42 protein-coding genes and 1 tRNA gene are annotated in these 43,237 nt (G+C 35.5%); 17 read left to right on the top strand and 26 right to left on the bottom strand.

The genetic code is table 11. The features are described from left to right. Nucleotides 1-82: 82 nt before the first annotated feature. The 8 genes from Q0Y84_RS07000 to Q0Y84_RS06965 form a co-directional block, all read right to left on the bottom strand. Complete coding sequence (locus Q0Y84_RS07000; RefSeq protein ID WP_297952058.1) at nucleotides 83-1,003, bottom strand: HNH endonuclease; 921 nt, start codon at nucleotides 1,001-1,003, stop codon at nucleotides 83-85. Continuing rightward, complete coding sequence (locus tag Q0Y84_RS06995; protein WP_297952056.1) at nucleotides 1,004-1,651, bottom strand: YfbR-like 5'-deoxynucleotidase; 648 nt, start codon at nucleotides 1,649-1,651, stop codon at nucleotides 1,004-1,006. It lies immediately after the preceding gene. Between the two features lie 86 nt (nucleotides 1,652-1,737). Next, nucleotides 1,738-2,841: a glycosyl hydrolase family 8 gene (locus Q0Y84_RS06990; protein WP_297952055.1), complete on the bottom strand. Its 1,104-nt coding sequence runs from the start codon at nucleotides 2,839-2,841 to the stop codon at nucleotides 1,738-1,740. Between the two features lie 8 nt (nucleotides 2,842-2,849). Continuing rightward, on the bottom strand, nucleotides 2,850-4,157 hold the full coding sequence (locus Q0Y84_RS06985; RefSeq protein ID WP_297952052.1) for a glycosyltransferase: 1,308 nt from the start codon (nucleotides 4,155-4,157) through the stop codon (nucleotides 2,850-2,852). Nucleotides 4,158-4,291: 134 nt separating this feature from the next. Beyond that, nucleotides 4,292-5,158 carry a hypothetical protein gene (locus tag Q0Y84_RS06980; protein WP_297952050.1) on the bottom strand — a complete coding sequence of 289 codons (867 nt, stop codon included), beginning with the start codon at nucleotides 5,156-5,158 and terminating at the stop codon, nucleotides 4,292-4,294. A gap of 158 nt (nucleotides 5,159-5,316) precedes the next feature. Continuing rightward, the gene (locus Q0Y84_RS06975; protein WP_003548644.1) at nucleotides 5,317-5,457 is read right to left on the bottom strand and encodes a hypothetical protein; all 141 of its coding nucleotides are present in this window, start codon (nucleotides 5,455-5,457) and stop codon (nucleotides 5,317-5,319) included. Between the two features lie 71 nt (nucleotides 5,458-5,528). Beyond that, nucleotides 5,529-7,307 (bottom strand): glycerophosphodiester phosphodiesterase, encoded by a 1,779-nt coding sequence (locus Q0Y84_RS06970; protein ID WP_297952023.1) that lies wholly within the window; start codon nucleotides 7,305-7,307, stop codon nucleotides 5,529-5,531. Nucleotides 7,308-7,399: 92 nt separating this feature from the next. Beyond that, on the bottom strand, nucleotides 7,400-7,804 hold the full coding sequence (locus tag Q0Y84_RS06965) for an iron-sulfur cluster biosynthesis family protein (RefSeq protein ID WP_297952021.1): 405 nt from the start codon (nucleotides 7,802-7,804) through the stop codon (nucleotides 7,400-7,402). Nucleotides 7,805-8,003: 199 nt separating this feature from the next. Between Q0Y84_RS06965 and Q0Y84_RS06960 the strand changes: the two genes are divergently transcribed. The 3 genes from Q0Y84_RS06960 (at nucleotide 8,004) to htpX (ending at nucleotide 10,682) form a co-directional block, all read left to right on the top strand. Continuing rightward, a complete protein-coding gene (locus tag Q0Y84_RS06960; protein WP_054832779.1) occupies nucleotides 8,004-9,110 on the top strand; it encodes an SLC13 family permease in 1,107 nt (368 codons plus the stop codon). A 96-nt stretch (nucleotides 9,111-9,206) separates the two neighbouring features. Next, on the top strand, nucleotides 9,207-9,767 hold the full coding sequence (locus tag Q0Y84_RS06955) for a LemA family protein (protein ID WP_297952016.1): 561 nt from the start codon (nucleotides 9,207-9,209) through the stop codon (nucleotides 9,765-9,767). Nucleotides 9,768-9,785: 18 nt separating this feature from the next. Continuing rightward, complete coding sequence (gene htpX / locus Q0Y84_RS06950) at nucleotides 9,786-10,682, top strand: zinc metalloprotease HtpX (RefSeq protein WP_148238501.1); 897 nt, start codon at nucleotides 9,786-9,788, stop codon at nucleotides 10,680-10,682. Between the two features lie 106 nt (nucleotides 10,683-10,788). On the opposite strand, the gene Q0Y84_RS06945 is transcribed toward htpX, so the two are convergent. The 5 genes from Q0Y84_RS06945 to Q0Y84_RS06925 are packed head-to-tail and all read right to left on the bottom strand — an operon-like array spanning nucleotide 10,789 to nucleotide 15,589. Continuing rightward, complete coding sequence (locus Q0Y84_RS06945; RefSeq protein WP_297952010.1) at nucleotides 10,789-10,965, bottom strand: hypothetical protein; 177 nt, start codon at nucleotides 10,963-10,965, stop codon at nucleotides 10,789-10,791. A gap of 17 nt (nucleotides 10,966-10,982) precedes the next feature. After that, nucleotides 10,983-13,499, bottom strand: a complete 2,517-nt coding sequence (gene lanKC, locus Q0Y84_RS06940; RefSeq protein WP_297952008.1) for a class III lanthionine synthetase LanKC — start codon at nucleotides 13,497-13,499, stop codon at nucleotides 10,983-10,985. A 5-nt stretch (nucleotides 13,500-13,504) separates the two neighbouring features. Further along, entirely contained in the window at nucleotides 13,505-15,214 is a 1,710-nt protein-coding gene (locus tag Q0Y84_RS06935; protein WP_195922249.1) for an ABC transporter ATP-binding protein, read from the bottom strand. 2 nt (nucleotides 15,215-15,216) lie between these two features. Then, nucleotides 15,217-15,363 (bottom strand): hypothetical protein, encoded by a 147-nt coding sequence (locus Q0Y84_RS06930; protein ID WP_195922250.1) that lies wholly within the window; start codon nucleotides 15,361-15,363, stop codon nucleotides 15,217-15,219. A gap of 52 nt (nucleotides 15,364-15,415) precedes the next feature. Next, nucleotides 15,416-15,589, bottom strand: coding sequence for a hypothetical protein (locus tag Q0Y84_RS06925; RefSeq protein WP_195922251.1), 174 nt, complete (start codon nucleotides 15,587-15,589; stop codon nucleotides 15,416-15,418). Between the two features lie 183 nt (nucleotides 15,590-15,772). Between Q0Y84_RS06925 and Q0Y84_RS06920 the strand changes: the two genes are divergently transcribed. Both Q0Y84_RS06920 and Q0Y84_RS06915 read left to right on the top strand, forming a co-directional pair. Continuing rightward, on the top strand, nucleotides 15,773-17,074 hold the full coding sequence (locus tag Q0Y84_RS06920) for a GHKL domain-containing protein (RefSeq protein ID WP_297952003.1): 1,302 nt from the start codon (nucleotides 15,773-15,775) through the stop codon (nucleotides 17,072-17,074). Nucleotides 17,075-17,085: 11 nt separating this feature from the next. After that, the gene (locus tag Q0Y84_RS06915) at nucleotides 17,086-17,877 is read left to right on the top strand and encodes a LytTR family transcriptional regulator DNA-binding domain-containing protein (protein ID WP_297952000.1); all 792 of its coding nucleotides are present in this window, start codon (nucleotides 17,086-17,088) and stop codon (nucleotides 17,875-17,877) included. Between the two features lie 52 nt (nucleotides 17,878-17,929). Here the strand turns inward: Q0Y84_RS06915 and Q0Y84_RS06910 are convergent, their stop codons facing one another. Next, nucleotides 17,930-18,871 (bottom strand): AraC family transcriptional regulator, encoded by a 942-nt coding sequence (locus Q0Y84_RS06910; protein WP_297951998.1) that lies wholly within the window; start codon nucleotides 18,869-18,871, stop codon nucleotides 17,930-17,932. A 156-nt stretch (nucleotides 18,872-19,027) separates the two neighbouring features. Between Q0Y84_RS06910 and Q0Y84_RS06905 the strand changes: the two genes are divergently transcribed. The 3 genes from Q0Y84_RS06905 to pepI are packed head-to-tail and all read left to right on the top strand — an operon-like array spanning nucleotide 19,028 to nucleotide 21,928. After that, nucleotides 19,028-20,380, top strand: a complete 1,353-nt coding sequence (locus tag Q0Y84_RS06905) for an ABC transporter ATP-binding protein (RefSeq protein ID WP_297951996.1) — start codon at nucleotides 19,028-19,030, stop codon at nucleotides 20,378-20,380. Nucleotides 20,381-20,384: 4 nt separating this feature from the next. Next, nucleotides 20,385-21,038 carry an energy-coupling factor transporter transmembrane protein EcfT gene (locus Q0Y84_RS06900; protein ID WP_297951993.1) on the top strand — a complete coding sequence of 218 codons (654 nt, stop codon included), beginning with the start codon at nucleotides 20,385-20,387 and terminating at the stop codon, nucleotides 21,036-21,038. 8 nt (nucleotides 21,039-21,046) lie between these two features. Continuing rightward, a complete protein-coding gene (gene pepI, locus Q0Y84_RS06895) occupies nucleotides 21,047-21,928 on the top strand; it encodes a proline iminopeptidase (RefSeq protein ID WP_297951991.1) in 882 nt (293 codons plus the stop codon). Between the two features lie 23 nt (nucleotides 21,929-21,951). Here the strand turns inward: pepI and Q0Y84_RS06890 are convergent, their stop codons facing one another. From Q0Y84_RS06890 to Q0Y84_RS06875, 4 genes are all read right to left on the bottom strand, one after another. Continuing rightward, a complete protein-coding gene (locus Q0Y84_RS06890) occupies nucleotides 21,952-22,686 on the bottom strand; it encodes a C39 family peptidase (protein WP_297951988.1) in 735 nt (244 codons plus the stop codon). Between the two features lie 8 nt (nucleotides 22,687-22,694). Then, entirely contained in the window at nucleotides 22,695-23,792 is a 1,098-nt protein-coding gene (locus tag Q0Y84_RS06885; RefSeq protein ID WP_297951986.1) for a DUF5776 domain-containing protein, read from the bottom strand. Between the two features lie 126 nt (nucleotides 23,793-23,918). Then, nucleotides 23,919-25,001, bottom strand: a complete 1,083-nt coding sequence (locus Q0Y84_RS06880; protein ID WP_297951984.1) for an SLAP domain-containing protein — start codon at nucleotides 24,999-25,001, stop codon at nucleotides 23,919-23,921. Nucleotides 25,002-25,081: 80 nt separating this feature from the next. Beyond that, a complete protein-coding gene (locus Q0Y84_RS06875; RefSeq protein WP_297951982.1) occupies nucleotides 25,082-26,059 on the bottom strand; it encodes a class III bacteriocin in 978 nt (325 codons plus the stop codon). A 491-nt stretch (nucleotides 26,060-26,550) separates the two neighbouring features. Here Q0Y84_RS06875 and Q0Y84_RS06870 point away from each other — a divergent pair, with 491 nt between their 5' ends. Further along, nucleotides 26,551-27,921, top strand: coding sequence for an IS4 family transposase (locus Q0Y84_RS06870; protein WP_297951980.1), 1,371 nt, complete (start codon nucleotides 26,551-26,553; stop codon nucleotides 27,919-27,921). A 152-nt stretch (nucleotides 27,922-28,073) separates the two neighbouring features. Here Q0Y84_RS06870 and Q0Y84_RS06865 read toward each other — a convergent pair whose 3' ends face one another. The 8 genes from Q0Y84_RS06865 to yycF all read right to left on the bottom strand — a co-directional run bounded on the left by Q0Y84_RS06865 (nucleotide 28,074) and on the right by yycF (nucleotide 37,009). Further along, nucleotides 28,074-28,919 carry a helix-turn-helix domain-containing protein gene (locus tag Q0Y84_RS06865; RefSeq protein ID WP_297951977.1) on the bottom strand — a complete coding sequence of 282 codons (846 nt, stop codon included), beginning with the start codon at nucleotides 28,917-28,919 and terminating at the stop codon, nucleotides 28,074-28,076. A gap of 131 nt (nucleotides 28,920-29,050) precedes the next feature. Next, nucleotides 29,051-29,530, bottom strand: coding sequence for a 23S rRNA (pseudouridine(1915)-N(3))-methyltransferase RlmH (rlmH, locus tag Q0Y84_RS06860; protein WP_297951975.1), 480 nt, complete (start codon nucleotides 29,528-29,530; stop codon nucleotides 29,051-29,053). A 518-nt stretch (nucleotides 29,531-30,048) separates the two neighbouring features. After that, nucleotides 30,049-31,311 carry a trypsin-like peptidase domain-containing protein gene (locus tag Q0Y84_RS06855; RefSeq protein WP_297951973.1) on the bottom strand — a complete coding sequence of 421 codons (1,263 nt, stop codon included), beginning with the start codon at nucleotides 31,309-31,311 and terminating at the stop codon, nucleotides 30,049-30,051. 79 nt (nucleotides 31,312-31,390) lie between these two features. Beyond that, nucleotides 31,391-32,188, bottom strand: a complete 798-nt coding sequence (locus Q0Y84_RS06850; protein WP_297951971.1) for an MBL fold metallo-hydrolase — start codon at nucleotides 32,186-32,188, stop codon at nucleotides 31,391-31,393. Nucleotides 32,189-32,200: 12 nt separating this feature from the next. Further along, complete coding sequence (locus Q0Y84_RS06845) at nucleotides 32,201-33,025, bottom strand: two-component system regulatory protein YycI (RefSeq protein ID WP_297951968.1); 825 nt, start codon at nucleotides 33,023-33,025, stop codon at nucleotides 32,201-32,203. Between the two features lies 1 nt (nucleotide 33,026). Then, entirely contained in the window at nucleotides 33,027-34,388 is a 1,362-nt protein-coding gene (locus Q0Y84_RS06840; RefSeq protein ID WP_297951966.1) for a hypothetical protein, read from the bottom strand. Further along, nucleotides 34,369-36,222, bottom strand: coding sequence for a cell wall metabolism sensor histidine kinase WalK (gene walK, locus Q0Y84_RS06835; RefSeq protein ID WP_297951964.1), 1,854 nt, complete (start codon nucleotides 36,220-36,222; stop codon nucleotides 34,369-34,371). Before walK ends, Q0Y84_RS06840 begins: the two co-directional genes overlap by 20 nt. A 70-nt stretch (nucleotides 36,223-36,292) precedes the next feature. After that, on the bottom strand, nucleotides 36,293-37,009 hold the full coding sequence (gene yycF, locus Q0Y84_RS06830) for a response regulator YycF (RefSeq protein ID WP_005720459.1): 717 nt from the start codon (nucleotides 37,007-37,009) through the stop codon (nucleotides 36,293-36,295). Between the two features lie 135 nt (nucleotides 37,010-37,144). On the opposite strand from yycF, the gene Q0Y84_RS06825 reads away from it, so the two are divergent. The 8 genes from Q0Y84_RS06825 to Q0Y84_RS06790 all read left to right on the top strand — a co-directional run bounded on the left by Q0Y84_RS06825 (nucleotide 37,145) and on the right by Q0Y84_RS06790 (nucleotide 43,019). Further along, nucleotides 37,145-37,217, top strand: a tRNA-Lys gene (locus Q0Y84_RS06825). 164 nt (nucleotides 37,218-37,381) lie between these two features. Next, complete coding sequence (locus Q0Y84_RS06820) at nucleotides 37,382-38,140, top strand: 1-acyl-sn-glycerol-3-phosphate acyltransferase (RefSeq protein WP_297951951.1); 759 nt, start codon at nucleotides 37,382-37,384, stop codon at nucleotides 38,138-38,140. A 132-nt stretch (nucleotides 38,141-38,272) separates the two neighbouring features. Next, entirely contained in the window at nucleotides 38,273-39,109 is an 837-nt protein-coding gene (locus Q0Y84_RS06815) for a glycosyltransferase (RefSeq protein ID WP_297951949.1), read from the top strand. Between the two features lie 36 nt (nucleotides 39,110-39,145). Continuing rightward, complete coding sequence (locus tag Q0Y84_RS06810; protein ID WP_297951946.1) at nucleotides 39,146-40,102, top strand: glycosyltransferase family 8 protein; 957 nt, start codon at nucleotides 39,146-39,148, stop codon at nucleotides 40,100-40,102. A 13-nt stretch (nucleotides 40,103-40,115) separates the two neighbouring features. Then, nucleotides 40,116-41,063, top strand: coding sequence for a glycosyltransferase family 8 protein (locus Q0Y84_RS06805; protein ID WP_297951944.1), 948 nt, complete (start codon nucleotides 40,116-40,118; stop codon nucleotides 41,061-41,063). After that, complete coding sequence (locus tag Q0Y84_RS06800; protein ID WP_297951909.1) at nucleotides 41,060-41,929, top strand: lysophospholipid acyltransferase family protein; 870 nt, start codon at nucleotides 41,060-41,062, stop codon at nucleotides 41,927-41,929. Before Q0Y84_RS06805 ends, Q0Y84_RS06800 begins: the two co-directional genes overlap by 4 nt. A gap of 92 nt (nucleotides 41,930-42,021) precedes the next feature. After that, entirely contained in the window at nucleotides 42,022-42,243 is a 222-nt protein-coding gene (locus Q0Y84_RS06795; protein ID WP_297951897.1) for a cytochrome b5 domain-containing protein, read from the top strand. A 146-nt stretch (nucleotides 42,244-42,389) separates the two neighbouring features. Further along, complete coding sequence (locus Q0Y84_RS06790; protein WP_297951895.1) at nucleotides 42,390-43,019, top strand: LysR family transcriptional regulator; 630 nt, start codon at nucleotides 42,390-42,392, stop codon at nucleotides 43,017-43,019. Nucleotides 43,020-43,237 lie beyond the last annotated feature (218 nt).

Here is a 43,237-nt window from a genome sequence, read left to right as displayed (position 1 = left end):
GACGATCAAAACTCACTTAAGAATTTTGATCGTCCTATTATTATGGTCTAGGAGCTAGTTTTTTCCCAGACACTTTTGATTTTTAAACAATATCTTTCTTAGCCTTAATCCGAGCTAATTTCCAGCCGGTATCAAAATAGGTCTTGCGCGTTTGACGCAAATTATCATAATCACTCTCCAAGCTATCAATTGCGTCTTGCAGCTGCTTATTTTGCTTTCTGATCTCATTTAACTCTGGATCATTAATCACGCCCTTAAGATGAACTTGCGCGGCCAAATAGCGGCGGCGATGCTCGAATTCTTCTTTTAACGTGCCCAAGGCATTTTCATATCTAACTAGCTTCTTATTGATCCCTGCAATTTCATTATTTAACTTAATAAAGAGTTCGTATGGCATATCCGACTTAATTCGGTTGCATTCAGCACAAGACAAGGTTAAGTTATCTAGATCATTATTATGACTGAGCGACACTGGATCCTTATGATCGACGCTACGTCCGCGTCTGCCACAATATTGACAGCGATATTTATATTTAGCCCGAATTCGCTCGCGATCAATATAGTCAACTTCATTTAATTGAAAATCAACTTCTAGTCCCATTCCCTTTAAGTTTCGCGCAAAAGTAACTCCTTGGTCTGGCACATAATTGATCTTGCCATCTTCACTTTTAATTATTGCTAGGTTTAAATCAGACCGCTTAATTTGGGACTTGGCAATTTCATTGCCATCATAATCTTGTAAAAAGGCCTCATATTTTTTGCGGTCTTTTTTATTTTTAACTAGCCAATCAGCCTGCTTTAATTTACCTTTTTCTTTGCCAACATAGGTATACAGCAAGCTTTGCGCAAAAGTCGCTACTGCATCATTAGCATAATCCGCCGCATTTAAGCCGCGCGTTACGCAAATATCACAGATGCTCAGCAATTTTGGATTCATCAATCCTTCTTGCTTAAAATGCAAAGAGTCCATGCGTAAACCGCATGAACTACATAGAAACTTCACTTATTCATCATCCCCTAACAATAGAATGCTAAAAGCTATCCGTTGCATTTTATCTTTACCAGCAAAATCGCCCTTAAACAAGTCTGGCAAAATATGCTTAATAAAGTATTGCACGCAAACTAGATCATCAAACTTCTTAATTGTTTCCAAGCTTTCTTTAAACATCTGCATATAGACAGGGTTAGGATTGCCTAATTCAATTTCGCCATATGCTTCATAAAGCAAGTCTAGTTTATCGCAAACAGATAAAATTTTGCCTTCTAAAGTATCATCTTTGCCTTCTGATAGACGCTTTTTATAAATCTCCTGAAATTCTTCAGGAATCTCATCTTTAATAAATTTATGCGTCATGGTTTCTTCAACATCGCCAATCATTTTTCTAAGCTGAGGAGTCGCATATTTAACTGGCGTCTTGATATCACCGATAAAGCGTTCAGTATAATCGTGATTCAAGCTCTTTTCATATAAAGCCTTCCAGTTGATCTTCTTTTTACCCTTCACTTCTTCAATATCTCCCATCATTTGTGCTAATTCCGCTGTTCTGAAGCAGTGGTCAGCTACTGAGTGGTGATGATACTTGAAGTAGCCCGGTGCTCGATCAATTGACTCTAAACTGTTAAATCCTTGAATATATGCATTTAATCCCATTTTTTTATCCTCCTCATTTTTCTTAAAATTTTTACTATGTTATCAAAGATTGATTTTCAATGCAAATAAAAAGAGGCCTTTGCCTCTTAAAATCTATGCGCCGGTGTCAGTATCGTTGCCATCGTCGTTAGTGCTGCATCATAGTAATTATTTTTAGGTAATTTTTTAGCAAAAATATATTGCTGCGAAGCAAACAAATTATCATAGCCTTGATTGCGATTTTCATTCACCGCAATATAAATTGGCACGCTAAAGCTAGCTGATTGATAATTATTGACCGGCTTGCCTTTTAAAGTATAGCCTGCTGTAATTGTATTTTGCTTGCTAAAAAATTTAAGCAAGCGATGTACGGTATTCTTTGCTAATTTATCCTTACTAAATGCTAAATCCATTGGCACCCGGCAAGCATTGGCATAATAATCACCATCATATCGATCAGTGGTAACCCTTCCTTTAACTGGCTTAGCATCTTTTGCTGTCAGCCAGGCAAAGTCTGGAACTAGGCCACTCTTATGCTGGTGACTCAACTGATTGAGCCGCTTGAGCATAGTTTTTTTAATTAAGAGCCACCGCGAATCATTGCTTTCACGATAAAATTGATCAAACATTGTCGGCAATACATCTGAAGTCCGCATTAAATTATAATACTTCGACTTAGAATCGGCCCAATTGCCCACCGTTAAAGCGTGCGTTGTCGGATTATATTCATAACGCAAAATATCGGCAATTAATTTTTGCCCTTGCCGCTGATATGCTGGATTTTTCCATCTTTTAGCCGCTAAAAACAAATCTTGAGCAATAAATAAGTCCCCATCAGTAGCGCTATTGCGTTCACTGCTCCATTTTCCATTTTTCTTTGTTTGCCGCCAAGCCATCAATTGCGTATTACGATCCCGGTGTTTTAAATAATACTGCACTAGCTTAGCAAAGTTGCTTTCTTTAAATGCTGGATCATGCGCCGCAATAAACATCCCATATCCTTGGCCTTCAGATAAAACCGTCACTTGTTCCTGCTTAGGCGTGGTATTAATATAGGCAAGATTCTTTTCTTCAACTACATAATTTTTATGCCAAGAATGTAGAAAAGAATTACGCACCGCTGAATTATTATCTGCTCTGATATAGATCATAATGCCGGTAAATGCAATCGTTACGAGTAAAAATCCTAGTAGCATCCATCTTTTTTTCATCTCATCACCTAATCCGCAAATCTCTTAGTCTTAACCCATTTAGTACTATCACGATGAAAAACGCGATCTAGCATTACTGAAGTAACCGCATGAATTGATACAATGATGAACAATTGCGAATAAGTAAAATATGATGCTAAGGCCAGCCAAATCTGTTCGTTAGTTGCCTGCCCATATTGCGTAGTCATCGCTAGGTTAATTTGCAAAATATAAAGCAAAACCATCAATAGCCAATTAAAGAGCAGAATTTGAGCTAATAAAATATTACTCCGCGAAATTGTAAATGGTATTACTACTGCAGGATTCCAAAGATGGACGATTAAGGCAATCAAATTAGAAAAAAAGATCAGATCTGATAAAACAATCGCCAAATTAAACCAGAAAAAAGTGCAGGAATAATAGACAGTCTCTAATTTAACCCGCCAGTTGCTTTTATCAAAAAGATGGCAAAAATTATTGATCACCACTTCATAGTTACCTTTAGCCCAACGCAAGCGCTGGAAATAATAATCTTTTAAGCGTTCTGGTTCTTGCTGGAAGGCTTCAGAATTATAGGCTAAGGCAATCAAACTACCTGAGCCCATAATTTTAAAAGAAATATCAGTATCTTCGGTCAAAGCGCCATTGCGCCAGCCGCCAATTGATCTGACATAATCAGTATTAATAATATAGTTAGTCCCTGGAATACGACCAATCTTAAATAATTGCCAGATACCGCAGTGTTGAATTCGCTGAGTAACAACAATTTCCTGATTGATACACTTAGTTAAAAAATTCTGCCGCGCATTTCTCGTCTTATTGCGACCAAAAGCAGCCTTATATCTTACCGGATTTTCCAAAATCTTTTTAATTAAAAAATACAAAGCATTTTCTTCTGGCATCGCATCTGCATCATATACACCAAGGTATTCTCCTTGGGCAATCTTCAAAGCATCATTTAATACACCAGCTTTGCCACCACTACCTGTTCGTTCAATTACTTGAACATTGATTTTCCGTTCAGGATATTGCTTGATTATTTCCCGGGCAATTTTAGCAGTATCATCAGTACAATTATCAGCATAGATTAAAATTTGTAACTTATCAGCCGGATAATTCAAATTTAAAATTGCCTGCGTAGTTTTACTAATAACTAATTCTTCATTATGAGCTGGTACAACTAACGTAACTTTTGGGTAACGCTTAAGTGGCGTGATTTTAACTAAGAGCTTGCTGTGCTTTAACCAAAAGAAAACTGCACCACTTAAGGTAACTAGAGACATCAACAAAGAAAGCCAAATCGAAATTAACGTTAAAATTTGTAATGCTTCACTCATTTTTCGTCTTTTTTCCTTTTTTATTGATTACCGTATTTTCAACATTAAAGTAAATGACAAACGCACAAATAAACATAACTATGAAAGCAAGTAAAAAGATGCCTGAAATGCTTAAAGCTAAGAAATAAAACCAATTAGTCATTTGCTCCATCCTTTAAATATTCAACAATTAAGTCAGTTTCCAATTCGCGGTCCAAATGTTTTGCAATCACATTTGGATCTGTAAAACGATCCACGTTTGTTTCATCAATTCGTTGACTCGTCCATTTCAAGCCTCCGGGAAGATCATCTTGCACTTCTTTTAATTCCGCAATTGTCTCCTGATTAATCTGCTTGATAATGTCATCTCTTAATTCAGGCGAAATAATAAAAAAAGTGGCATCTCCTAAATAAAAGAGTTCCTCAGCTGCTAATCTTCTCTTTTTTAAGATATCAGCTAATTTTTCTAAATACTGCGCGTGCTCTTCTGGATGAAGTTGAGCAAACTGTTCGTGGTTAGCCCAACGCAACATTGATACATGCATCCACAAATGTAATTGTGGCCGTTCTTTAATATTACTAATTACTTTTAAATAAATTTTATTAGCAGTGTAACGTGTCTGCATTTTTAGAGTGCCATTGTAGCGTTTAAAGTAATTGCGAATATCTTGCCGATTTTTACTAATAAAACGCCAATCTAGGACATAATAGCGCAACACCGTTAAAAGCCCTGTCTCTATCGGAAAAGCTACCACTAAAAACCACTTTGCTTCTGTAGGAATTACGACATAGCCCAACACTAAAAAGCCCGCTGCAATCGTCGTTAACAAAATTATCAGCCAGCTAACCATTACATTAGGCAACAATAATCCCGTCATAATAGCTAAAATTAGAATTAAAAATAAGCCATTGACGATATTTGCCGAATATTCTCCCACTTGAAAAACAGCAATTATTGGAAAAAGTATTGCTGCAACGAGATCTAAATAGATCAAAATATTGTATTTATTATTCTCATTCATATATCTAACTATCTATATCCTATATATTATTTATAAAAACATAAGTTAAATTATATTCAAAAATCTTTTTATGTCCATGTGCTAAATTAATTTTTTCAGTAAGCACAAAAAAAGCTAGAAGCGTCAGCTCCTAGCTTTTATTTCAATATTATTAAAGACTACTTGTTTTCGTCTTTTGCGGCCTTGTTCAAGAAAGCAACAACTGCTGCTACGTGAGCAACACGCTTCTTTGCGTTTCTCTTGTTCTTAGGTCTTTGGTTTGGTTCACAACCAGTGTTGTAATTTTCACCTTTACGCATATGCTATACTTCCTTTCAGATTTTCGAAAATCTAGTATAGTTTACCATGTCCAGCCCTTCAGATCAAGTCTTCATGCAGATTCAAAATTTTTCGACAGATGCAGGACAACAATATAATTTAAGATTCGCGTAGCATAACTAGCATCCTTTTGGAAACTTTTAATTGCCTTTTTAGCTAAATCAACTCGATCAGTAATTAAGCCATCAACTTGTTGATACATCATCTTCTTCATTAATTTTTCGTCATTAACTGTCCAGGCATAAACAGGACGATCCTGCAAATGGGCTTGCCAAATAAAGTCTGAATTCAAGGTAGAATATTCCATTGAATATCCACTAGCAACACTTTGCGGATAAATAAAATTATAAGGTTGAATGTAAAAGACAACCAAACGTGGATTAATTAAGTGCAATCCTTCAACCACGCGATAGTCGAGTGATTGTACTTGATACGCATTTTTGAGAATCGTTTTGCCATATTTTTGATTAAAGCGCTGCAGCATTTTCTTCGAATCTTTAGCCGTCGTTTTAATTTCAATTAGCAGTTTTTGATGCAGTCTTTTGGCTTCCTCAAGATATTGATCAAAGCTAACTAACTTAGCATGATAGCCGTCTTCTTTGGCAGTTAACTTTTCTAATTGCCGTAAAGTTAAATCATTCGGGGCTTTATTAACTCCCGTTAGCTTCAATAAATTCTCATCATGAATTACGATAAATTTTTTATCCTTAGTTTCATGAACATCAATTTCAACGTAGTCTGGCTTTTCCTTAGCCGTTTTTCTTAATGCCTGTAACGTGTTTTGTACGCCATTTTTATCATCAACGCCGCGATGAGAAATAATTACTGGCGCTTTAGCATTTACACTAGTCAAATATAAATAATTGGTGGATATTGCATTAATCATTACTAGTACAAACACAACTAATGTACTTAGAATTATCTTTTTAGTTTTACCTGTTTGACTTATCTTTTCTTGCCTTAAAGCTTTCAAAATAATAGATAAGCCCAGTACACTAACATAGACTAACGCTACTTCACTAATAATTTGAACAAGCGAAAGATTGATAATGGCTGCAATTAACGGACATTTCCCAGGTAATAAATCAACTAATAGCTGCAGGCAATACATTGCTAAATAGAAAATTGTCATGACTGCTGCAGATAAAACGGCTAAAACAATAATCCTCCAGCAAATCGTCCGCCAACGGTAGTGCGCCGTTAATCGCCAACTTCTTTTTACTGCTTGCGCTGACTTTAAGTGGTCAAAAACGATGATGGGGAAAGCAAATACTAGCCTTGCACCAAGGATCAAAGCGGCTAAATAAAATGCAATCAAAACAGCTAACAAGATTGGCGTTCTCGTCAGATAATCCAAGATAAATTCTGAAATCTGCACTTTGCTTAAAAGTGGTGTTCTAAAGATGACATCGGCTAACGGTACTACCAATAAAAAATAGAGCATCAAGATAAAAAGCGTGCCCAAACGAATTTTTTTGATATTTTGCCAAGTTTGAATAAAACTATTTTTCCACGTAAAAACTTGATGCTTAATATCCCAAACGCCATGAAGTAAATAGGCTAATTGCGCATACAAGATTACTAATAAAAGCAGCAACTCAATTATCAAAATTAAAAAGGCAACCGTATGCGTCGTAATGATCGTCACTACATTTTGATAAGATACGAACGGAATAGCACTAGCCTGCAAAACAAAGGTTGTAATATAGCGAAAAAATGGAATAACAATAAATTGATTAAATAAACCTAATCCCATAAAAAGTAGCAGATACCGCAGCCAATTTTGGCAAAATTCACGACTACCTGCTTTTATTTCTTTGACAAAAGTCATTGTTCTTCCCCCCTTACATTGAAATCACTTTCTTAATTCTATACTAAAAAAGGACGAGGTCATTCCCTCGTCCCTATGATTAATTTTATTTTTTAACATTGACCGCCGTTTTTTAGATCATCAGCAGTAATTGCTTCAGGTTCATATTGGGTAACGGTCATCCCACCATCAATAATGCCGCTGTCTGAAGATAAACTCAAAGTTGAGTTGCGCGCATTTACCACTAGACCTGGTTCAAAGAAAGTTGTTTCCGGCTGAGCAGTATACAAGTCAAGACCAGCATTATTTTCGATTGAAATATTATACTTAGGATCTTTTTCAGCAAGGATTACAAATTGGAAGCTGTCGCCAATAGTACAAGTGCCGCCTTTTTTAGAATACTTGGTTGAACCATCATCTAAAGCCAAGATGACAATTTGGTGATCTGCATCTATCTTGCTTTTAATCATTTCTGCGGCATCTGGTTTAATATTGATTGAAATTGCATTCTCTGTCATTTTGTTTCCTCGTTTCAATCTAAATTTGATTAATTTACTTATTTAAATATAGCACGACTAGTTCCAACTAACTAAAAATATGCTCGAAAATGCCGCTAATCTTGATATTTTTAAAATTTATCATTGCATGCAACCACAAAAAGGCTCAAAATGGTACATAGGGTTTTTAGACGATTGTAATACGTAAGGGGGACCTTTTATGACCGTCTTAAAGAATATTGCTAAAGATAGAATTTTACAGATTACTGTGATCATTACAGTAGTCAGTCTTTTTTTTGCTAGACCGCGGTTTGCGGACATTAACTTCCATACATTATGGTCTGTTGCCGCGATGTTAACGATTATCCAGATCTATGCATACTTGCATGTTCTGGATGTTTTAGCGTACAAGCTTACAAGTATTGCCGATAATACGCGTAAGTTGAACACGCTGTTTTCGTTGTTGGCTGTCATTTCGGGGATGTTTTTAGGTAATGACATTACTGCATTGACCTTGATCCCACTGTATTTAAATATTGCTAAGCGTTATAAATTGCCACAGATTTTGCCTGTTACCTTGATTGGGATGGGCGCAAATATTGGGGCAGCATTTACGCCTTGGGGCAACCCTCACAATATTTTCTTAGTCAGCCGCTTTGATGTCAGCCCATTAAAATTTTTCGAATGGTCTGTACCTTATCTAGTAGTTTCAATGCTAATCATGGGATTAGTCTTTCTGTTTATTCCTAAAGAAGAAATTCCGGTGCAAAAAGCTGAGCCAATCAAGATCAGCTGGCGCCCGACGCTGATAACTACTGCTGTCTTTATTTTCTTCTTCTTTGGTGTTTTCAGAACCATTGATATTATTTGGCCAATGTTGGCATCAATCGCATTAGCCCTCGCAATTAATCCTCGGATTATGCTTAAAATTGACTACGCCTTACTTCTTACCTTTACTGGTTTCTTCATCTTCATCAGCGATATCCAACAAATCCCTGTTATCGTAAATCTAATCCATGGTACTGTTTATTCCGAAATTTCAACTTACTTCGCTTCAATTATCTCCAGTCAGGTAATGAGTAACGTACCATCAACCATTTTAGTTGGTAAATTTACTACTTATGCTCAAGCATTATTCTTGGGTTCAAACATTGGTGGTTTTGGTTCAGCCATTGGCTCAATGGCCAACATGTTAGTTCTTAAGACTTTCAATCAACACGGCAGCGTAAGCAAGAAGAAATTCTTCATTCAATGGACCATTATGCAGTTTGCTGGTTTGATTATTTTAACTGCAGTCGGATTATTACTATTAATCTTCAGAATTTAATATTTTTTGTTAAGAATGTCGCTTTGGCATTCTTTTTCATTGCCCAAGAAATTCGAAAACGATAAAATTAAATAAATATTTATGGAGGAAAAAACTATGTCACCATTAATTTGGATCATTATCGCCATTATTGTTTTAATCGTGGCTATTTATATCGTAACTTATAACGGTTTGCAAAGAGCAAAAGTCTACGCCGAAGAAGCTTGGAGTCAAATTGACGTTCAACTTAAGCGTCGGAATGACTTAATCCCTAACTTGGTTGAAACCACCAAGGGCTATGCCAAGCATGAAAAATCAACTTTTGAGGAAGTAGTCAACTTGCGTAATCAATTGATTAACGTGCCTCAAGGCAACCATGAAGAAGCAATGAAGCTTTCTAACCAAATTACCGATTCTTTGAAGTCAATTTTTGCCTTGGCTGAAGCCTACCCAGACTTGAAAGCTAACCAAAACTTCTTGAAACTACAAGAAGAATTGACTAACACAGAAAACAAGATTGCTTACTCTCGTCAGCTTTACAACTCAACTGTAGCAACATATGATCAAAAATTGCTTACTTTCCCATCCAACATTGTTGCCAAGTGGCACCACTTTACTAAGATTAACTACTTAGAAACTCCTAGTGAAGAAAAGAATGTGCCCCAAGTTAAGTTTTAATTTTAAGGAAGTTTAACCATGCTTTACCAACAAATTGCCCGTAATAAGCGCAAAACAGCGTTAATTATGTTCATCTTTTTGGTGATCTTAGGTTTAGTTGGTGCGGGAATCGGTTATCTTTGGAGCAACAATCCCACTAGTGGAATTATCATTGCCTTGATCGGTAGTTTGATCTACTTGTTTATTATGTGGCAGAATCCAGCCAATATGATTATGAGCTTGAATCATGCGCAAGAAATCCATGAGGCTGATAATCCCGAATTGTGGCATATTGTAGAAGATATGGCCATGGTAGCTCAGGTCCCAATGCCCCGGGTCTATATTATTCCTGACCCCAGCCCCAATGCCTTTGCGACTGGGCGAGACCCTGAACATAGCGCAGTAGCAGTTACTCAAGGAATCTTGGAACTACTTGATCGAGAAGAACTCGAAGGCGTCTTAGGACATGAATTATCACACGTGAAAAACTACGATATCCTATTATCAACGATTGCCGTAGTATTAGTTGGCGTCATTTCTTTTATCTCTAATATGGCATCCAACATTTGGTTCTGGGGCGGCGTACGCAGTGATGACGATGATGACCGTGACAGTAATGCTTTAGCCATGATTTTTAAAGTGGTTGCCTTGGTCTTTGTGTTGATCTTAGGCCCACTTTCTGCATCCCTAGCCCAAATGGCTTTATCGCGTAACCGTGAATACCTAGCTGATGCATCTTCAGTTAAATTAACGCGTAACCCGCAAGGGCTAATTTCTGCTTTGCGCAAAATTGAAAATAGTCAGCCAATGAAAGTTGCTGACAGAAGTAGTGCCGGCTTATATATTGAAAATCCATTCCACAATCACGGTTTGACGCACTTGTTCGATACTCACCCACCAACAGCAGACCGCATTAAACGCTTAGAAAATATGTAAAAAGCAACCAATTCACTTATTTAACAGTGTATTGATTGCTTTTTTTATAGTTAAAAATACAGCCAAATATTAATATTAGAAATTTTTAACAGTATGATGTATGGAACTACTTGAACAATTGATGCATAATATCATCAAATTCAAACTCAGTAACATTTTGATGGGTACAAAAAATACTCAAACTGCTAGCTGGCGTAATCTTACCATGATACCTCTTCTCTCTAGCCAAATGACGTGCTCTTCCTTCAATAAGTTTTTCAAAATTTAAAACAATATTATTCATAGTACAAACTCCTCATATTATAACGGTAACCAGCAAAATTCATCAGATTGATCTACACATTTAAGTAACGTTAATAGTCCAGCACTGCCATATGAAAAATTAATGCTTAATTTATAACCATATTTACCAGGAACCATAATTTCATCACCATTTGCAATCAAATATTGATTCATCGCATCTAATGAATAATTCAACATAGTATCATCACCATCTTTAGCTATAGCACTAGCTAAAGGTAGGACCCCACTATAGCCGGATATTAACGTCTCCATGTATGTACAGTAAGTAAAGCAAGAATTTTTCAATTTATCAAATAATGGTTGATACTGGTGCTTAAATGCTTCATCTTCTCTCATAAACTTATGCATTAATAAAGTTAACCCAAAAGTTCCATCTTCTAAATATGGTATTAATCTTTCAAAACCACGTGAGTTATCGGTTATAGCTAAATTATTTTTACCTTCAGAGCGCTTTTGCAAGATACTAATAAGCATTTCTTTTGCCTTTTTTCTTTTGCCTACGCTCCAAAGTAAATAGCTTACTCCACCCCAACCAGTTAATAATCCTATATCCTCTTTTTCAAAATTACTAAAATCTACTTTATCCCATCTTTTTAGCAGCACATCAATAATTTTGTTAGTAAGATCAGGATATTTATTTCTTAAAGTTAATGCTATTCCACTTAATCCTGTTGCCAGCGAATTATTTCCAATAGTTAAATCTACCTTTTTAGAAATAAGATCAATTAAGTAATCAGACAGATCAATATAATTTAAATTTTTTAAAACATTGGCAAGTCCGCTAAGACCATCAAATAGACCTACAGTTTGAGTTTCTTTAGCAACACTAATAATTTTATTTTTATTGCTTATAATCCAATTACTAATTTTTGAACTATAATCCCCCTTATTGCCCATAGCCCATAAAACACCTGCAGCACCGCTAGATAAATTTAATAAACTAACAGACGGATCGTCATTTTTATCAATTAATCCAGGAACTAAATTTAATCCATTAAAATTCAAATGTTTGAATATTCCCTTAGTTAAACCGAATTTGAAATAGTCAACAGTATGATCACTCAATTCTTTCTTAGGAACTGTCATGAACTCCTTCAAAAAAATTGGTTTCTGTGTATTTATTTCGATATCAAATTCATTTAAGAATTTAACAATATCTTTACCAAAATAATTGCCAATCCATCTTCTATGTTCATGAATTATCCCAGGAGCTAAGTCAGCTACTGGAATAATTGGCAAAAATAAATAGTAGGCTATTCGCATTACAGCAAAGTCGTCAGCTTCTTTGAATGTTTTTACTCCTGTCGATACAAAACCGGTTGTAGTTAATCCAGGGTTATACTTTTGATACACTAATCCTGCGTTTTCTAAATCAATTAACCTAACCTTGTTATCCGCAGTAACTAGTACATTGCTTAAAGAAAGGTCGCCTATAGCTATCCCACGGCTATGAACTTCTGCAACAACTCGTTTCAACTGACACAAAATGTCTTTAATCTTTGCTTTGTACCTATTTCTTTTTTTAGAATCTCCAAGAACAAAAGGAAATTCCGTCGGCAATAGTTCTTCCAAACTCTGCCCTTCAATATATTCCTCAACTAAAAAGTGATGTCTCCAAGAAGTAAAATCTGTATAATAATTTACCACAGCAGATACATCTGACAGCTTTTTTAAAATTTTCGCCTCATTTTCTACTCTTGTAAAGCCATCTCTTTGATTGGCATCTAAGCCCGCCTGCTGTCTCCCTTCTTTTAAGACAACTTTAATATTGTTTTTCAAAGCTAAATATACACCACCCGCATTGCTAAAGTGCAAAGCAGATTCTACTTTATAATCCGATAAAGGTAAAAAAACTTTGGGATTAGGAAAAGTATTTTGTTCAAAAATAGGTTGATTTTTAACAAAATCAGGCTTTTGATAATATGGCATTCGTCTATCTACACATTTTTGTCCTTTGGGATTATAAATAGCAGGTAGTCTTTTCCCATCAGAGGAGATGATATAAATGGGCTTAAAGCCACCATATCGAAAATATACATTACTCTCTTGCCAATTTTGATCACTCAGTATATATGGGCCTAAATCAAAATTTTGAGTCAACTTTTTCATTTGTACTAGCAAGTACTCAAACTCCTCATCATTGCGCGGATAAATGGTAATAAACTTTCCACTTTCACTACGATTAGCATATTTTGAATTAGAATATATTAATTGACCTATATTCACTACAAATTTAAAAGAGATTTTTTTCTTAATTAACCACGGCGTTACAGCATCTAGTACTGCTTGGGCTTGAGTAATTATTGCACTAATGTGAATTTTCCATCCCTGAACAGGTAATTTATCAGGTTGATAAATTACATAATGCCAATATCCTGTACTTTTATTAATCCATAAGGAATTCGGCTTCTCTTTCAAAACAAAAGGGTGTGTTTTTATTTTAAGCTTATTGGTATAAAACAAAGTATCCCTATCTCTAGCTGCATTCAAATAAGCTATTTGGTCTTCCAGCATTTTTCTTATCCTCTTTCCCTAAGTTGCTGCTCCTGCACATAGCGTCGATAATCTGAAACTTTTTTGAATAATTCATCATGAGTTCCATTAGCTATAATTGTCTTATCCTTAAGAAAATAAATCTTATCGCTGTTGGCTATAGTAGATAATCTATGAGCAATAGTAATAATTCCACAATTCTTAACTTGCGTTAGTTTATCCAATGCAGTAGTAATTATCTTTTCCGTATCTGAATCTAAACTAGAAGTTGCTTCATCTAAAATTAAAAATTTAAAATTACGGAGATAAGCACGAGCAATCTGAAGCCGTTGTCTTTGACCTCCCGAAAACTTACTACCCTCTTCACCGATCAAATTGTCCAATCCCTTAGGTAATTGAGAAACATAGTCTTTTAATTGAACCATTGCTAATGCATTCCATAATTCATTATCTGTAACTTTTTTGTTTAAGCCTAATGTCAAATTAGTGCGAATACTCCCAGACAAAATCGAATTCTCTTGCAATACCACACTAAAGAACTCGCGCCAGTGTTGTATGCTGAAATCTAAATAAGATTCGCCATTTAAACTAATGCTTCCTTGATTAATCGGATATAAACGAGTGATTACATTAACTAAGGTACTCTTTCCAGCACCAGTAGCGCCAACTAGTGCTATTTTTTCGCCACTTTTAACTTCTAAATTAATATTTTTTAATATCGGAGTCGATGCATAAGCAAAGCCAACATCTCTAAGTTGCAATAAACCTCCTGAATGGTCAATCATTGGATCGATTGAATACATTTTTCTTTCGTCTTCTTCATTAATAATCTCTCTCACTTTTTGAGTTGCACCCAACATTTGCTTTTTGTCAGAATAAAATGTTGCAACCTCATTAATAGGACCAATAATTTGAAAGAAATACATCATGAATGCACCTAATGTTCCTGTTGAGAGATCACCATTTCTAACTCTTATAGCGCCATAAAGTATAATTACTAATATTAAGCAAAACGAAAGCATTGACTGCAATGGACCGATAATTGCAAATATACGATCTGATTTAAGCGACAAATTAAATAAATTATTAACTTCAGCTGTAATTTCACTAATCAAATCATTCTCTGCTCTATTTACTTTAATTGTCTTAATATTTTTAATGCCTTCACTAGTTATTCCAGTCAAAGTACCTAGACTATTCTGCGTTTGATTAGCAATTTTTTCACTAATTTTCCCTAGTGGTATAGCTACCATCGCATCTATCGGAAAGACCAACAACATTAAAATAGTTAATTTCCAGTCTAAGAAAAGGGCAATAATTATAGTACCTAAAATAGTAATTATCCCTGTAACCGTAGTAGGAATCGTTGATGTTAAAAAATTTCTTAAAACATTTACATCATTAATGATTCTACTGGTTAAATTCCCACTGATCTGCTGATCAAAGTACTTTTGCGGTAATTGAAATACTTTTTTTTGTAGCAATAACCGCATACGACGAACTTGTCTATCGCCTTCACTACTAATTAAATAATCACTCATAGTACTTACTACTAAGTTAAGAACCATTATGATTAGACCTAGAATCAATACTTTTTTAGAAATACCAGACCAAATAAATCGTTTCAAATTAATAAACCGACGAACAAGTAGAGGAATATATAGATTTAGCAGGCTAGCCACTACGCTTAAAAAAATGCCTCCAACTAGTCGTGGCGTGATCTTTAAAAGTTTCATTATTAAAACAACTGATTGTGACTTTTAGGACACATAATACTAATATGACTATTTGAATTTTTCCAATTCCACTTTTTGTTTGTTGTTTTACCCAACTTTTCAAAAGCTTTACTTAATTCTTTTTCAATCATTAAAATATAATTTTCCATTTTCTTCCTCTGTATCTAGTAAAAAAGGATTAGATCCTTCTAATCTAATCCTTTATAAATGAAGCCACTTAAAACTATTGTGATCACAAAGAACGCTAATGTTGCTATGGTAGCTTCCACCTCGTCCATGGTGCTTTGGTTTGGCATAAAGACTCGTTGTAATACCTTGTAATCCCAACGCAGGATTACTATTCTCTGGTTGAAAACTCTGAGTATCTGTATTCATAATTAATACCTCCTTAAAAACGTTACATTAACTTTATACATCATGCTATTTACTTCAATTAAATATTTTTTTGAGCGTTTAAAATCTTTAGTTAAACGTTAAATTGCAGAAATACATTCTAATTAGGTGTAAGATTATTTAGATCTAATATTCCATTTAGCTTTAATTAAGGAAGTAACGACAATGAAAGATTTTTTAAGCCATATCGCCTTTAATCCATATATTTTCTCATTATGCTTAACTTTTGCAATTATTCGCTTAAATAAACTAGATTTTCTTTTATACCCTATTCTTTTTATTCCGGTATTAATTAATTACCAATATGTATTAGTTTTTATCCTTATCGTACAGTTCATTTTTCAAGTTTTTACTCGCAACAATATAAAAATTCTAAAAAGACTATTTGTTTACTACCTTGTCTTAATCCTCTACCCCATCTTAGGTGAATTACTCGGATGGATTATTCAATTACTTTCATACTTTATATTACATAAACCACTTGATTACTTAATTTTAAATTTAGTCTGCTTCATACCAGAAATAATTATTTGCATTTTTCTACATCATCTAAAAGAGCAAGCTTCTTTTAAACTTATAAAAATTGATTCTGACATTGAATATAATCCCCATTTTTTAAATCTATTAGTATGGATCGTCTGGATTTTTAACATTGTTACTTATGCAATTTGGTCAATAATTGAATTGACCAATATTAAACCTATCGTAGAATTAGCACTAATGACTATAGTGCTTCTTATTATCGTTATTCTATTCTTTAATCTATATAGGACTATTCAAGAAAATCAAAAAATCATTGCAACGCGCATTCAAAACGCAGAGATAGAACAAATTCAGGAATATTCCTCTCGTTTAGAAAACGCAAATATCACTTTACGAAAAGCTCGCCATGATTATAAAAATAATCTTCTTTCATTAAATGGATATTTATTAACAAATGATGTGGTTGGTGCTGAAAAATATCTTGCAGAATTAGTAAACGATAATAATCGTTTACAAGAAGCTACTAAATCAATGACCTTAGAACTCTCTAATTTAAGAATAAAAGAACTAAAATACTTGATTATCGATAAATTACAACAAGCTCAAGACAAAGGTATACATACCAAAGTCGAAATTAACAAATTAATTGACGCTTTTCCTACAAATATCGTTAGTATCATTCGATGTATTGGAATTTTTTTAGACAATGCCATTGAAGCATGCCAGTATCAAAAAGATGCTGAAATTCACGTCTTAATTACTAAATATTCTGGCAGCAATTATTCTTTAATTGTCCAAAATACCATTACAAATATTGTTAATATTTCTGAAATACTAAAACCTACTATAACTAATAAACGTAATCACGAAGGATTAGGACTTGATAATGTTAATGAGATAGTAAATAACGATCCATACTTATCTTTAGAAATTGAACAAAATTTAAAAGAAATATCATTCGAATTGATAATTCAGAAAGGATAGAAATAATTAATATGTTAAATATCATAATTTTGGAAGATAACACAAATGAAAGAAAGCTCATTCAAAAAATTATTGAAAACAGAATTTTGATAAATTCAACTCCCCATTCATACTCTGCTAAAGTTGTACTAAGTACTGGCGATCCACAAACTGTTTTAACTTATGTTAAAGAACACAAGGATTGTAACTTTCTAGCTTTCTTAGATATCGATTTAAAAACTACTTTAGATGGAATTGAAGTAGCTAGTAGAATTCGAAATATGGGAATATTTAGTCAAATAGTATTTGTTACAGCGGATGCTACAGCTTTACGTCTAACTATAGAACGACATGTTGAGCCACTAGATTACATTACTAAAGATATTAGTCTCGAACATATTCAGCAAAAAATATATGAAACCGTTGATACAGCATACCAACGATATCGTTTTACAATGAAATCGGCTACTCATATCAATTACTTTACCTATAGTAAAATTCGAAATTTTATTGAAAAAATCCCATTAGATCAGATCTATTATATAAGCATCCAACAAAAGAAATATAAGACACTACGCGTATATGCAAAAAATAAGATTTTTGATTGTATAGGCACCCTTAAAGATTATAAAAAGAAATACCCTAATTTTGTATTAGCTGATCGTCAAAACTTAATAAATCTAAATACTATTAAAGATTATGATGAGAAAAATGGTATAGTTTATTTTGATAAAGGAATTTATCATTCAGTAGCTGTACGACGCAGACGTTCAATAATGCTAAAGTTAAAAGAAGAGCAAAATAAAAAAGGGGAAAACAATTAAAAATTAATGTCAGTGAATTAAGACATTGATTCAAAATTATTTTTCTCTTTTTTTACTTCAAATTTATATTTGCTTGTCTAAACAATTCTGCCCGCATCGCTGCTGGCGTCATGTGGTAGTATTGATTAAATTTTTTGTAGAAGAAAGACTTACTCGAATATCCGACTCGCCCAATAATTTCTCTAAGTGAAATATCAGGTTGAGCTAATAATTCACGTGCTTCTTGCATTCTTCGATCATCCACATGATCAACAAAGCTCTTACCCGTCTTAGCCTTAACCATATTTGAGAAGTAATTAGGATTAAAGCCAAAGTACTTAGCGGCATCAGCTAAAGATACATCAGCAAAGTGAATATCGATGTAGTTATCCAAAGTCTTCTTTTCAAACTTAGTCTTATCTAAACTAGTTGGTGTTGCCATACGCTGAGTTCTAATTGAAATAATTAACATGACAGTTAACTCAGATTCGATTAACGCTTTAGCAAACAAATCATTATTTAAATAGCCGCCAATAATGTGTTGCATTACTTGGGATGGACGAGCAATTTGGTTGTTTTTCAACCAAAGAACATGTTCATTTTCTAAGCTATCAACGATTTGCTCCATAACTTTAACCTCACGTTCTCCCTTACAGCTAAAATCTTTAAAATACTTGCGATATAGAAATCCAGGCTTAAACTTTAACTTTACCAGTACTGTATCAGGCTTTTGACTTACAATCTCATACTTACAGCCTTCGGTTAGCAATAAAACATTCCCAGACTTCATTTGAATAATCTTTTCACCGCTCTTAATTGTCACAGTACCTTTAGCGACATATAAAATCGTCGAAACATCCATCCGATAACGATGGATACCAGTATTATGATTTTCAAGGTAGATAGTAAATAGATCAAAATCTGGATTACCAGCTTCTAACTTTATTTCATTCTTATCTGTTGAATTTGACTTTAATACACTTGCCAGATATTGGTCCAAAGCAACAGCTGCCATATGTCCACCTTCCTTAAATTAAATAAAATATAGTAACACTATAAGTACATTATAAATCAAAACTTTATTTAGTATTAAGTAGTATTTATGATTTGTTCTACTTATAACAACCTTTACCTATAGACAGTCCCAAAAGCATCTTGTACAATCAGACTTATGAAAGTAACCGTTAACAATCTTACTTTTTCTTATGAAAAAGAACCTATAATTGACCATCTAAATATTGAAATTCCCCATGGATTTTCTCTGTTAATTGGACCAACTGGCTGTGGTAAATCTACCTTGCTTAAAATTATCGCTGGTTTATACCCCAAATATGCAGGGAGACTGACAGGTACGGTGAACCTGCACGGACAAAAGGCGGCAATGATGTTTCAAAATGCGGCTGAGCAATTCACAATGCCAACTCCACGTGAAGAAATTGTCTTCGCTTTAGAAAATTTGCAATTAGATGAAGGTGAATATCAAGCACGATTGGATCAGGCAACGGCTTTCACCCAAATTGCCGATCTTCTTGATCAGAAGATTAATACTCTATCAGGTGGCCAACAGCAACGAGTTGCTTTAGCTGTCTTAATAGCTATGGATGTGGATTTGTTGCTATTGGATGAACCGTTTGCCAGTTGTGATCCTAAGGCACGTGCTTTTTTGATTAAAAAATTAGCGATTTTAGCTCACAATGGAAAAACTATCATCTTAAGCGACCACGTTTTAGATGATTATGAGCCTGTCTGCGACCATCTTTTTGAATTTACAAATAATAAAGAAATCATTGAATTAAATGCTAGTAAAAAAATAGCCTTATTTGAACAAAATAAAAAATTGCATGAGCAACATTATCATTTCGTCTTACCTAATAGTGAGCCTATTTTCACTTTAAAACAAGTCCAAATTAAGCAAAATAAGCTATTACTTAAGCAAAATGACCTAAATTTGCATTCTGGCACTACTCTAATTACTGGTGCTAATGGTGCTGGCAAGACATCTTTATTTAAAGTAATGACTAAAATGATTCCATATACTGGTAATTTTACTTATTTAAATAAAGAAATTTCTACGCTCTCAGTTAGAAAATATTTAACGCAGGTAGCCCAAATTTTTCAAAAAGCCAGTGACCAGTTCTTAGCAGTGACGGTCAAAGATGAACTAGAATTAAGTAAAAAGGACAGAAATTCATTTTTTACTGAAAAAAAGCTCAATGAATGGTTAGAAAAATTAGGTTTAGCTGACCACTTAGACCAAGTAGTCTATTCTCTATCAGGCGGCCAACAGAAGAAATTACAAATTCTGCTAATGTTAATGACTAAACATCAAGTTTTATTGATTGATGAGCCGCTCAGTGGACTTGATCACAACTCAGTCAAACTTGTTTTAGAATTAATGCAAGAAAGCCAGCAGAAGCTTCACCAGACGCTTTTTATCATTAGCCATCAAATAGACGAGCTAGCTGAATTCTGCGATTACCGGCTAATTTTGGCGGATCAGCGCTTAAAATACGTAGAAAGATAAGGCCATGAATCCTAGTTTGAAATTTATTTTAGCGTTTATTATTTCCCTGGAAATATCTTTAAAGGCCAGTTTAGTTACTAATTTGTTAGTAATTGCCTTTGCGCTAGTTTATTTAATTATTACTCGAATCAAAATTAAAGAGTTAATTTTGCTCATTGTTCTGCCCTTTATTGCTGCTTTTACAATCTTTGCAACGCTCTTTTGGTTTTCACCAACGTCAGATGCTTATTATGCTTGGAATTTGTCAACGCGTGTCTATGTTTATACCTTGACGATTGCCTGCGTGACGCGCAATAACACCGCTACGGATTTTACCCGCTCATTAGAGCAGAACCTGCACCTGCCCAGCAAATTTGCCTACGGCGTGCTGGCGGCGATCAACATTATTCCGCAGATGAAGATGGCAGTTAAACAGATCCGAACTAACGCGATGATGCGGGGAATTTATCTCAGCTTTTGGTCACCGGTCCTTTATTTCAAAGCGATTCTAGTGGCCTTAAACTCAGCTGATAATCTGGCTCAAGGGATGGAATCGCACGGCTATGTTGAAGGACAGAAACGCTCAACAATTGTCGCTATTCCTTTAACGGCTAAAGATTGGGGCATCTTCTTTACCCTGCTGATTTTGGTTAATATCTCATTATTTTTGTTTAAATAGGTGAAAAAATGAAAATCATCGAAGGAAAAATGCCCTTCATGGGCTATGAAACTTATTACCGCATTGTTGGTCAAAGAAGCGAAAAAACGCCACTCGTCTTGCTCCATGGTGGTCCTGGCTCAAGTCATAATTATTTTGAAGTTTTGGACAAATTAGCTGAAATTGACGATCGCCGGATCATTATGTATGACCAGCTTGGTTGCGGCAAAAGCAGCATCCCCGATGATCATCCTGAACTTTATACTAAAGAAACATGGGCTAAGGAACTTATGGCCTTGCGGGAACACTTGGCTTTGCATAAAATACACCTATTAGGTCAAAGCTGGGGCGGGATGCTGGCGCTGATCTACATGTGCGATTATCATCCAACTGGCATTCAAAGCTTGATCTTGTCTTCTACCTTGTCATCGGCATCCTTATGGAGTAAAGAATTACACCGCCTGATCAAGTATCTGCCAATCGAAGAACAAGCAGCAATTCACCGCGCCGAATTAACTGGCAATTTTACTGATCCTGATTACTCAAGAGCTAACGAACACTTCATGAATCAACATGCAATTGACATGACTAATACCTGGCCTGAATGCGTGATGCGCCCTAAGCGCGGCGGCAAAATTGCTTATGAAACCGCATGGGGACCAAATGAATATACGCCAGAGGGCAACTTGCACGATTATGAATACACGGAAAAACTAGGCAAAATAAAAGTCCCAACTCTAATTACGAGTGGGACTGATGATTTATGTACGCCTTATGTGGCTAAAACGATGCAAGACCAGCTTGCTGGCAGTGAGTGGCAACTATTTGAAGGTTGCGGTCACATGTCTTTTGTAGAAAAAACAGATGAATATGTTGAAATGTTGCGGAAATGGCTTGATCAACATGACTAAAAAGTAAATATATTTACATAAAATTAATAGCTCAACGCCCGATGGGCATCTAAGGCCCAGTGCGTCACAAAAATTTCTTGCTTGATCTTCCGCTTGGTTCCAGTCCAAGGATCGTTATAATAGATCGTTTTGCCATGATAACCAGTCAAGGTAATGGCATGATTAGAGATACCGTCAAACATCCCTACCCAAGCGACCACCAAGTGCGAATTAATCAACTTATCCTTAATTGCGGGCAAGCCACAATTGGTCATATTCTTTGCTCTACCAAGATAGTGCTTCACTACAGGCTTCACCCCATTAGGCGCAACCCAATAGCCGAGCGGATATTTCTTGTAGGGCGAACCGATAAAGCCTTTGTTAGGGTTAGAGCTGCGCGGCATAATCTTGGCTGCCCGCTGTTTAGTTACCTTTTTACCGGCAAAATTAATCATCATGGTCACGGCAGTAATTTCACAGCCAGTTGGCATTTCAGGAAGTTGGCTAATTACCTTAGCGTAGTTCCTAATACCGACAACCTTGCCACTTTTATTAATCCAATAGTATGCCTTTTTAGTCTTAGTATTTTTAAAACATTGCTTACCTGCTTGGTCAAAATAGATATAATGTTTACCCACTTTTTTCAGGCCAGTATACTTAGGAGCCGTTTGATTAGTTGCTGCAGCGTCATCATTATCAGCAGCTTGGACTGTTTGGCTAGTCAACAACAATGAACCTAGGCCCAAGCTTGCCAATAAAACAATTAGATATTTTTTCATCTTTTTCCTTAAATAAATGGTCGCTTAATACCAGCGATTACATTTCTTTGTGAATTAACAATTGGTTGAACCATCACACGTGGTGGCCAGCTTTCAATTACGCGGTTATTGCCTAAGTAAATCGCAACATGCCAAATAGTATGTGTACCTGGTTGGTAATAGAACACTAAGTCGCCACGCTTTCTTTGTGAATATGGAACACGCTTTAAATGCTTGTCGGCCCAAAGATTGCGTGAATTCCATTCGTTACCTGGATGAGCATGACCGATTGAACTAGTTGGAACTGGACTAATTCCACCTGCATAAAGCCCTTGCATTACTAAACCAGAACAATCAACGCCGTAGCTTGGACTAGTTGAACAACCTGCTAACCATGGCTTGCCCATATATTTGTAAGCTTGATTAATCATTGCTTCAATATGTGCCTTGCGCCCTTGCCAAGCATAAGCCTTAAGTGGAGCAACATAGCTATCAATGCTGTACCATGACTTCTTAGAAAAGCCCATTTTTCTCCAAGTTGCCAAGTTAACATTACCAGTTGCTGGCAAATGGTGACTACGCTGGAAGTTCTTAACGGCGTTATAAGTAGCTTGGTTGTAGTAGTTCGTACCCCCCCAAGTTCCCATTCGGTGCATTACTTTCCAAGTTTTAATTCCTTCATAACCACGAGATAAGTTATAGCCGACTTTACCGTATGGCTTAATTTGAGTGTATTGCACTTGGTGATATTGCTTAGGATTTTGATATGCTTTTACTTTCGTCAACAATGACTTTTTAGCAGGAAGATAAAAGCCATCACTAGTTTTCAAAACTGGTACTTGGTCATCTGACTTAATAATTTTGCTAATTAAAAAGTGTGAGCCTGCTTTAGCGTTATGTGCTGATTTAGTTAACGCTGCATCCCGATAAAGAGTAGTTGCATGCTTAACTTTTACCAACTTAGGATTATTAGTCAGATAATCTGCCTTGTTATAAGTTACCTTATCTGTTGTAGCAGAATCAGTTTGACTAGTAGTCGCAGAGGTATCATCAGCTTTAACAGTCGTTGTTGCTGTGCTTACAGTCACTAAAGCTGCAAGAATCGCAGCGGTCCATCGTTTTCTCATTTTACATCCTCCATAAATTAAAAAATCATTTTTATTTTAACCTGATTCTGCACGATTTTCTAGGGCTTAAGGGATGAAAAAACGACAACCGTTATGTTGTCGCTTTCCTAAGATACTATTCAGCTTTTAGTTAAAATTTGATGTTCTTACATATTGCTTGGCTGGTCCACCAATTCTGTAGTAACGTTTGCCGTTCTTGAACTTGTATGAACCACCGTAGGTTGTCACTGTGGAGCCCTTGTACAACTTCCATGCACCTTTATGTGTAGTGCGGCGTGTTGAAGTGCTGTAGATGTAAGCGTTATGCTTTAACTTGCGCTTAGTTCCATCAATATTGGTTGCCTTAATATAAGCATTATTATAATCTGCTCCCAAAGCTAATTGATAGTATTCACTACCGTTAATAGTTACAGTATCAAGTAATACGGAAACAGTACGATATGAATAATACTTAGTTCCTAATGATTTACCATCTTTATTATAAAGTAACGCCGTATGCATCAAAGTCTTATTAACTGGTGCTGCAGGTGTTGGCTTAGTAGTTGGGGCAGTGGTTCCAGTAATATCTGCAGTATGAATATAAATATCTGAATCAGCACTATTTAATCTAGTATATGAAACATTATTTACAGTGACTGTGCCAAAAGTAGCTAGATCAGTATTACTCTTAATAGTTACTGGTGCCTTGGTTACCTTGTTATCCTTAATATTAAAGACATAAAGATTACCACCATCAGGATTTTTAGCATTTGCATATACGGCACCTGAATTCTTAGCACCTACATATAAGTTAAATGAAAGTGTAGTAGTCTTACCAGCAGCATTTGTTGCACTAACTGTAGTAGGATAACGACCTGCGACTTCCCAGTTAAAGCTATCCATGTTAACTTTTACGGCCACTGGAGTGTTATCAGTACTTGAAGCAGTAGCAGTGAAAACTTTTTGAATTGCAGCTACAGTATTACTCATCGCATTCATAGTTCTAACAGGAATATAATTAAATGATGCGTTGGCAGCTACATCATTAATTGATTGATCTTGACTATAAGTCTTGCCATTGTAAGTAATAACTGGATTTGTATCACTTACATTTGTAGTAGTGTTAGTAGCATTTGTTGTACTCTCAGCATACACAGTCGAAGCAACTGCTGGAGCAACTGCCAACAATGCGGCTGCAGCTAAGCTGACTAATTTAATTTGCTTTTTCATGGTTATTTTCTCCTTAAATACTAATAAAAAGTTTCTAGTCAGTATCTAGCCAACTAGAAACTTTTTTATCATCTTATTACTTAAATATTTGAAGTCCAGTTTACTCTATAAATTCTGTTCATAGATGTCAAACCATCTGCATTTCTATGATATGCAACCGTCAAGTATAAATCATTGTCATTGATTAATTGAATACCTTCTAATTCAGTATAATATCCACTTGCATCAAGAATAGTCTGTGAATTAAGATCAACTGTTTCCCATGCATTAGGATCAGTGCTTCCCCAAGGGATTTTTACAATCTTTCTGTTAGAGTTCCCAGCAAATTGACTGGAAATATAAATATAGTTACCTCCATCACTTACATCAAATCCTTGAAGCGATCCAACTGAACCTGTACTTCCCGCAATGCCTGGAATTTCAAATGCCTTAATACAGTTAAGATTTCTAATATCTACTGGACTAGTTCCCGCAGCATTAAGTGCGCTGTTAATATCGTTAAGATAGTACAAAGAGAAGTATCCATTATGGTATACATCACCACTGGCTATCATAAAGTATCGATAATCCGGTGAAACAGCTGCTTCAACTCTAGACATATCATCACCAGAATATCCTATACCATATTTTTGACCTGCTCTATTTAAGTAAGATAAACGTGGTAAATCAGTATTATAGTTAATCTTCCGACCATTTGGAATGTGTACTCTAGCAATCTGCTTTGTCCAGTTATTTTGATTCGGCATTGGTTTAGTACCTACAAACCAATCTCCAGATTGATTTGCATATTCCCAAGTTTGAGTATGTCCACCTGCTGTATACCCATCTTGACCAATCAAACGTAATACCGGATTATTCTTATCGAAGTTAACATTAGTCTGTCTGCTACCACGGAATACATAAATGTTATGTTGTGAATGAAGTAATTGTAAAGCATAAACATATGAAGAACCAACATTACCTTTTTGAACTACTACGTGATAAAGATCATCATCTCCATCAGCATAATCATTCAAATAATATTGTAAATTGACATTTATATTAGTTGCATAAACCACAACTGTATGCCTCCTAATAAAATACTACATTTATGTACTTTGAGTTATATCTCAAAGTATTTAAGGTATACCAAATTTTGTAGCGGAGCATTTATTAAATAGCCATATATGACTATTTAAATATTTTTACTTTTTAAGATACTGTATAGTAAACATCGACCAACAATATTTTGAAATCAGGAGGTTGGGCTATGAAGAAAATCCATATTTTCAAATTTTTACCATTGCTTATTTTAACTGGCTGGTTACCCGTTGTAACTAACCCACTTTTGGCATTATTTAATAAATTATAAAATACATGAAAAGAATTAGTGGGATTGTATCAATGTCCAATGTCATTAAGTTAAGGCATTGACAAATTCAACGCTTTTGGAACCGAATCATTTGGATTCGGTTCTTTTTACAATAAAAATAAAGGTGAGTAGATATAGATTTATCTGCTCACCCTTTTTGTCTTTTATCAGGTCTTTCATAGAAAGGTTGTGTCTCTTATGAAATCCCTTCACTCAAATATTTTAAAGCTGATAGATCAGATTATCAATCAAATCGCTGCTAATATTCATAGTTATACTAATTCGACTAAAGCTTTTTCACGTTGTCGCAAGCTTAACGTAGCGGATCTAATTAAACTAATTCTTAATATGGGAGCTGGTAGTTTAAATACTGAGCTGTTCAAAGCCTTTCCAGATATTAATACTAGAATGACTGCTTCAGCTTTTGAACAACAGAAGGCAAAATTAAAACCTGAATGTTTTAGAGAAATTATGATCAAGCTTAATCAAGCAAAAGTGAATTTAACACTATTAGATAAGCATTACCAAGTCGTTGCTATTGATGGCTCAGATTTTAATCAGCCTTTTAATCCTAAGTCGGAAAATATCTTTAAAGGTAAAGATGGTTGTATCTATTGTCAAATTCATGTAAATGCGTTGTATGATATTTTAAACAAGTTATATTTAGATATTGTTTTTCAACCGCGAATCAAGATGGATGAACGTGAAGCTGCTCTCAAAATGTTAAAGGAGTTAAATAAACAAGGTCAAGATTTTCTGGTTTTAATGGATCGTGGCTATGGTAGTTTTAATTTGATTGAGAATTGCAACCGACTTAACCACTGTCAGTATATTATTCGTGCTAAGGCAAAAAAAGCTTCAGGTGGTGTAATTAAAGAAATAGCCGCTATGCCAAATCAAGAATGTGATATAGACCTTTCTTGTCGGGTAACCTCATCGAACTATTACTATATCACTCACAAAGACTCTGAACAGTTTCTTCATTTGATTATGCATAAAAAACGACATTATAAAGCAGTTCGTTCTAAAAATACTGCAGATCAACGCTGGGATTTCGCAGACTTTTGTAACGTCAAATTCAGAGTTTGTAAGTTTAAAATTAATTCGTCAGGATCAGCTGATGAATGGGAAGTACTAATTACTAACTTAAATCGAAATCAATTTCTATTGCAACGTATGAAAGAAATCTATCATCTTCGTTGGGGCATAGAAAATTCCTTTAGAGAGCTAAAGTACGATTTAAGCGGTGTTCAATTTCATTCTAAAAAGGATCAATTTGTTTATTTGGAATTGTATGCTCATTTTGCCATGTATAATGCCGTCAGCTTGTCGTTAAGTACCTGTTCGAAGCCTAATACTAAACGAAAATACAGCTATCAACTTGATTTTAAAATGGCATGTTATATTTGGCGACAATACTTTAACTCAAACGATTTTTCAGACAAAAATTTCATACAATTTTTATTAAATATGGCATCCTATTTAACACCTATTAGGCCCGGAAGAAAAGATAAACGATATTTAAAGGATAAAATTGTAGTTTGTTTTCCATATCGTTTGGCTGCCTAAGTTAATTAAACGCGCTATCGCTAGATAATTTATTTGTGATACCAAAAAAGGCATTTATCGAATAAAAATATTCGATAAATACCTTAAAAAGCTAAGAACCATTTTGTCAATGCCTTAACTTAATGACATTGATCAATGTCACTAATCCTTTTTTATTTCCCACTTATTAGTTTCTTAAATTGAGAAAAACCTAACTCAAACTCTTCTCTTTTATAATGAAGCCCAATCGCATCAAGCCCTGATAAAAAAATATCCATCTTATACGTACTCTTAGTATCAAGATAATCACAAACCGTCTCAAAATAATTAATCCTTACTTTTTCATCCAAATACTTATCCGATAACTTAAAGGTCTTAAGTTGTTTAAAAACAAAACGAGCTTCATTAAATGCTTTCTTTTTCAGTAAACAAACTGTTGCATTCAATAATGCATTAATTGATAGATACTTAAAGTTATAATTTTTATTCCAAAACGTTAAGTCACTAATTAATGATCTTGAAACAGTATATATATCCTGTGGAGCTAATAACAATTGTGTATTGGCAAACAATAATACATTTTCTTGCGTCCAATCTTCAATTTTAGAAAAATAAGATTTCAATCTCATTAAGTCTTCTTTTTTCATCAGTTTTTTATCAGTGAAATCAAGATAAAAATTGCAAGCAATTGCCGCTTGAAAGAATAATTTCTCATTACTCGGGGCTTCATGATATAATTTCAACAATTTATGAGCTAGTTTGCTCAAAGTATCAATATCATTATCTTTAACCGCTTCATTTACACCATCAGTATAAATATCAAGATTTACTGAATTATTCATTAGCTCTATTGCTTGAATGTGTAACCTATCCAAGAGCTGCATCACCTTATTTACCGACATCTCTCCTTCTCCATTTTCCCAACGGCGAAGGCTAGAAAAAGACGTAATCCCTTTAGCTACTTCATTGATGCTTTTATGCTGGGATTTTCTTAATTCCCTAAATTTTTTACCTAACATGTTAAGGAAGCTCCTCACGAACAAAATAAAATATTTAGCATAATCATATACGTATTCAGAATGAATAAAAATAATAAAATCTTATAAAACTATTAAATTTAACGGAATTTATTCCGAAGTGAGGCTTTTCTTTACTTGTGATACGGACTACCTGAATTAATCATGAACGCCCGATAGATTTGTTCAATCAGCACCACTCTCATCAACTGGTGCGGCATCGTTAACTTACCGAAACTGATCAAATCATCCCCGCGCTTGTTCACTGCATCGCTGGTTCCTAAGCTACCGCCAATGACAAAGGTAATATCTGAATGGCCGTACGTAGCCAAGTCTTGAATCTCTTTGGCGAATTCCTCACTGCTGCGCTGCTTTCCTTTAATTGCAGTCACATACACGTACTCCTTATCTTTAATTTTGCTCAGGATTCGCTGGCCTTCAGTTTCTTTGACGCGCTCGTCTTCAGCTGCACTAAACTTCTCCGGTGCTTTTTCATCAGGCACTTGTACAATCGACACTTTTGCAAAGCGACTTAATCTTTTTTCATACTCTGCAATTGCATCCCTAAAATACTTCTCTTTTAATTTTCCAACACATACAATTTTGATATTCATGCTTCTATTATAGCAAGAGAAGCTAATTTTCCATTCATAATTTTAATCTACCGGCAAAACACTAACATCCCTTCCACACTATTTACCCAAACTTTTCCACAAAACTTCAAAAATCACTTTCAACATTTTGTGGTATTATTTTACTTACGTCCCAGAAATTGTGGTTAACAATTTTTCTGAAATTTCTTTATTCACATTCATTTTATGAAAGCCTTTTTTCACAAACTTTATCTCTTAAAGCTTGTTATACCAGCATGAACGCTCGTTTTCGCAAATAAAACTTACTAAATAAACATAAATTCATCACATTTTTCCACAGGTTGATAAGCTATTTTTTATCAAGTTATACACAATCCACAGAGTTATCCACACTTATCAACAGGTTGGTAATTATTTGACAAAAATTAATTCCGAACAATTCAATGTTACACATTTAAAAAGTTAATAAAAAAGCTATATCTACGTTTAAACCGCGTGATATAGCCTTTTTTCCTTTTAATTAACTTTTATTTTGATTTTTAGTTACCTTCGAGTTTTACCTTTAAGTTAACGTCTCTACCATTTCTGTTTACGGTTACATTAACGGTATCACCGACTTTGTGACTGTATAAAATGCTGTGTAACGATGCCACATCATCGACCTTCTTGCCGTCAACCTTGGTAATGACATCGCCACTCTTCATCCCGGCATTGGCTGCTGAACTATTCTTGTTTACTGAAGCAATGTAAATACCACTCTTCAAAGTAGAATTAATCTTCAAGCGGCTTCTGTAGCCTTCTGGGATACCTTGCAAGGCAATTACTCTTACACCAAGTTGTGGGCGGGTAATCTTACCCTTCTTAACCAATTCATTAACAATCGTAACTACTTCGTTTGATGGAATTGCAAAGCCCATCCCTTCAACAGAAGTACCGTCACTTGATTGAGCCAACTTCATTGAGTTAATCCCGATAACTTGACCAGCTGAGTTAACCAAGGCACCACCTGAGTTACCTGGGTTAATTGCGGCATCAGTTTGGATAACTGTTTGTTGATTACCTGATGAAGTAGAGATAGTTCTAGCTGGGGCTGAGATAATCCCTTGCGTTACTGTAGAAGCATACTCACTACCTAATGGTGAACCAACCGCAATAACTGTTTGACCGGCTTGTAGGCTCTTAGAATCGCCAAATTCGGCTGTTTTAGTTACATACTTAGCATCAATTGAAAGTACAGCTAAGTCAGTTGTACTATCTTTACCAACAACTTTGGCATTAACTGTCTTACCATTAGCTAGCATTACCTGAACCGCATCACTGCCTGAGATAACGTGGTTGTTAGTAACGATGTAGCCTTTGCCATTAGACTTCATGTAGACTACACCTGAACCTTCACTGTAGGTCTCAAGCTTGCCCTTGCTGCTTGATGAACTATCATCACTGTTATCATTACCAAATAAACTATTGTAAAGTGAATTAGCGCTATTAGAACTTGATTGACGTTTTAAGTTAATAACTGAAACAACTGCGCCTTTTACATCATTATAGGCAGTGGTCATTACGCCACTAGTCTTGGCACTCTTTTCTGAAACCTTGCTGCTGCTTGAAGATACACTAGTTTGAGCAGCGCTATTATTAACTGGCGCATTATTCATTTGATCAGCTGCGTAATATGAAACGCCTCCACCGATCAAACCACCAACTACACCGACAATGGCTGCAGTGGCAATAATTTTACCATTAGTATTCTTTTTTCTAGGTTGTTGTGGATTATTATTGTTTTGATTTTGATTTTCTACCATACTTGCTTCTCCCCTCATCTTGTTTATTAATCATACCGACTAAATTTGAATAATATATGAAAAAATGTTGTGAAAACTGCTAAATTTCAACTAACTTTGTTGGCTGATCAGGTTCTGTATCAATAATCTTAACACCGTCATCCAAATTTGCATCCCCTTCAAGCAACATTTCTTTTGCTGTTTCATGCGCCAAATATTCCGTATTATTATGTTGGCTGCGATGCGCCAAAAAGATATGCTTTGTTTTAGGCGTAACTACGTCAACCAAGGCCTGAGCTGCTTCGTCATTAGATAAATGACCTACATCTGACAAAATTCGCTGCTTCAGCGACCAAGAATACGGTCCATCTCTGAGCATCATATTATCATAATTAAATTCCATCATATAGGCATCAGCATCTTCAATCGTCCCCTCAACTTCTTCTGACACATAACCGGTATCAGTCAAAAAGGCGATCCGCTTGCCGCCACTAGTGAATACATAATATTGCGGCTCAGCCGCGTCATGACTTGTGGCAAAGGCAGTAATATCCACATCACCAAAAGTTTTAGTTTGGCCTGGTTCGATTGTATTCATTTGTTCAGCGGGCAATTTGCCTATTTTTTGCGTATCTAATAAATACTGCCAGGTCCCACTATTGGCAAAAGCATCTATCTTAGGATAGCGGCGCATTAATACGCCTAACCCGCCGCTATGATCGGTATGATCATGACTTAAAAAGGCCATATCAATCTCGTTAATATCAACTCCAACTTCGGCTAACAAATCTTTCGTCTTTTTACCAGAAAGGCCAGCATCCATTAGGATTTTATGCTGGCCTGTAACGATTAAACTGGTATTGCCGGTCGAGCCGCTTGCTAAAACGGAAACCTTCAATTTTTGTCCTTTCTACTTTTCTACATTATAGGTACTCGATTGTAACATCTGTGCCGTATATGCATTAACACGCTTCATCGTAATATTTTTAGTTGTCTTGTTTTCTACCCAAACCAGCCAAGTTGGCAATAAAATTGTGCTGCCACGCACTTCGGTTAACTTAGAATAGCCTAATTTTACTTGCGTTACCCGCGAATTATTAGTCAACTCACGATCCGTGTACATCGCCCGCACAGCACGCCAAGCACTGATGGTTGACTGCAATTCTCGCACTGGACTGGCTTGTCCCATATACGTTTCAGTAAAATTAATAATTTGATTGTTCTTTACATTAATATTCAATTGGGCCGAATTGGCATAGATTTCACCATAATCTGAGTTTTGCACAAAAACATAATTGTCTTCACTCGACATATCAGGTTCATACTTGAATTCTTTACCATAAGGAACATTTTTCGGATCATTCTTAAAGTCCTTAATCTGCTGCAAAGCTTCCTTAGACTTTTTACTCAAAAGGACTGCTTGTCTTGGTTCACCATAAAGCACATTATCGCTTTTAGAATAGCGGGCATTTACATTAGTCAGCGAGCTAACTTTGCCAGAAAGGTAGTCACGATTCTTGGTAGCTAAATAATAGCCAGAATCTGGTGCATCTGAAATCTTATCGGGCAAATCAATATTGTCTGACTTCATTTCATTGCGGATGCTAGCCACGCTGTGAGTAGTGGTATCAGCATTGCTTAAATTAACGGGAGAACGGAGAATTTCAATTACAAGATAAATATCAATTAAAAAGAAAACAACGAAAAATAGCCATTCGATTCGTTTATGATCCATTCTATCTTCCCCCTTCGTTAACAGTTAACTGAGCGACCTCACGATAGGTAGATACGTCTTGCTTCTCCCATTCACCTAAGCTCTTCCATTCATCGTAGGCTTTGATGTAATAAGTTGGGATCAAGTTAATCAAACTGTGGTGACTTGAATCCTTTTCTTCAGTAAAGCCAACGATAATTCGTTGAATGTTTTCCTGCTTTAAACCGTGGTTAGCTAAATCATCAACTACATCTTGGGTTGGCCTTAACTGCTTAGTTTGGCCATCAAACGGAATCGGAATTTGGAAGTTTACACTGTTAAAGGCCACATTAATTGAATCTGTTGAGAAAGTCGTCTTAACTTGCAAATCTTGCTTATTCAAGAAGACAGGAATTCCTTCAATATAGTTTAGATAACTAACATTAGCCCCATCCGCATCAAAGAAGCGCAAATCTTGCTCAGTTAAGCCCAATTGATGAACATAATACACACTATCTAACAAGCGGTTAGTCGCATTGGGAATTTTATGTTTTTCATAATGAGTATAAAGATAATTATGCTTACCTGAATTAGAATCAGGCACCCTTAAACGGGTATAGTAATTCAAAGAATATACTGTTTGTCCATTTTTGTTGGTCTTACTAGTAACGCCAGATGTGCCTAATAAGCGCGAAACGAAGTAAGAATATGATTGATGGTTAGTCAAGTAACTATAAACTCTAGCATTCATTGCCTTAGTGTAAAACGGTGAATAGCCTTCCTTTAAACGGACCAATCTGACCGGGTACTTGCTCCGAGCATTACGGGCATATTTACGCAATTTATCAAAGTTTGCACCAGTAATTTTCACTTGATAAATTTCATTAGTTTGATCATTGCCCAAGTAAATCCAATGATTAGATTGTGAAATAAAGAAACGGTTAAACTCGCGGTTGTCATTTGCGGCATTATTCAACTGGTTAAATAAGGAGAAGGTAATTTCATCTGGGTAAACTAGCTGCACATAGTTAGGATTGTTTAAATACTCTTCATATTTAGCTCTAGTATTAACTATTTTCTTAATTTTATTAGTTGCCTTGGTTTTTTTGATTTCCTTGGTAAATTCCAAAGTTAAATTATTTTTGGAATCATATAACTGACACAAGTTGCCGTTGGCAAAACCGTATGACGTAGTTGGAATATATAGATCATATAACGACTTAGAACTATGATTACGTGACTGCTCTTTAGTGACATTATTTTGATTCTGCTGACCAATATTGCTGAAGCGCTGATCACTGGTCATAATAAAAATCCAAAGCACAATCGAGAGGACAATGACGATTAGTGTAGCTAAGCCTAAGAAAAATTCACCGAACTTGAATTTAAACTTCATCCCAATCATCCTCCTCTGTCATTGGTTCATATGGCAAGGAAATATAGAAAGTAGAGCCCTTGCCTTCGTTACTATCAGCCCAAATTCTACCATGGTGGGCTTCCACAATTTCTTTGGCAATGGCCAAGCCTAAGCCGGTACCGCCTTGAGCCCGTGAACGAGCCTTATCGACCCGGTAAAAGCGGTCAAAGATTTTACCCAAATCTTTTCTCGGAATACCCAAACCTTGGTCAGAAATACTCAAAATAACGTGATCTTGATTCTGAGTCATTCTAACTGTAATCACGCCGCCATCAGGTGAATACTTAATCGCATTGTTCATGATGTTATCAATTACCTGCATCATTTTATCGGTATCGATCTCAACCCATAAGGCCTGACTACCTAATTCGCGCTTGATTGTATATTTCTTCTTTTCTTTATTTTTATCTGTTTTAACGATCATATCAAAACGGTTAAGAATATGGTTAACAAAATCATTTAAGTTAACGAATTCTAGATCCATTTTTGAAACGCCACGGTCCATTCTAGACAAACTCAACAAGTCGTTGATCATTCTAATCATCCGGCTAGTTTCTTGTTGGGTAACTTCTAGGAACTTAGGGGCAATCTCTGGGTCTTTCCAAGCTCCTTCATTAAGGGCCTCGATATAAGCTTGCAAACTTGTTAATGGTGTTCTCAATTCGTGTGAGACATTCGAAACGAACTGTCTTTGGGAATCCTCATTCTTTTGTTGTTCGGTTACATCGTGCAAAACGCAAACTGACCCTGACACAAAGCCCGTTACTCGCTTAATCAAAGAGAAGCTAGCATGCAAAATGATTTCGTCTCGCGTACCCGGATCAAGGGTAACGACGATTTCTTTTTGACTAGAAATTAAATCTTGTGACGAAGTATCCTTTAGCCCCAGTACTTCAGCAATTGGTTTATTAATAACCTCATCTTCTTTTTTATTCAAAAAGTTTAGCGCCATATGGTTAACCACGCTGACATTACCATGACGATCAGTTGCTAAAACCCCATCACTCATGTGTGACAGAACGCTATCCAGTCGCCGCCGCTCACTATCAGACTCTTCTTGTGAGCGTTCAATTCGTACGGATAAAGTATTAAATGCCTTAGCCAATTGACCTAGTTCGTCATTGGAATAAATTTTTACCTGACTTGAATAATCACCATCGGCAATATGCAGTGCTTGCTTCTGCATTTCTTCAATCGGCTGCGTAATTGCTCGGGAAATAACCAATGATAAAAACGCCCCTAATAAAGCTGCAATCAATGAAGCAATCAAGAACGTCAATGAAATTTGGCGCAAATTATTAAAGACATCTTGCATGCTGGCTTTAACATAGATGGCACCAACAGTATTGTTAGAACCATTGCCACTAGTCAACGGCGATATTTGAATCATATAATTGCCATGATCATCAACTACTTTATTAACTTGGTGTCCAGTTGAAATAACCTGCTTCACATCAGTATTGTTAATCCGCTGGCCGATCTTGCTTTTATCATTTAAATTAGAAACAGCGCGAATCGTGTCCTTATTATCAACTACAATAATTTCACTAATTGCATCATTATTGTAGTCATTAACAATCTGATTCAAGCGATCATTGGTATTTTTATTATCGCTAGTTAATTGATTAGCTAACTGATTGCTGACGATAGTCTGAATCTGGATTGATGATTGGAAGCTTTCAATGCTATTTTGCTCTAATTGACGGGTAAAATAAGCCCCAATAACTTCAATTGTGGCTAGCAGCATCAACATGAACACAATCGCAATTTTAGTATTAATGGAATTAAATGTACTATTTAATCTTGCTTTAAATTTTTTCATTCTACTCATTCAATATCTAAAAAATATAAAAAAGAAAGCCACTACCATGACAGTTCTGTGGCTTTCTTTTTTATTCTTCACTAGGCTGTTTTACATAATAGCCTACACCACGACGGGTAACCAAAATTTGAGGTTGGATTGGATTATCTTCAATCTTTTCTCTTAAACGGTGCACTGTTACATCGACAGTCCGCACATCACCAAAGTAGTCATAACCCCAAACCGTTTGGAGCAAGTGCTCACGAGTCATAACCTGTCCCATATGTTGTGCTAAATAGTAAAGAAGTTCAAACTCACGGTGAGTAAGTTCGATCTTCTTGCCATTCTTTTCCACAATATAGGCGTCTGGCATAATTACCAAGTTACCGATCTTAATATTCTTATCGGTCTCTTCTTGGCTGGCAGCTTCTGCTTTTTTAACGATGTCCCGACGACGTAAGTTAGCCTTAACCCGGGCAACTAATTCCCGGTTTGAAAAAGGCTTAGTTACATAGTCATCTGCACCCATTTCCAGTCCTAAAACTTTATCAATTTCAGTGTCTTTAGCAGTTACCATGATGATCGGCATATCGTGCGTTTGACGAACTTCACGCGCAACTTCTAGCCCATCCTTTTTTGGTAACATTAAGTCCAGAATCATTAAGTCTGGATCATATTCGTCAACTTTTTTAACAGCTTCTTCGCCATCATAGGCGGTGTCGACATCAAAGCCTTCCTTGGTTAAATTAAATTTAATAATATCAGAAATTGGCTTTTCATCGTCGACGACGAGAATCTTCTTTGGCATCGGGAATGCCTCCTTTGCCCTTACATTATACTGGATTTTGTAACATTAGCCAAAAAAATTTATCTTTTTTTAAAAAAGGCTTGCATTTTACAGCAATTAATAGCATAATAATATCTGTTGATTGATTCAACTAATGGGTGGCTAGCTCAGCTGGCAGAGCAACGGACTCTTAATCCGTGGGTCCAGGGTTCGATCCCCTGGCCACCCATAATATGGAAATTGCACTGCGAGGAGTCGGTGCTTTTTTTGTGCTTAAAATTTTATTACCTAAAACCGCTCTATCAGTTTATCAACTGATAGAGCGGTTTTTGCGTTTATTTTCTAGAATTTTTCATGATAAGATTAACTATAGGTATTTTGAAGGAGAATTTAATGAAGCAAACCTATTATTATCATGAAACTACAGACGATGTAGTCGACAGCCATGACCAAAATTTCAGCTTGCCTGATGACTACATCATTCTGCCTACTTCTCGCGGTGCTAAAATCTGGTCAACCTTCGCTCGTTATCTTGCTAGCGGCTTTGGTTGGCTCGTCTTTCGCCTGTTTGATCGGGTTAAGGTAATCGGCCAAGAAAAGCTAAATCAAATAACGGGTGGCTATTTTATTTACGGCAATCACACTAGACCTATGGGCGACGTTTTTACATCTTTAACAATTTTTCCAGTTAAAAAATTCTATGCTATTGCTAATCAAGCTAACTGGGGCATCCCCTTTATTGGCAAATATCTCGTCCGTTATGGCGGTTTGCCAGTAGGCAAAAACATGCAGCAATCAATCAAATTAATCAAGGCGATCCAGACTGTAATCAATGACAAAAAAGGCGAAGTCTTGATCTATCCTGAAGCACATGTCTGGCCTTACTACACTAAAATTCGACCATTCGATGCAACTAGCATGCACTTCCCTGTTAAACTCAACGCACCTAGTTTTGTGATGACTAAAACGTATCACAAGAAACGCTTTGGCAAGCGCCCTCGTGCCGTAATTTATATCGATGGACCATTTTACCCAGATAAAAATTTAAGCCGTAAAGAAGCACAAAATAAGCTACATGACGAAATCTGGCAAGCAATGAATGATCGAGCAAAACTTAGTGACTACGAATATTGCACCTATATCAAACAATAAGACAAAGAAGCAGTTTGCTTTTTTGCCTTATTTATTTTCCTTCATTCCATCTCTCAACCAAAGAAGATCAAATTTTCCATGGTATCATATAGGATATACGAATTAATATTTTTTATCATTATAGGAGAAAAAATGAACATACTTTTTTGCGGAGACGAAAACGCAGAAGACGGCGTTTTAATTTCTACTCTCTCTTTAATCAAAAATTCTGGTGCTAAAGAGTTGCACCTTTATGTGTTAACGATGGAAGCTCACAGTGATGAGCACAAATATCACCCATTCTCTGAACACGCTGCCAATTATATTCGTGAGCTTTTGATTAAAGCTAATCCTGAAAACACACTACAATTAATTGATTGTACTGATTTATTTATCAAGCAACCACCGACAGTTAACATGAATACTCGTTTTACGCCTTATGCGATGCTGCGGCTATTTGCGGATCAACTACCGCAAATTCCGAATCGCATTCTTTACTTAGATGATGATATTGTCATCCGGAAAGATATTACAGCGTTTTATCAGCAAAATATCAAAGGAATTGAACTCGTTGGTGTTCTAGACTATTGGGGCAGATTTTTCTTTCACAATGTTAAAACTAAGCGTTTATTTGACTATCTAAACTCCGGCGTTTTATTGCTAAACATGAAGAAAATTAAGCAAACTGGCCTTTTTGCCAAAGTGCGCCAGATGATGCAAACTAAGAAAATGTTTTTGCCAGATCAATCAGCTATTAATAAACTAGCTGTAGCCAAACGGGTCGTTCCACGCTGTTATAACGAGCAATACAAATTACAAAAAAATACGCGAATTCAGCACTTTACGACTAGTTTCCGCTTTTGGCCCTATTTCCATACTCAAACAGTTAAGCCTTGGGACGTTAATCGCGTACATAGTGTACTTCATTTACATGAATATGACGATTTACTTAACGAATATCTTAAAATACGCGATAATTTAAAGAAATAATAATTTAATTAGCACATATTATGGAGGATTATATTTATGAAAACAATTCCTGTCTTTTATACAATTAGCGATAACTACACACCATACGCATTCGTCTCAATCCAATCCTTGATTGACCATGCTGATAAAAATAAGGACTATACTGTCACTTTATTAGTTCAAAACATTAGTGACGATCATAAAAAGAGCTTAGAAGGCATGTCAACTGACAATATTCACGTCCATGTTTTCCATATTGATGATGACATGGTTAAGCCAATCCATAAAGGTAAGGAAAATTACCTTCGGGCCCAATTCTTTACTATGTCAATCTTCTACCGTCTCTTTATTCCTGAATTGTTCCCACAATATGATAAAGCAGTTTATCTCGATGCCGACACGATTATTTGTACAGATATCGCCGATTTATATAATACTGAAATTGGCGACAACATGTTTGCTAGCTGCCCTGATCTTTCTATCCGCTACATGCCACTTTTACAAAAATACATTAAAGAATGCCAAGGTATCTTGCCACCTGAAAAGTACATTAACAACGGCGTAATTTTGTTCAACATGAAAGCCTTCAGAGACAAGAAGTTTGTTGATAAATTCTATTACTTAATGAACAAATATCACTTTGACAATGTTGATCCTGACCAAGCTTATATGAATGAAATTTGTGAGGATAAAATTTATCATTTGCCAAAAGAATGGGACGCTATGCCAAACGAAAGCATCCCTGAAATCGAAGATCCTAAGATCGTTCACTACAATCTTTTCTTTAAGCCATGGCATTTCGCTGATGTTCAATATGCCCACTATTTCTGGGACGTTGCCCAAACTACCCCTTACTATGACGAATTGAAGCAACAATTAGCTGATTTTACTGATGAAGACCGTAAAAAGGCTCGTGCTGACCTAGAATGGATGGCTAAAAAAGTTGATATGATCGTTGAGGAACCAAATACTTGGGCTAAAGTTAAACAACACGAATCAGTTAAAATCGACTAAGAAAGGCCACTTTATGACAATTCCTATTTTTTACAGTATTAGCGATGATTTTACTAAGTATGCAGCCGTTTCACTCCATTCTTTAGTTAAACATGCTAATCCTGCCACAGATTATACAGTTTATTTTTTAAATCAAGATTTATCAACTGCCCATCAAAAGGACTTAACTGCTTTGGGTAGTTCTAATGTTCACGTGAATTTTTTCCATATTGATGATGACCTGGTAAAACCAATTCAAAATCGTAAAGAAAACTTCCTGCGTGCTGATTTTTTCACGATGTCAATCTTTTATCGTCTGTTTATTCCAGATCTTTTCCCCGAGTATGATAAGGCTATCTACATTGATAGTGACACAATTGTTAATGATGACATCGCTAAACTTTACGAAACTGATTTAGGCAATAACCTATTTGGTGCCTGCACCGACTCTTCAATTCAATATGTTGCCAAAATGGTTAAATATATCAAAGATGTTTTAGCACTCGATCCTAAAAAGTATATTAATTCCGGAATGTTAGTAATGAATACCAAAGCATTTCGCGAAGAACATTTTATCGACCACTTTATGGGACTCTTAGAAAAATATCACTTTGACTGTATTGCGCCAGACCAAGACTATTTAAATGAAATTGGTGAAGGCAGGATCTTACATTTAGACCCTCGCTGGGACGCTATGCCAAATGAAAATACTAAGCCCTTGGCTAGCCCAGGTTTAATTCACTATAACCTCTTCTTTAAACCTTGGCACTTTGCGGACGTTCAATACGCTGCTTATTTCTGGGATAGTGCAAAAGAAACTCCATTTTATGATGAATTAAAGAAAGAGCTCAATAATTACACTGATGCCGAACGGTCAGCAGATCGAGAAAAGCTAGATCATATGCTTGCCAAGGAAGATAAAACCGAACAAGATTCGAACAATTGGGCTAGAGTTAAAGAACGCGAGGCAGTAACATTATGATTTTTGGCGATAATCGTGAAGCAGTAATTAAAAATATTAAAAAAGCTGCTAATGACCGAGACTTTACAGCGAAAGTTGAAATCGGCGACCCACAAATGACTTTAAATCAGCGTCTTAAGTTGGTTGATGATTATTGGAATAGACGTAATACTTTTTCAAGTAAGTTCAATAATCGGGTGGGTCACATCTTATTTAATGCTTTTGCTAAAACTTTAGCTGGTTCAACTGAATTTGTAGGCTTAGAGAACTTAAATAATTTACCCATCGGTGGTGCAATTTTAACATCCAATCACTACAATCAACTTGACTCCTTGCCGATGAAGTTACTGGCCAATAAAATGCATCATCAGTTATCAATCGTAATCGAAGACACTAATTTAATGTTGCCGGGATTTTTCCGCTATTTAATGAATTATGTTGGTACAATTCCTTTAGTCCAAAGTCCTAGTTATATTGGGAATGAATTTCCTAAGCATCTTAGCGCTGCTTTAGCCCAAAATAATTGGGTACTAATCTATCCTGAACAGGAAATGTGGTGGAATTACCGTAAACCTCGCAAATTACAGCGTGGTGCCTACTATTTCGCGGCTAAACAAAACGTTCCTGTAATCTCTACTTTTGTCGAAATTAAAGATTTGCCGAAAATTGAGAAAAAAGATCCTAACTTCTATGAAACCAAATACATTGTTCATGTTTTACCACCAATTTTTCCTGACGTTTCCTTGAGCGCAAATGAAAATGCGCATAAAATGATGGAAATCGATTATCAACAAAAAGTTGCTGCCTACGAAAAAATTTACGGCAAAAAGCTAAATTACGACTTTTTAGACTGGGATATTGCTGGTTGGCGTGGTCATCTTTCATAAGAAATACATAAGAAGCTCTTTAATTAGCCATCATGTGATGACACTGTGTTACTATTAAGATATCAAGTCTATATTAGAAAGGAGCTTCTTATATGAAAATATTTACGAAAGAAACTCTGTCAAATTATAACGGTAAAAACGGTCGTCCAGCTTACATTGCATTCAATGGCACTGTTTATGATGTAACCAACAACTCTCGCTGGCCTAATGGCAATAATAATGGTCTTCATGCTGGTTACGACCTTAGTCCAACTTTAGCCAACTTCCTATCAAAGGAATTGATTCCTATTAATAAAGTTGGTCTTTATAACTAAAATTGATTTTAAAATTTTGATCAAAATGAATCCGCAAAAATGAGCTTAACCGCTCATTTTTTGTTTATGCCTAAACATTGTCCCACTCAACAAAAAGAATATAATAATATTTAGATAAGCATATTACTATAGAAAAGGGTGCAAGGATGAATTTAAATCAACTTTATTATTTTAATGAATTGGCTAAGCAACATCAATTTTCTAAAGCTGCAAAGCATCTTCATATTTCTCAGCCTAGCTTATCTAACTCAATTAAAAACTTAGAAAAAGAGTTAGACTGTGCTCTTATTAAAAAAGCTAACGGTCGAATCGAATTAACTGAATACGGACAATTATTTTCTAAAACAGCTAATTCAGTTATTAATCTTCTAGAAAATACTAAACGTGATATTAATAAAATAAAACGTAATAAATCGAATACGATTGAATTAGGCTGTATTCCTTCAGCAATACCAGCTTTTTTGCCACATATTCTATCAGCTTTTAACAAAAGCAAACAAGAAAAAATTAATTATATATATCATAAAAGTATTTCGGAAGAAATCTGTGATAAAGTACGTGATGGACAATATGATCTAGGGATTTGCTCTAAAATTAAAGGCTATCCTAATTTAGTATTCATTCCAGTGTATGCAGAAGATACAATAATCACCGCAGAAACTCAATTTTCCAAAAGTACTCGTACAATCTACCTAGTATATAATCCTAAAAATGTACTTTCAAAATTAACAAATGAATTAATCAATTTCATAAAGAAAACAAGGGGTAAATTTTAATAGTTACGCTCTCGTTTTTTTATGCTCTTAATTAAGCAATAATAGCCACATCTTTGCTTTTTAATTTCATAATGCTATATTCCATACTATCTTGCCAAAATGGAATATAGGCCGAATATAAGCCATCATATCAAAAGGAAAGCACAAAAAAAGGAAGCCTTCCGCTTCCTTCTCATTCTTACTCCGGCTGTCAGACTCGAACTGACGACATCTTGATT

It is taken from the genome of uncultured Lactobacillus sp. (genome assembly GCF_947367125.1).
Taxonomy (GTDB): domain Bacteria; phylum Bacillota; class Bacilli; order Lactobacillales; family Lactobacillaceae; genus Lactobacillus.
Note: the sequence above shows the minus strand (reverse complement) of the source record. Positions and strands in the feature narration are given on the sequence as shown.

What these genes read in the sequence shown, in the direction of transcription:
- Q0Y84_RS06840 (WP_297951966.1), bottom strand. Translation starts at nt 34,388, where the DNA reads ATGATTGGGATGAAGTTTAAATTCAAGTTCGGTGAATTTTTCTTAGGC.
- Q0Y84_RS06935 (WP_195922249.1), bottom strand. Translation starts at nt 15,214, where the DNA reads ATGAAACTTTTAAAGATCACGCCACGACTAGTTGGAGGCATTTTTTTA.
- Q0Y84_RS06960 (WP_054832779.1), top strand. Translation starts at nt 8,004, where the DNA reads ATGACCGTCTTAAAGAATATTGCTAAAGATAGAATTTTACAGATTACT.
- lanKC (WP_297952008.1), bottom strand. Translation starts at nt 13,499, where the DNA reads ATGCTGGAAGACCAAATAGCTTATTTGAATGCAGCTAGAGATAGGGAT.
- Q0Y84_RS06810 (WP_297951946.1), top strand. Translation starts at nt 39,146, where the DNA reads ATGAAAACAATTCCTGTCTTTTATACAATTAGCGATAACTACACACCA.
- Q0Y84_RS06905 (WP_297951996.1), top strand. Translation starts at nt 19,028, where the DNA reads ATGAAAGTAACCGTTAACAATCTTACTTTTTCTTATGAAAAAGAACCT.
- yycF (WP_005720459.1), bottom strand. Translation starts at nt 37,009, where the DNA reads ATGCCAAAGAAGATTCTCGTCGTCGACGATGAAAAGCCAATTTCTGAT.
- Q0Y84_RS06930 (WP_195922250.1), bottom strand. Translation starts at nt 15,363, where the DNA reads ATGGAAAATTATATTTTAATGATTGAAAAAGAATTAAGTAAAGCTTTT.
- Q0Y84_RS06945 (WP_297952010.1), bottom strand. Translation starts at nt 10,965, where the DNA reads ATGAATAATATTGTTTTAAATTTTGAAAAACTTATTGAAGGAAGAGCA.
- Q0Y84_RS06890 (WP_297951988.1), bottom strand. Translation starts at nt 22,686, where the DNA reads ATGAAAAAATATCTAATTGTTTTATTGGCAAGCTTGGGCCTAGGTTCA.
- Q0Y84_RS06990 (WP_297952055.1), bottom strand. Translation starts at nt 2,841, where the DNA reads ATGAAAAAAAGATGGATGCTACTAGGATTTTTACTCGTAACGATTGCA.
- rlmH (WP_297951975.1), bottom strand. Translation starts at nt 29,530, where the DNA reads ATGAATATCAAAATTGTATGTGTTGGAAAATTAAAAGAGAAGTATTTT.
- Q0Y84_RS06985 (WP_297952052.1), bottom strand. Translation starts at nt 4,157, where the DNA reads ATGAGTGAAGCATTACAAATTTTAACGTTAATTTCGATTTGGCTTTCT.
- Q0Y84_RS06865 (WP_297951977.1), bottom strand. Translation starts at nt 28,919, where the DNA reads ATGTTAGGTAAAAAATTTAGGGAATTAAGAAAATCCCAGCATAAAAGC.
- Q0Y84_RS06925 (WP_195922251.1), bottom strand. Translation starts at nt 15,589, where the DNA reads ATGAATACAGATACTCAGAGTTTTCAACCAGAGAATAGTAATCCTGCG.
- Q0Y84_RS06900 (WP_297951993.1), top strand. Translation starts at nt 20,385, where the DNA reads ATGAATCCTAGTTTGAAATTTATTTTAGCGTTTATTATTTCCCTGGAA.
- Q0Y84_RS06970 (WP_297952023.1), bottom strand. Translation starts at nt 7,307, where the DNA reads ATGACTTTTGTCAAAGAAATAAAAGCAGGTAGTCGTGAATTTTGCCAA.
- Q0Y84_RS06880 (WP_297951984.1), bottom strand. Translation starts at nt 25,001, where the DNA reads ATGAAAAAGCAAATTAAATTAGTCAGCTTAGCTGCAGCCGCATTGTTG.
- Q0Y84_RS06870 (WP_297951980.1), top strand. Translation starts at nt 26,551, where the DNA reads ATGAAATCCCTTCACTCAAATATTTTAAAGCTGATAGATCAGATTATC.
- walK (WP_297951964.1), bottom strand. Translation starts at nt 36,222, where the DNA reads ATGAAAAAATTTAAAGCAAGATTAAATAGTACATTTAATTCCATTAAT.
- Q0Y84_RS06915 (WP_297952000.1), top strand. Translation starts at nt 17,086, where the DNA reads ATGTTAAATATCATAATTTTGGAAGATAACACAAATGAAAGAAAGCTC.
- Q0Y84_RS06790 (WP_297951895.1), top strand. Translation starts at nt 42,390, where the DNA reads ATGAATTTAAATCAACTTTATTATTTTAATGAATTGGCTAAGCAACAT.
- Q0Y84_RS06885 (WP_297951986.1), bottom strand. Translation starts at nt 23,792, where the DNA reads ATGAGAAAACGATGGACCGCTGCGATTCTTGCAGCTTTAGTGACTGTA.
- Q0Y84_RS06845 (WP_297951968.1), bottom strand. Translation starts at nt 33,025, where the DNA reads ATGGATCATAAACGAATCGAATGGCTATTTTTCGTTGTTTTCTTTTTA.
- pepI (WP_297951991.1), top strand. Translation starts at nt 21,047, where the DNA reads ATGAAAATCATCGAAGGAAAAATGCCCTTCATGGGCTATGAAACTTAT.
- Q0Y84_RS06920 (WP_297952003.1), top strand. Translation starts at nt 15,773, where the DNA reads ATGAAAGATTTTTTAAGCCATATCGCCTTTAATCCATATATTTTCTCA.
- Q0Y84_RS06795 (WP_297951897.1), top strand. Translation starts at nt 42,022, where the DNA reads ATGAAAATATTTACGAAAGAAACTCTGTCAAATTATAACGGTAAAAAC.
- Q0Y84_RS06910 (WP_297951998.1), bottom strand. Translation starts at nt 18,871, where the DNA reads ATGGCAGCTGTTGCTTTGGACCAATATCTGGCAAGTGTATTAAAGTCA.
- Q0Y84_RS06855 (WP_297951973.1), bottom strand. Translation starts at nt 31,311, where the DNA reads ATGGTAGAAAATCAAAATCAAAACAATAATAATCCACAACAACCTAGA.
- htpX (WP_148238501.1), top strand. Translation starts at nt 9,786, where the DNA reads ATGCTTTACCAACAAATTGCCCGTAATAAGCGCAAAACAGCGTTAATT.
- Q0Y84_RS06820 (WP_297951951.1), top strand. Translation starts at nt 37,382, where the DNA reads ATGAAGCAAACCTATTATTATCATGAAACTACAGACGATGTAGTCGAC.
- Q0Y84_RS06965 (WP_297952021.1), bottom strand. Translation starts at nt 7,804, where the DNA reads ATGACAGAGAATGCAATTTCAATCAATATTAAACCAGATGCCGCAGAA.
- Q0Y84_RS06980 (WP_297952050.1), bottom strand. Translation starts at nt 5,158, where the DNA reads ATGAATGAGAATAATAAATACAATATTTTGATCTATTTAGATCTCGTT.
- Q0Y84_RS06995 (WP_297952056.1), bottom strand. Translation starts at nt 1,651, where the DNA reads ATGGGATTAAATGCATATATTCAAGGATTTAACAGTTTAGAGTCAATT.
- Q0Y84_RS06955 (WP_297952016.1), top strand. Translation starts at nt 9,207, where the DNA reads ATGTCACCATTAATTTGGATCATTATCGCCATTATTGTTTTAATCGTG.
- Q0Y84_RS06975 (WP_003548644.1), bottom strand. Translation starts at nt 5,457, where the DNA reads ATGCGTAAAGGTGAAAATTACAACACTGGTTGTGAACCAAACCAAAGA.
- Q0Y84_RS06800 (WP_297951909.1), top strand. Translation starts at nt 41,060, where the DNA reads ATGATTTTTGGCGATAATCGTGAAGCAGTAATTAAAAATATTAAAAAA.
- Q0Y84_RS06805 (WP_297951944.1), top strand. Translation starts at nt 40,116, where the DNA reads ATGACAATTCCTATTTTTTACAGTATTAGCGATGATTTTACTAAGTAT.
- Q0Y84_RS06815 (WP_297951949.1), top strand. Translation starts at nt 38,273, where the DNA reads ATGAACATACTTTTTTGCGGAGACGAAAACGCAGAAGACGGCGTTTTA.